Consider the following 57,671-nt stretch of genomic DNA (forward strand, 5'->3'; position numbering starts at 1 on the left):
GGTACTCCAAGGGCCGCTAAAGTGGCATTATCACTGCGGTAAAACAGGTTTTCGTTAATATATGGATCGGGATGAAAGGTAAAACCTGTTCCCTCCAGGTTTCTTTGAAGTATCTGCCCAAAATCTGATTTCTCGTATCCTGTTATAAAAGCAGCATTTTTGCCAAACTTTGATTCCTTCCCAATCATCTCAATATTAAACATTGCTACAACATCTTCCGGTTTAAGCCTTTTAGAAAAATATTTGGAGCCGAAGCCGCCAAGCTCTTCGGCGGTGAAAGCAACAAAAATGAGGGTCCGTTCATTATTATTAATCTTTTTATAATAATTAGCCAGAGAAATTACCGCCGTAACTCCCGAAGCGTCGTCATCGGCACCGTTAGCGATTGAATCACCATCAACCGGAGAAATTATTCCGAGATGATCATAATGGGCCGAGAAAATTACATATTCTTTCGACTTTGATTTCCCGGAAATCATTCCCGCAACATTAAAAAGAGGAAGTTGCTCGATTTGATTGGTGAAACTCACCCGGAATGAGTTTACTTCTTTTACGCCTGTTACAAATACCACAGCAGCTTGTTTATTAGGTTTGTCAACCACCCTGCCATTATTAATATAATCACGCAGTTTTTTAAAGGAGTCTTTTAACTGTTCATCAGCATACACCAGAACTTCCTTATTCATTGCTGTTATTTCGCGATATTTTGAAAAAAGATTTTCCCCTTTTTTAATATGAATAATTTCAATGCCGGGATCGCTGTTCCAGTTTATCCCTGCTTTGTCTGTTATAACTAATACATTTTCCTCTTTTACAGGATTTCCGTCTATTATAACTTCTGTTGCAGAAGGCTTAATGCGACTCATCAAAAACTGTTGCCTGTATCCTTTTTCAGAGCTCAAAGGCAATAAACCTATTTTACTAAATTCATTTTCAATAAAAGCTGCTGCCTTTTCTGCACCTGGTGTAAACGTAGCCCGCCCCTGCATCGCATCTGAAGATAAGGTGCGAATCAATCGTTCTACTTCTTGTTCTTTTACAATTGATTCGGGCTTTTTGCTAACGCAGGCTGCTAAGAGAAAAAGAATAAGCGATGCAGAAACTAACTTCATAAATAAGAGTAATAGATTGTATAAATATACAAATAAGAGGGAAAGCTGTTAAATCTTCTTATTTATTACAAGTTTTTTGTTGAGTGATTTAGAGACATTTTCCATAAACTCCTGCATTTCTGCATATTTTTCTGCAGGAATTACATGGTTTGTAATTTGAAATTCAGAGTAACATGTTAACTGATTATTTTCTTTCTTGTATGTGTAAGTTGTTTTGAAGTTCCCGTAGCTAAATTTAATATCAGTATTAGCAGGAAGAGATTCTATTTCGAAACCTTTAGGAAGCTCAATAACGGTAGTATTCTTTTTCAGCATAGGATGATCAAAATAATAATCGTACTTACGGGTACTTTTAGCAGGAAGAGTACTTGTCCAGATATCCAATAGCCTGGGCCGAAGGAACAGTTTATTCCCTGCTGCCATATCGTTAAACCGAGCATAATCAAAGTTAAAGGAACTTTCTTTTTTTCCGTCTTTATCGTTTCCTTGCGACATTTCAAATACATCCGGTTGTTTTAGCCTGAGATAGTTAATTAGAAACTTTTTCTGATCATCCAGCTTTCTATAAGCATTCCCTAAGAGCATATCACGGTAACCCCCCGTTGTTTTAAGACTAAGTGTAGCTTTTGCAGAACCATCTTCATTTAAAGTAATTACAGATTCACTCTCAAAAACATTATCCTGCATTTTACTTACCGGTGTATTTGCCAGCCTTCCTCCTTCTTCTGTAATTAATAATGCATTTCTGTTTTCCGTAAAGGTGCCTAATTTTCCAAAAGGGTTAGTATTGCTTGTACAATCTATCCAGGTAGTATCTCCTTTAAGTGGAATACATAATATTGCGTGATTAAAACTACTGGCTACAAATTCAGGATCTGCCGGCTCTTCATTATCCCCTGCCCGAATTATAGCATAATAAGAAGGTATATTAACCGCTTTTAAAAGGGCATGCATATAATTGGCAAGAGCTTTGCAATCACCGTATTTTTTCTGGTCTACAAAAGTAGCGGAGAAAGGTTTGAAACCTCCAATTCCTAACTGAATACTAACATAGCGCATTTCTTTCTGTAGGTATTCATAAAGAAATTTTGCTTTATCCTTGTCCTCCTTAATATGGGCAACCAATTGTTTTATTTGTTCAGATCTTTCTGCTGACAATGTATTTACATCAGCATTCAGCTCATTAATCCATAGTCCAAAGTTTTTCCAGGTATCCATTCTTCCCTCATGTCCATCGTATTTAAATATACTTACCGAAAAAGAAATGCGGGGAAGAACAAGCCAGGAAGGTGTTCCTTCCTCAGATTTTACAGCCTTTAACCCTCCCACTTTCCATGTAAAGGTATCTTTGTTATTTTCTGAGTACTTTGAAGGCTGCAAAGAAATATTCCGGGCCTTGTAAAACAGAGGATTTTCAGCACTTCCTGTTATGGTAAATACTGCCCGCTGAACAGCCTGCTCCTCGTCCTGTATCACCCAGCTATCCAAATCTAAAAAACCGCTTTCTGTTTCCTCCGTTATTGTTTCAACAGTTACAGGATATGAAGCAATAGTATGTTTAAGACCTTTAAACCGGTCATCTGATACTATAGTAGAACCCCCGGTGAGTGATCCATCATACATATCGCCTTTCTTGTATTTTTTTATTAACTCCCCCTCTGAATTATATACTCTCATTTCAGCACTATTTATTGTGCTGAATTTATCATAAGGCAGTATCATCAAGGCCTCGTCACCGGCTTTCTCATTCAGAATAGTTACCAGTTTATGAGCCGTCTTTACCGCTTCTCCGGGAGACTTAACTACAATACTCGTTAAAGAATAACGAATTACAGAATTTGAGTTTTGCTTCAATGAATCAGGAATAGTAGACGATTTAAACAGATCTATAGGGATTTCAGCATTTTTTTGAGCAAAAAGTGTTGTTGAAGTGGCTGTTATTGATAAAAATAATAGAAGACTTAAACTATTTTTCATATTAGATTTTCTTCAATACAACCTGTTCATTCAATAAATTAAACAACTGCTTATAAAATTCATACAGATCTCCATAATCTTCTTTGAAGAATATTGTTTTTTTAAAGTCTAAAGACATACGAATGACAATGGCACCATCCTGTTCGCCAGTTATGCGATTAAAACTTATACTCTTATCAGGCATTATCATGTTAATACTTTTTGGCAATGATTCAATTTTATAGCCTGCAGGAATTTTAAATATTCCGGAAATGTTGTAATTATTCTTGTATCCGAAATCGATATCTGTTACTCTTTTTTCATTAAGAAAAGGATTAGATTTTAAGTATGTAAATATGTTCGGATTTAAATACAAATAGTCTCCTTCAGCTCCTGTCATTTCCTTATTAAAGGAAATTTGTTGAGTTAAGGGTAAGGTATCTACCTCTGCATTTTCCAATTTCAGCGATGTTATTTTTAAAGAATTATCTTCTCCTGTCAGATATTCTTTGTACTTATCCTCTCCGTCTGTTTTATAACGTCGTACTATATCTGATTTTTTGTAATCAAGGTTACTCATTGTAACTGTACCTTCAATTTTTCCTTCGGGTTTTATCTCGGCAGATACGTAGGTAGCTTGTCTTACCGGCTTATTTTTTACAATTTCTATTAGATCATATTTTTTATTTTCTTTATCAATATACAAACCAAAGGAATTAAGAAGGTCTGATGGAATCTGGAAGTAGGGCTGGTATTTATCAGTTGCATCTAGGATAAAAGATTTAGTGCTATCTATAGGAACATAAGTAACTGCTTTATTAAAATGCGACAGGGAAGGATAAGCAACATACACTTTTCCGTGGTCTTTTGTGCTAACTACCATTGGGTAAGCTTTAATACCTGCCTTGGTTAGTAAGTGATAAACAATTAAGTTTACTTCGGAAGAATTACCCGATTTCTTATCCCACGCTTTTGAAGTTCCATCATTAGTGTACCAACGGTTAACTCCATTCCACTTCATTGTATTTTTAACTTCATTAAATACATAGGCTATCTTTTCTTCATTAGTTTTTAATGTTTTAGCCTTTAAAATTATAGCCTCTTCACCTTCAAGTTTTCTTCTTAGCTGTCCGCCAAAATCTTCATCATCTGCTAAAACTCCCCCTACTTTAGGCCAGGTGTCGGCGAAAGACTTCACCAGTCCAAACCTGGGTTTAATCATGGTTAATTGGAAGAGAACACTTTCCAGATTATCATTAGTAGATGTCATAAAAGGTTCCTCAGGCAAAGACGGAATGTTTGCAAGTGCTCTTATTTGTTTTTCAACCAAAAAAGATTCGCTAACAGATCCTCCTATAGCACTCATCGACTTAGAATTCGATTCGGTGCTATTTTTTACATACTCCTGTTTTATTTTGGTTTGTGTTTTATAATAAAAAAATTCTGGTATTTCTGTTTCTATTTCGCTGTACTTTACGGGTATTTCGCTCTGGAAATACCAGTCGGGGAAGTTTGCTAAACTTTGTGTTTTCCATTCGTATTTAAATTCTATAATAGAGCCGTCTTTTACTTGCGGAAAAGTGAATATCACCGCTTTTTTATACTTATCAATATTTTCAGTATATATTGATTTCTTATCTAGTTTAATTATCTCAGGTTTACCATTGCTTAGGTTGATGGTTTGAGCTTGTATGCTGTAGATGTCCTCCAACTTGTTTCCACCCAGAAATTCAAGCCGGATATTGGCAACATCTTTAGCTTTGTCATTAAATATCTTGATTCGTTTATGTCTTTTCATAACGATATCAAAATTTTGATCAAAATAAACATCTGCCTTATCAAAAATTACCATTGCATTGGCATCCTTTTCAAAAGGGCATTCAGTTAATTCGAGTTCTGCTATTTCAATTTTTCCAAATGGAGAAGTTTGAGACAACCCAATGGTTGAATAAAGGCATAAAAAAATACCGGCTAGTAAAATATTTTTCATTTTTGAGCGTTTTAAACGCTCAATTTAAAAAAGTGCGCCCAATAAGACAAATAAACTTTTAACTTTTAAGAAAAAGGGGCTCTTCTTTTTTCTCAAAACAGCTCTTTCTGAACTTTGTAACTATAGTATAAACGTAAAAATTCACCAAAAACGGCTATGCCAAGCAAAACTTTTATTATAGCCTCAGAAGCAAAAAAATCATTTAAATAGGTAATAAATCCAAAAGTGAGGATAAGTGTTAAAAATCTGAACAGGAACTGGAAATAATAGGTTATAATTCCAAATCGTTTTAGCAGCAGACTGCCGGTTGCTGAAACAAACAAAGAAAGAAAGACTATAATTCGTAAAACCGAAACTATTGTAAGAAAAGTACTGGGGGGTAACGCTGCAAAGTTGTTTACCAGCAGCCAGGCTTGAGGAGCAAAAAGGATAATACTGATAAGGTCAAGTATCCCGAAAATCTGAAGTAATGTTTTCATGTAATTAAAAGAGCATTATTTATTAAAGTAGTAAATATAACTTTAATAAATAAAGTGCAGGCCATAACTTTCTTCTTCCAGAATGTCCCGCCACACTTTTATCAGCTTTTTATACTCTTCTCCTACCGGACGGATTTTCCGGTCCAGATCATACAATCCGAGGGGATTTACGTTACCTGCATTCTTTGTCAACGCGGAATCCCAGTCAACCTGGTCTGTTAAACTATACCAGGTAAAACCCACAATTGGAAAGCCATCCTGCTTAAAACGATACAAATTAGCCCACTCTTTTTTCAGCCATCTTACCGAGTCAGGTTCAGAAATATTAGTTTCGGTATGCATTACAGGTAACCGGTAGCGGTTGTAATACTGATGAGTAATTATGTAGTAGCCAAAAATTTCACCAGAAGCAGAAGTAGTTCCGTCTGCATGAACGGTATGCTCATTGGTTACATAATAGTCATTCCCCATAATACACTTTGCTTTGATATAATTCTGCTCGAACCACTGATACTCTTTATCTGTCATTCCATTATCCATTAAATATTTATATAATGGAACAGTTACCGGATGACCGTATGAGAGATCGAGTGACAAGAAGCGCTTTTCATTTAAAAAGTCGGCTGTATCACGGCAGGAAGGATCTTCTGCATGAAAATATTCTGAAGATTCACTTTGTATAAAAGTAGCTTCATGCTGAACTTCAAGTATAGCCTGCATTGCAAGGACGTTTGCTTTGCAGAGGTTTTTTAATGCATTTACAAAAGTTTTGTCAGTAGTAAGGCATTCGTTCCACCAACCATATTGGGCTGAAAAGGTAGCGGCAATAAATATTTCGTTAACCGGAGTATAAAACTGGATATAAGGAAAGCGTTTAGCAAACGCTTTGGCGTACTCCGCAAAATAATAAGGCCACTCATTATTTTGAAAGCTATCAACCCAATCCGGAACGCCAAAATGGCAAAGATCTACGATGGGAGTTATATTGAGCCGGTGTAGTTCCCTAAAGGTTTCATCTGAAAAATCCCAATTGTATTTGCCCGGGCCAATATGGGTAGAATAATACGGCGGACCGTATCGCAAAAATTCTATCCCCATTTCTTTAACAAGCTGAAAATCTTCTTTCCAGAATTTGTAGTGCCCTGTCTTTTCAAGCTCATCAATTCTTATTTTTTTGCCTTCAGAATAAATAACCGGATAACTGTTTTCAATACCGGTAGAAAACATGAATTTGTTTTTCATAGATGACCAGGGTAAGTTTAAAGAATATCTAATCTTCCGCCATCGACCACCAGGGTGGTTCCATTTATGTAAGAAGCTTCTTCTGAGGCAAGAAAGCAAATGGCAGCGGCAAGTTCTTCGGGCTTTCCAATGGCACCTTCTATTTTTTCTGTTCCGTTCTTAACGTTTGGATTAGACCATAGCATTGGCGTATCTACAGCTCCCGGCGCCACGGCATTAAATCTTGCCTGCTCAGGCTTATATTCAATACTTAATCCGCGAGTAAACGCTTCAATGCCTCCTTTAGAAGCTGCATAAGGCAACACATTGGGTGTTGTTTGGTGGCCATGAACTGAGCTTATATTAACTACAGCCCCGTTTTTCATGTGGGGAAGACAAAGTTTACAGAAAACAAAAATTGACCGCAGATTTACTGCCATCACCTTATCCCATTCTTCCAGTTCCAGATCAACAATCCGCTTAAAAGTCATCATTGCTGCATTGTTTACCAAAACGTCTATACGGCCGTATTTTTGCAACACTGTTTCAACACAGTGTTTTATCTGGTCTGGTTCGGCAATGTCTGTTTTTACAAAAATAGCCTCCCCATTGGTTTTTTTTATTTGCTCAACAGCCTCATTTCCTTCCTGCTCATTTCTTGCTATTATAACAATCTTACCGCCTTCGGCGGCAAAACGTAAACTTGTTGCAAGGCCGATGCCTGAACTGCCGCCTGTTACAAGACATACTTTATTTTGAAATCTCATATCATAACACTTTCTTTTTACAACGAGATTTACAGGAATGAGTTTTTTTGAAATTGGAGATTAAAAGCAGTAGTAAGATTAACAGCAAAAGCCGTCTTACTGGCAGTATTTTTCCAGGAGCTGATCTGCTCTGTCACTGCCCAGTTTTCTTATAAAATTAAAATCTTCACAAGCTCCCTGCCGGTCGCCCTGTTTGAGCTTTTGCTGAGCTTGTCTGAGTTTACGTGTTATAAATTTTTCGTTGTATCCCAGTTGCTGTTTCAGGTTCTCTATTTCAACCTCCTGCCCCGGATCTACTTTCCCCTGGGATTTTTTGTCGTAGTAATTTAAAACGGCATTGGTAAGGTCTTGCCGTGCTTTGTAAGCAGCTATAGCAGCAGAGATATTGTCTTTCGACTGATTTTCGCAATTGTATTCTTTTAATGTGAAATTAACAGGAAGAACAATTGCTACGGTTGTATCATGATCTGCAGGAACGATCCATTTTCCGGAAGTTAAACGAACAATTCTTAACGCTTCGATATCCAGATCAGTTCCAAAGCCACGCTTTACTCTTGAAAAATAAATCCGGCCTGAATGGTTCAGTTTAAATTCTACATCTATTGTGCCCTGTAAGCAATTTGATTTCGAATATTCAGGATATATCTGGTTATTTACTATAAACGAGTTCAGGTAAACCGGGCCACCTTTAAATGTGGGCTGAGCAAGGGCAGAAGAAAGCAAAGAAGAAAAAATCAAAAGAGATAGAAGCCTGTAAATCATATACTAATTTACAAAATATCCTGCTATCCAAATGTATGCTGCAGTATTAAGTTTGGATCAGGACAATTTTGTAGATACTTGTTTTTTTCTGAAAGACGGCAAACCCCGGGATAGTCGCCTTCAGTATCGTTCAGGTCAAAAATTAACTGGTAATGCAGGTGAGGCGGCCAGTTTCCGTTTTCGTTAGCGTTACCTAATTCGGCAAAAGCAGTTCCGGTGCTTATTATCTTTCCTTTTATTAACCCTGCCAGACTTTTCAGGCTTAAATGTCCGAATAAGGAAAATAAAGTAATATCTTTTAAATTATGTTCCAGAATGATAGTTGCCCCATAATTTCCAGTACCTTCATTATTTTTAAAACTGTGTACCTTTCCTTCCAGTGGGGAATAAATGCAGGTGTGCGCCGGCGCCCAGATATCTACTCCCAAATGCAGCTGTCGCGGCTCTTCACCTTCATTGAATAATGCCCGCTGATTGTAAAGCGTTCTAAGTTCATTATATCCTCCCAGCCCGAATTTTGCATTCTGCTGACGCAGTTTATCTTCGATCCATTTACTAAATGTGCCGGTATCGGCAATTGTATCAGCAGTAAGAGTTTTATTGTTTGAAGTAAAATCAAAAGCAAGAAACTTATCTTTCTCAGGATTAAAATCAACAATTTTACCAATCAGGTGCTTATTCGCCCTTAGATATTCTTTCAAGCCTGAAAGACGACGCTCTGCATTCATCCTTTTTATTATTCTTCCGGATCTTCCTGCCTTGGTTCCTTGCTTATCTTATCGAATATTTTATCCATCCGCTCTACATACTCATTGGTGTCATCCACAAAAAATTCCAGATGCGGAATTATTCTTACCTGATCTTTAATCCTGTTACCCAGTTTATATCTTATTTCGCTTGCATGGGCTTTAATAGTATTCAGTGCAAGGCCGGTATTCTGATTGTTAAAAAAGCTTAAAAACACACGTGCAATTGCCAGGTCAGGCGTAACACGTACTTTTGTTATTGTTACCAGCGTATTGGGCAGGAAATTCATTCCTTCCCTTTGAAATATTTCTGCCAGATCTTTTTGTATTACTCCTGCAAATTTTTGTTGCCGTTTGCTTTCCATAATGGAGGATTTAGTGATAGTTAATTTTTTTAGGTAAAACCTAATACATTTATTTAATATAACAACTTATCGTAAGGATAGCGCTTTGTATGAATATCCTTCACTTTATCATATAATAAGGCCCTGAACTCATCAATGTTTTCCTTATTTAATGCAGATATAAAAATAGCAGGACTATTATGTTTACTCATCCAGCTGCGTTTAAAGTCTTCGAGTGTTAATGACACATGTTCTTCTTCCTGCTGGTGTTCGGGCACATACGCATCAATTTTATTAAACACAGTAATTACTTGTTTATCTACCGCTCCCAGATCTTTTAAAGTTTCATTTACCGTACGAATCTGATCTTCAAAATTTGGATGCGAAATATCAACAACATGAATAAGAATATCGGCTTCCCGAACTTCATCCAGTGTTGATTTGAAGCATTCTACCAGGTGATGGGGAAGTTTACGGATAAAACCAACCGTATCTGAAAGCAAAAAAGGAAGATTTTCAATAACAACTTTCCGTACAGTGGTATCCAGCGTAGCAAAAAGTTTATTTTCTGCAAATACTTCAGATTTTGAAATCATGTTCATGATAGTAGATTTACCAACATTTGTGTATCCTACCAAAGCAACCCTAACTAATTGAACCCGATTTTTTCGCTGCGTTTCATTCTGGCGGTCTATCTGCTTGAGTTTCTCCTTCAGAAGGGATATTTTATTGAGGATCAGCCTTCTGTCACTTTCAATCTGCGTTTCACCCGGTCCACGCATTCCGATACCTCCCTTTTGACGTTCAAGGTGAGTCCATAATCGCGTTAAACGTGGCAAAAGGTACTGAAGCTGAGCCAGCTCAACCTGCGTTTTAGCCTGAGCTGTTTGGGCCCTGCGGGCAAAAATATCAAGTATCAGGTTACTTCTGTCTAATATCTTTACCTGCAGCTCCCGCTCTATATTTCTTAACTGTGACGGTGTAAGCTCATCATCAAAAACAACAATATCTATTTCTTCTGCTTTTACAAAAGCATTTATTTCTTCCAGCTTACCGGTACCTACAAAGGTAGCCCGCTCCGGTCGAAGCATCTTCTGAGTAAATGACTTAACAGTTTCGCCGCCTGCCGTTTCTACTAAAAATTGCAGTTCTTCCAGGTATTCACGTTCCTGTTCTTCTGTTTCGTTAGGTGTAATAATTCCTACAAGAACCGCTTTTTCAGGTTTTACTGCCGTATCGTAATATTTCTCTCTGGCCATTTATTTTTAACAAAAAGTTTATATTCCTGATTCAGGAATATTCATTTGATTTAAGTAGCGTCTTCTATTATCAGCTTTTTAATTTTCGAACAAAAGCACTTATGGCCTCTCCCGGATCTTCTTCCTTCATGAAATTTTCTCCAATCAAAAATCCCTGAAAACCTGCCGTTTTTAATTCTTTTATTGTTTGTGGATCACTTATTCCACTTTCGGATACTTTTATAAATTCGTCAGGAATAAGAGGAGCAAGATCATACGAATGCTGCACTGAAACTGTAAAATCAGTTAAATTACGGTTATTTACTCCCACAGCATCTACATATTCGCATATACTGCGGCTTAGCTCTTCTTTATTATGCACTTCAAGTAAAACGCTCATTCCAAGGCTCTTTGCCAGTCGTCCCAATTGTAAAATTTCTTTCGGTTCCAGAATAGCTGCAATAAGTAGTATAACATCTGCTCCCCATGCTTTCGCTTCAATTACCTGGTATTCGTCAAGCATGAAATCTTTACGGAGAACGGGAATTGAATTTGCTTTTCGTGCTGCCGTCAAATCCTGTTTGTGTCCCCCAAAAAAGCTATTATCTGTTAAAACTGACAGGGCAGAAGCTTCTGCAGCTGCATATCCTCTGGTTACTTCCTGAACCGAAACCTTATCGTTAATTATCCCTTTTGATGGAGACGCCCTTTTGAATTCTGCAATTATGCCCGTTTTAGACGGGTCTAAGATAAAGTCACGTAATGAATAGCAGGGCCTGTGAAAAAGCTCACTCTCTTCTAATTCAATAATGGAAATCTCCTTTCGGGATTCTTTTATTTCCTCCCTTTTTTTTAGTACAATCTTATCCAGAATATTCATATATCAATTAATTCTCCAGCCAGTTTTTTATCAGTTGTTTTCCATGTTCTGTAAGCACCGACTCGGGATGAAACTGAACTCCGCTTACATCCAGGTTTTTATGGCGAAGGGCCATAATTACTCCATCTGTATCTTGTGCAGTTACTTTTAAATCGTCAGGAAAACCCTTTGTACTTACAGCCCAGGAATGATATCTCCCGATATTAAATTGTTCGGGCAGATTTTTAAACAAAGGATCCTCATCATCCAGCACTTTCATTTCTGTAGCCCTTCCATGCACAGGCCTTGTCAGGTTGTATAAGTTTCCACCAAATACTTCACCAATTGCCTGCATTCCTAAACAAACTCCTAAGATGCTTTTTTTCGGTGAATATGTTTTAATTACATCCAGGAGCAAACCCGCTTCGGAAGGAATACCCGGACCGGGAGAAAGCAGTATTTTATCAAACTCTTCAACCTGATCAATAGAGAACTTATCATTTCTCCATACTGTTGCTTCATATCCGCATTCATTTAACAAATGAACCAGATTAAAAGTAAAGGAATCATAATTATCTATCACTAATATTTTCATTGTCTGCTATTTATTTGCCAAAACTACATTTAAGCTTTCTGCCATTTCTATGGCTTTCCTCAGTGCCATTATTTTGTTATTTACTTCATTAAGCTCACTCTGAGGATCAGAATCGGCAACAATTCCGGCTCCGGCCCTGTAATTTAAAACGTTGTTATGGCTAAGGAATGAACGTATCATAATGGCATGATTGAAATCTCCGTTAAAACCCATAAATCCGATGGCCCCGCTGTAAAAGCTGCGGGGAGATTTTTCATAGCGGTCGATGAGTTGCATAGCCATGTGTTTCGGGGCTCCGCTCAAAGTTCCTGCCGGGAATGTATCGCCTACTACGTAAAAAGGATCGGCATTTTCCTGCAGTTTTCCGCTTACTTTCGATACCAGGTGTATCAGGTGCGAATAGTATTGAACCTCCTTAAACGCCTTTACCTGCACTTCGCTGCAATGCCGGCTTAAATCGTTCCTGGCCAGATCAACCAGCATTACATGTTCTGCACTTTCTTTCGGATCTTTTTCAAGCTGCTCGGCAAGCTGTGCATCCACTACATCGTTTCCCGTACGCTTAAACGTTCCTGCAATCGGATAAATACTTGCTTCGCGGTTTTTTATTGTAAGCTGCGCTTCTGGAGACGATCCAAAAAGCTTAAAATTTCCGTAATCGAAATAGAATAAATAAGGAGACGGATTTATTGATCGTAACGCACGATAAACATTAAACTCGTCGCCCTGGAAAGGCTTGGAAAAAGCCCTTGATGGTACAATTTGAAAAACATCCCCCCGGTAAATATGCTTTTTCATATTTATCACCACTTCAATAAATTCATCATCTGTGAGATTAGAGCTTTCTTCTCCGGATGAATAAAACTGGTATTCGGGGAAGTTTTTATTTTGAATGATGTATTCGATTTTCTCTAAGCCTCGGTTTTCAGGTTCGTCAGCATGATGCTCAAAAATATACAGCTCGTTCTTAAAATGATCAATTGCAATTACATAGCGATAAACATGGTATTGTAATAACGGAATTTTGAATTTTTCTTCTTTTTCTGCCAGCTTGATATCTTCGAAATACTCAATGGTATTATAATTAAAATATCCGAAAAGCCCGTTTGATATAAATTTAAATGAAGCATTTTCATCAGATTGAAACCGGTTTCGGAAGGCTGCAACTTCCCCAAGTAAATTTAAACCATCAGCCGGTACTTCTTCCGATTCTCCAGAAGGGAAATAAGTTTTAAGCTTACTGTTTGAAAGGACAATTCCAGCTATCGGATCACAGCAAACATAGCTCATGCTGTTTTCGCGGCTATGGTAATCGGAACTCTCCAGCAATATGCTGTTGGGAAACACATCCCTGATCCTTAAATAGATACTTACCGGCGTTGTCGTATCGGCCAGCAGTTTTTTGTAAGACGTATATAACTTAAAATTTTTCATGTTATTTTCTTAAAGATAATCCTCAAATTGTTCGGGTATATCAACAAAAAAACCCGACGTATAATGCATCGGGTTTTCATTTATTGTTTTAGGTTTGGTGAATCTATTTCTTCAACATACTTTACCCGGTGCAAATTTTAGTGAGCTCCACCACCAGTTTTGTGTATGTTTTGTAATATTCATTTCAGCAAAAATAGAAATAAAAATAAAAAAACGAATTTTTTTAAAAATTATCTGCTCATTCCCAGCAATGGGCGTCCGCTTAATACAATAGCTATAACAATTATTAAAACTGCAAGCGTATAAAAAATAGCAACAGTTTTATGTTTAGCCGTGTCTGAAAGTAGTTTTTTAGATTTCGAATATCCCATTGTAATCAATACAATAGCAATAATCATCAGGACGCCATGTTCTACTGTCCAGTACCTAAACGTGTCATCTTTCATTGCAGTTCCCATTTCTCCGGGTTTAGCAAACGGACTGACAAAATACAGGAATAAGCCGATAAGAAGCTGGATATGAGTAAATATCAGTGTAAACAGGTAGAGCTTTTTATTTCCTCCGGAATAATTTTTATTACCAAACCAGCCTACAAAAGCAGTTACAATTGATAGTACCAATAACAGCAGAACAACGAAACGAAGTCCTGAATGCGCTTCAAGAAGAATTTTATACATGACTATATTTTTAATCTTTCAAAGTAAAGTATTTTATCGCCAAAAAGGGAATTAATTAAAATTTTGAAAGATTATCCAGGCTCAGGGAACAAAGCACCCGATGGGCAGGTGCTCAAACTAACCAATTATAAACCTAAATAAACGAAAGGAGCTGTAGGGGAAGGAGTCGAACCTTCAAGGAGTGGTTACCCCGCTTCGAATACGAACCGGATTTCCCATGCTCTCCGCCACCGAGACAAGGAGGTGTGTCTGCCAATTTCACCACCCTACAAAGATCGAAGCATTTTTTCATTTGCTTGATACAAATTTAAATCAATCTCCATATTTATTGCAAATTTTTTAATAGAATATTTTAATTTTTGTAAATTTTTTATTTACTTAGATTTTAAATTGATAACTTTTAAAATCTAAATGGAAAAAAGGGGCTTAAATTTAGAAATTGATAATCTGGATATGCAGATTCTGGGATTGCTGATGGAAGATGCAACTATTCCATATACTGAAATTGCCAAACGACTGATAGTATCCGGGGGTACCATTCATGTCAGGATGAAAAAAATGCAGGATCTGGGAATTATAAAAGGCTCAAACCTGATTATTGACGCCCAAAAAATAGGATATGATATTTGTGCATTTCTGGGCATCTATCTTGAAAAAGGATCCATTTATAAAGATGCTGTTGAAAAACTTAAAAAAGTTAACGAAATAGTAGAGCTGCATTATTGCACGGGTGCCTATAGTATGTTTGCAAAAATAGTTTGCAGAGACACCAATCATTTACGACATGTTTTAAATGAATCGATTCAAGCTGTAGAAGGAATTCAGCGGACGGAAACTTTTATATCCTTGGAGGAAAGCATAAAACGACAAATCAGCCTGGAAGGATTAGCCTGATTTTCAAAACTGTAAAGATGCTTGGGAAAAGAGAGTTAAATTTTTAACTTTGCAGAAAATTTAAAACGCCTCTCTTTCAATGATTTCGCTTTTAAAGACTAAAAAAAATCTGTTACTTTTTGTTTTTACATCTGCTTTTTTATTCCGATGTGAAAAATCTAACGAAACTACTATTGTTTCCGATCAAGGGCTTCCCATCCCTGTAGGCTGCCCTATTACTTCCTTAAAACAATTATACGATAAATCTTCAGCTGATTTTACGTATTCTTATGACACAACAGGAAGGATAAGTTCTATAAAAGCAGCTTTTTCACAGGACGAAAATCTAAATCAGGAAATTTCCTACCAGTACTTTAACAATAAAATTATTATTCGTAACCTCAACTGGAACACCTACGAGTTAACAACAAACGAGTCAGGCAGAATAATTAAAATACAAAAAAAGGAATCGCCCGAATACAGCCTGCTTTCTTATACCGACAGTGGGTACCTTAAAAATATTCAGTTCATTAATTCAGCCAATATCCCTCAAAAAATCTTTGATTTTGAATATGAGGATGGGAATCTCTCCTTAATAAAAATTGTAGAAAACGGAATCAACTCCTCTAATATACGTATCCATTATAATGCTAACCTGGCAGCAATTGATCAGTATAATATTCCTGTTAATCATTTAATAAACGAACTTATCAACGCCCACTCTGAGCATAGTTTTTATCCAAATGTCTTTCCGGCTTATTTCTTTGGAAAAGCTTCTAAAAACCTGCCGGTAATGCTGACACTGGAAAATTTACAGGAAGTGCTGCCTTCAAGACAAAAAAAGGATATTTTTCAACTGGAATACGAAAAAAACCAGGACGAAAATGTGATAAATGCCCTTGTATCCTTTTCTCCTGAAAATAGCTTTGTATTAAGGATCACTAAAAATAATTGTAATTGATCCGTTAATGTTAATGCGTAAAAAAAGGGAAGGCCGGTTTAACAACCGGCCTTCCCTTTTTAGAATAATTTCGTTATTTCGTTATATAAAGTACATCTTTTACTGCTTTTACAACACGCTCTGCATTGGGCAATGCCTCTTTTATTAAAGTCGGGGCGTAAGGAAGAGGTACATCTGCTGATACTACGCGTAATACAGGAGCATCCAAATAATCAAAAGCATCTTTCTGAACTTTAAAAGAAACATCAGTAGAGATAGAGGCAAGAGGCCATGCTTCTTCAACTATTACCAGGCGGTTTGTTTTCTTAACAGAAGCTATAATTGTATCGTAATCAATCGGGCGAACTGTCCGCAGGTCAATTACTTCGGCATTAATACCTTCTTTTGCAAGTTCATCAACAGCAGGCAAAACCACTCTTGAAAGCATTTTACCAAAAGTAACAATCGTTACATCGGTACCTTCCTTAACTACATGAGCTTTGCCCAGTTCTAAATAATATTCTTCTTCCGGAACAGGCCCTTTGTCACCGTACATTATTTCTGATTCCATAAAAATTACCGGATCAGGATCAATAATAGATTGCTTTAACAATCCTTTTGCATCATACGGAGTAGCAGCAACTACTACTTTCAATCCCGGGCAGTTTGCATACCAGTTTTCAAAATTTTGCGAGTGCTGTGCTCCAAGCTGGCCTGCATTCCCAGTTGGGCCACGAAAAACGATTGGAACAGAAAACTGGCCGCCGCTCATTGATAAAATTTTAGCAGCACCGTTAATAACCTGATCTATCGCAACTAAAGAAAAATTAAAAGTCATGAATTCTACAATAGGGCGCAAACCGTTCATGGCAGCACCAGTAGCAATTCCGGCAAACCCAAGCTCTGCAATTGGCGTATCTATTATTCTTTTAGGACCAAATTCATCCAGCATTCCCTGGCTCACTTTGTAAGCTCCGTTATACTCTGCAACTTCTTCACCCATCAAAAATATTTTATCGTCTTTACGCATTTCTTCGTTCATTGCTTCACGAAGCGCTTCCCTGAACTGAATTTCTCTCATTTCTATTAAATCAAGTTTGGACGCAAATATAAGCAGTAATGTTTGAAATACAACTTGCAATAACTGCGCCTTTTAACAGCTTTTGTTATCATTTTTAATACACAGAAACCCTGTTACCCTTTTGTATGAAACCCGATTGACTTCTATTCGTATTCAGGTTATTTAAAAGGGGATGAAACCTGTACTATTTAAACTTGCCGGAATTTCTATGATTGCATTTTCATTGCTTTCATGCAAAAAAATTCCTGATTTAAAAGCCAGGCTGAACTTCGAGGTTAACAACATTGATACGAATTCTGTTTCTGCTAAACGGGAATTACGATTTGAAACATTTACACTTAACCTTAATACCATTGAATTTAGTGCCCGAAAAGATGAAAAGGACTTTGCAGCAGTTGCTGAGAACTCGTCCTACCTTGATTTGGCGCAATCCTCGTCTTTTTTCAGTAGCATTTCTTTAGCTGAAGGATTTTACCGCGGGGTGCATGTAAAACTTGAAATCAAAAGAAGTGAATCAGCTCCATCTGTATTTTTAAAAGGGACATATTCGGATGAAAAAGGGAACAGCACTCCGCTGGAGATTTATGTGAATGAACCTATCGATATAGATTTACCGGCAGAAGACCTGCTTGTATTTGGAAACAGGAATTATAAGGGCGAAATTAATGTGGACCTGGATAAGCTTCTTTCTTCTATAGCTATTTACGATATTGCTATTGCGCAAAAAACAAACGGCGTTGTAATGATAAACAGCTCTTCAAATATTAACTTATACAACAAAGTTAAATCAGCAATGAAAAATTCTTTTGTAGTTAAATTTGCTGATTAAAAAACAAGCCTACCTTCGGCTATAATTGTGATAAGTTTTCCAAATCATCTAAATCTTTAGGTCTGCCAGATGAAATTTTAGCTTCTATAAGATTACTTAAATGAAGCGTTCTTATTTTTAATCCATCTTCTTCGAAATACGTAGCGTGATTATAACACTCCTCAAAACTTAAGCCCTTTAATTTCACCATAATATCAATAGCAGAAGGTGGAATTCCAAAAGTAAAAACATCCCAATCCGGATGATTACTTTATTTATTTAAGGAATCAATAAAATCACGAAAATCCTCATTAAATATATTGTCCATTATTTTTGTCTTGATCTTACAGAAAACTTTGTCCTGTCTACTTTTGGGGGATTATTTTCAGGATAATTATATGCAATGCTGTTAAGATAATTAGCAATACGAAGCCGTTCCTGCCAAGATAATCTTTTATAGTAATCTACGTGATTTGCAGCTTCTTCAACTGTTTGAGCTTTGAAAGCTGTTCTATCTAAACGAAAAGAGCCCATAAACAAATTTATTAAATTTCGTTTGTTTCTTCATCCACCGGCACTTCTGCTAATTGTTTAAAATTGCTTTTTACAAAGTTGCACCAATGGCACTCAGCCTTTCCACATCCTGAAAATTCATAATTTTTAATTTTCTGGTAAGTTTCCGTTATCTGCTGTTTAACGATCTGCAAATGCTCGGGCATTATTACGACCTTCTGCTTCACATATTCGCCCTGATCAGGTTCAATGAAATCAAATTCTGTGCTGCTAACTTCCCAGTCCTTACGACGGTCATTTTCAACCAGCAATTTATAAAAAACCGCCTGTCGCCAGTAATCTCCGCCCAAAGGATTTTTCTCGTTAGGCGGGAAAAACTTTTCTTTTGCGTTTTTAAAGCTTCCGGTTTTATAATCTACCCCATTTACCTGTTTCCCTTTAAATTCAAGCTTATCCAATACCCCTTTTACCGGAATCCCGTCCACTTCCACATTTTTTATCGCGTATTCTGTTGTACAGATCTTTTCCCAGCTATCTACATATTTATTGTAATATTCAGGCAGGATTTTGGATCCGTACTCCATCCTTCTTTTAAACTGCTCAGAAGTAAATGCTTCTCTGTTTCGGTTCATATACCAGTTAAAATCTTCCAGGAATTTTTCCAGGCTATGGAATTCATTGTCATTATCCGGCAACGCCCGGAAAAGTTTATTTAAGGCCCAATGTACTGCAGAACCAAAAGTCATGGTTTCATTTTTGCCGCTTGGTACCATTATCAGGTTCTGGAAATAAAACTTCAAAGGGCAATCCAGGTAATTGTTTAAATGAGTTACACTCAAAGCGTAGTTCTGTAAAAGCTGACCGACAAAATCACGATCAATTAAACCCAGTTCCGGATGTTCGTTTTCTGTAAACTGGAGAATAAAGAAATCTGTAAGAACTTCTTCAGAAACTTCTTGCCGTTGCACTTCCAGATCGGTAGCTGCCTGGATTTCGCCAATAAAAACAGTTGACTCTAAAGGCTTTCCTTTTGCATCCTGCTCTGGAAATGAAATGAATAAACATTTTTTTGCCCGCGTAAGTGCCACGTAAAACAATCTGCGCAGCTCTTCTTCATCACTGGTTGAAGGTAGTGACGAGAATATGGTATCGGGGAATTTAAATCCCTGGTTATTCTTTCTTTTCTTTTCCCAGACCTTAGAAGTTGAGCCGATAAGATAAACATATTCAAACTCAAGACCTTTTGATCCGTGGCAGGTAAGAAAATTAACTCCTTTTTCATTGAATAAATTCTGATGCAGTTCGAGCTTCAGATCATTCTGCTCCATCAGTCCCAGCATTTCCACAAAATCTTTCAGCCCCATATCCGGACGTTTACGGCTTTCTTCCTTTAAAAAGTTAAAAAGCGAAGAAAGTACCTGCATTCTCCATGTTTTCTCTGAAGATTTCAGAATGTATGCTAAAATTCCGCCCCTTACCATAATCTTTTCAAAAAGATTTTGAAGGGTGATGTTATGCGACTCCTTTATCCAGAACTCAATATCATCGCTCAAACGTTTTATTTGCAGTGCGCTTTCGGTATCAAAAAGTGTTTGCCCTGTTTTAGAAGCGAGATCTTTTATTTTAGACCGAAGTGAGGTCTTATCTTTATGATGTTTATTATATTCGCTTACTTCCACACTGATCCGGGCGATATCGATAGGCTCAATCTGGTAGAAATCATAATGCATTATTTCAAAAAGCAGTTCATCCCCGCTAAACGGATACTCAGCTTCAAGAGAAAGGTATTTCAACAGATTAATCAGCTTATTACCAAAAGGCTCGTCCAGGATATTTACTTTTCGTTTTGTATTTACCGGGATTCCTTTCAGATGAAAATATCGGGCAAGTTCTTCTCCCGAACGATGTTCTTTATAGATAACGGCAATTTCATCAGGATCCACACCTCCAGCAATCAGCTTTTCAATTTCATTGGTAACAGACGCGAATTCATGAAACTGCGTTTGATATGCCCTTATTTCCGGTTTAGTTACTAAATCAAGGTATGCTGTATTGCGTGCAATTAAATGCTTGCTAAGACCGGGTAATTTAATGCGCTCCGTATTATTTTCAATCAATACTCTTGCTGTATCTAAAATATGCTGCGACGACCTGTAATTATCCGTTAGCATAATATGATACAATTCTTTGGCATACCTGGAGCTGTAAGCTTCAATATTTTGCACATTGGCTCCCTGGAAGCGGAAGATAGACTGATCATCATCTCCAACTACAAAAACATTCGGACTCTCCCAATAAGATATAAGCAGCTGGATCAGTTCATTTTGCGAACCGCTGGTATCCTGGTATTCGTCAACCAGCACGTATTGGTAACGCTCCTGATAATTAAGTAAAAATTGCTCGTCTTTTTTAAAAGCATCCAGCACCCAAAGGATCATATCATCATAATCATACCAGCCCTTTGAATACATCATTTGCTGATACCTTGGGAACTCATTAACAGCCGCCTTTAACTTAGCAAGATTCTCGCATACGGTTTCGTAATCGGGCTTGAAACTGCCAGCCTCTTTCATTCCGGTTTTACGCACATATTTGTATTTCTTGTAATAAGGTGAATCTGGCTCGCAACAGTTTATGAGTTCAAGAAATTCATCAATTTTTTCTGAAATATATTCCGGGCTCCAGTCTTCCCGCTTCATTACTGAAAACAATTCCTGTAGGCGCTTTACCTCGTAGTAAACATCCCCTCGGAAACGTTTTAGCGGATGATCTTTATCAAAACCATCCACCAGTTTTCGGAAAAGATCGATCCGTTCCAGATCTGAGATAGGATCCAGCTCCAGTTTACCAAAATAGTCCAGGTTTTCCTGAATTATATCATTACAAAAAGCATGAAAAGTATAAATATTTACACGGTAAGCTTCCGGACCAATAAAATCAAAAAGGCGTTTACGCATAGCCACAGCACCTGCATCGGTATAAGTAAGGCAAAGAATATTATGTGGCTGCGTATCTGTATCCAAAAGAATCTTGCCGATACGGGCTGCAAGTATCTGCGTTTTACCTGTTCCAGGGCCGGCAATTACAAGTACCGGACCATCAATCCTGGAAACCGCTTTTAATTGATTTTCATTAAGCCTATCTAAAGCTTTTAAAAAGTTTTCGTTGTACTTTGATAAAATTTGCATGCGAATTTGAAGATACGCAATTGCCCTCAAATTATTGTTCCCCGCACGTCATACTTTTATTCTATCTGGCCCGAGACAGTAGCCGGAACAGGAAAAAACGAAATTCCGTCTCCATATTTAAAAAAGGAATTAACGTTAACAGGAAGCCTTCCGCTGGTGCCCATTTTCCCGGTTAAAACTTTTGCAGAAGCTTTATGCATCTCATCTGTGTTCTGGTAATTTACCAGTATTGTTTTGCTTTGCTCAATTCCCGGTAACCCGGCGATGGTATACGGATTGGCAAAAACAACCGTAATTGTATTCATTTTTGCAGCTTCGGCTATAAAAAGTTTTAACTCGTTATTGTAATCCAGCGTGCTTCCAGGGCGTTTGCGATAATCATGTATTCCCAGTATTACCTGATCGTAAGTTTTAAGTTCTTCAAGCATGCGCTTAATATCTGTTAAACTCACTATTTTAGAAGCAATGAAATTTGTTGAATTTGTAAAATAGTTTTTCAGTTCACCCTGAAATCCTGTTATTTCTGTTACACCTAAACTTACCAGCGCTGTGCGTTTATTTTTATCAAGAGCTTTCAGCAGGCTGTCGTTCTTTAAAACAGTTACGGAAGCATCAGCCAGGCGTTGCTTCAGGGCAAGAGCTTCGGGGCGGTTTAAATAGGTAACAATTTCTGTTGTATCTACAGGCTTATAGTTATTTAATCCTACCCAGTACTTCGCTGCTAATACTTTTTTCACACTGTTATTTACCTGATTCCAGCTGAGTCTGCCCTTATGAATAGCCTTTCGAATCATTTTTACTGCTCGTTTACTATTTTCTGACAGCTCAAGAACATCGTTTCCTGCTATCAAAGCTCTTACATCCGCTTCGCCATTTGGAAAATATTTTACAACGCCTTTCATTTCCATTGCATCGGTAAATACTAATCCCTTAAATCCCAACTCGTTTTTCAAAAGGCCGGTTATAATGGGTCTCGAAAGGGTAGAAGGAAGATTTTTAGTGTTATCTAATACCGGGATATTCATGTGGGCAACCATTACTCCGGTTGCTCCTTTATTTATAAGCTCTTTAAAAGGATATAACTCAAGCGAATCTAGCCGCTGGCGGTCAAATTTCAGTTGTGGTAAATCTTTGTGCGAATCAACATCCGTATCGCCATGTCCGGGGAAATGCTTTAAGGTAGTAAGGATACCTTCATCTTGCATCCCTTTCATATAAGCCCCCGCCTTAACAGCAACATTGTATTTATTATCGCCAAAAGAGCGGTAGTTGATAACCGGATTTTTAGGATTGTTATTGATATCCACATCGGGAGCAAAATTGATATGCATACCCAAACGTTTAAAGTCTTTAGCCACTTCTGTACCCATTTCATAGATAAGTGCTGTATCCTGAATTGCACCTAAAGCCATTTGGTAAGGATACGAGATTGTACTATCTAGCCGCATGCCCAAACCCCATTCTCCATCCATAGCAATAAGTAGCGGAACATAGGAAATAGATTGATATCGGTTGGTAAGATTGGCCTGCCTGCCGGGCCCGCCCTGGAAGAAAACAAGGCCGCCAATGTGTTCTTCTCTGATTACTTCAGCAATAGAATCTTCGTATGTTTTTCCTTTATCTGTATGCGCCCTTACCATTAAAAGCTGTGCAACACGTTCCTTTCTGTTTAATTTTTTAAAAACAGAATCGACCCATGCATTATCTGTACTTAACGATTGTATATAGGGCTGCTTTTGCTGAGCTAACGCTGTAAACGATAGTAAAAGAGCTGAGAGCATTAAACAGAGTTTATTCATAAAATTTAATTCTATATCCTCTAAGGTAATACATAAAAGATAGCGAATTTATTCAATTATTTTAAATACCGGCAAAATGAGGATCCGGAAGAAAATTGCAGGATTTTAAAAGAAATAAAAAAGCCCTCGCATCAAGATGCGAGGGCTTTTTTATCCTATAAGATTTTATTGTCCAGTTCCTGTACCTGAAGTTCCGGTGGTATCAGTTGTACCGGTTCCCATAGTACCGTTTCCTGTACCTGAGGTACCTGTTCCGGTGGTATCAGTTGTAGTTCCTGTTCCCATTCCAGTTCCTGTGCCTGTAGTATCAGTTGTAGTACCTGTACCTGTACCCATTGTGTCGGTTCCCATGGTTCCGGTACTTGTAGTATCAGAACCTCCCTGACCAGTTCTGCTCGTTGAGCATCCTGCCATGCCTATTCCGGCAGCTAACAGGGATAAAAAAATTAGTTTTTTCATAGCTATTTGTAATTACTTTGTTGTTGATGTCATTCTATAACAACAAAAAGAAGGAAAAGGATTGAGGAAACTAAAAAAATTTTTTGCAGTAAGAAAATGCTTCTTTTATGGCGAAAAATGCCTTTCAATTAAGGGCAACTTTCAACTTACGCATTTAAATATATACTTAGACTACCTTATTTATTATTACATCCACATTCCCAACGGTAAGAATCTGAAAAATTAACGGTAATCTGTGAAACAGTAGTTCCCGGCTGGTATACAGAAAGCTTTAGAGCTTGCCCTTTAAAATAGCCTGACAGCCAGGTAATCGTACCAGTAGCGGCATCGTAGTTGTATTTTCCGGTTTCGCCGTTATCCAGCCAGCGGTAAGTGCCATCCTTTTTAAGTGCAAAATAACCTTTATATTCATACCTGTAGGCGGGGCTTGCATTCGGCCCGTTCCAAATACTAAGGTGACATGTGTAATTACCATATACTAAGGCGCCTCCATAAGCAGCTTTTTTTACCGGAATTGTTTTTACAGTTCTTGACTCCTGCAATTTTTTCCATCTGGCGTTTGCTAAGGGAGCTTCTTTAGCAAATCGTTGCTGCAATGTTTTATCTCCCGAAGTTGCCTTTGCCAAAAAAGTTTTTGCTTCATTATTTTTTCCCTGTGCCGCCAATGCTATCGCATTCATGTAATTAACGTATGGATTGGAATTATCTTTTGCAAGAGAACGGCTGAAAGAAGTGGCGGCAGTGCCATAATCACCATTTTCATAATATTCTATCCCATAAAATGCATCCAGGCCCGGACTGTTCATATAGGTTTCAGCACCGCCGGTACTGCGTGAATATTTAATTTTATCAATATACTCATCAAGGCTATGGCCTTGTTTTTGTTGAACTGCTAAACTATTTCCGGCAGTTGCGGTAGTATTAACAGCGGGAGGATTTTTTTGGGCCGGTTCGACATTAGCAGGAATATCCTTTGAATACCGTTTTCTCAAAGAGGGAATTAACCGAAAAGCGTTTTCGAGGTAAGGTTCTGCCTGGCGGGCTTTATAGGTGTCATGTTGCTTTAACAGCGAAATAGCCAACTGGTAATTCGCATAGGGATGATCCTTTTCTTTTCGAAGAATACCCTCAAAATAACCCGCGGCCGAACTATAATTACCCGCTTCAAAATATTCCTGGCCGTATAAAAAGTCTGATCCTATACTTAAAAATGCCGTCTCGCTTCCTCCCTTTACTTTTGAAAGCTTTAGCCTTTTTACATAATTATCAAGACTGTCGGTCTGCGCATTTAAAGTAGCGGTGGTAAATAACAATAAAAAGAAAGAACCGGTAATGAGAAACAGTTTCATAAACTTGAATTGAGAGATGGTTGTTCTTCCGAAAATATAAAAAATATTCGATTTTAATGCCGCCTTAAATATTCACATTGCTATTTAAATGTTACACTTAAAAGTTATCGACAATGGCTCAACAAAAAGCCCCGGCTTATACCGAGGCTTTACTTATAACTTATAACCTACAACTTAAAACTCAATTACGAGCATCCTCCCTGCGTACCGCAGTTCAAACACTTATAACAAGTCCCTGAGCGCACCATAATATGTCCGCAATTGCTACATGCAGGTGCATCAGATTGTCCTCCGCCTGAAATATCAAGAACAGGTTTTAATTTTTTGTCGGCCAATACTTTCATTTCAGCTTTCGGCTGCTGATAAACATTGCTGCTATCGTGATTGACATCTTCATCTGCCATTTGCGGATTACCGATAATGGCTTTCTGCTCAGTTATAACATGAACAAGATCTGTACGATTTAAGTATTCGTAACCCAGCATCCTAAAGATAAAATCAATGATAGAAGTTGCACTCTTAATGTTATCATGCCCGGTTACCATTCCCGAAGGTTCAAAACGGGTGAAAGTAAATTTGTCAACAAATTCTTCTAAAGGAACACCATACTGCAAGCCGACTGAAACAGCTATGGCAAAACAGTTCATTAAGGAGCGGAAAGTTGCACCTTCTTTGTGCATATCCACAAAGATTTCACCTAAAGTTCCGTCTTCGTATTCTCCCGTTCTAACAAACAATGTCTGACCGCCTACCGCTGCTTTCTGAGTAAAACCACCCCGTTTTCCAGGCAGGTTTTTACGTTCCACAACCGAAGATAACTGGCGTTTGAAGGTAGTATCTGTTGATTTTTCAAGAATTGCTCTTGCTGCTTCCAGAACCTGCTCCGGTGTTAAATCGCTCAGTTTGACGTTAGCTGCTTCACCAAGAACTTCTTCTACCGAATCCAGTTTTTCTTCCTCTTCCTTCTTATCAGACTTAGTCGAAAGTGGCTGAGATAATTTACAACCATCACGATAAAGCGCATTTGCTTTTAATGCAAGTTTCCATGATAGTTCGTAACAATCTTTAATTTCTTCAACTGTTGCTTCGTTTGGAAGATTGATTGTTTTTGAAATCGCTCCTGATAAGAACGGTTGTGCAGCAGCCATCATTTTAATATGGCCGTGAGCATGAATGTAGCGCTGGCCTTTATTTCCGCATTTGTTTGCACAATCAAAAACCGGATAATGCTCAGCTTTCAGGTACGGAGCGCCCTCAATGGTCATTGTTCCGCAGATGTATTCATTGGCTTCTGCAATCTGCTGACGGCTGAATCCGAGTGAACGTAATAAATTAAAATCCTGCGAATTATACTGTTCAGCTTTAAAGCCTAAACGCTGCAAACACTCTTCTCCGAGAGTCCATTGGTTAAATACAAACCCTATTTCAAAAGCAGCAAGCAGTGATTTATCAATTTTTTCAAGCTCATTCTGAGTAAATCCTTTTGCCGCTAACGAATCAAAGTTGATATGTGGTGCACCTTTTAAGGTGGCGGCACCTTTTGCGTAATTTACAATCGATTCAATTTCATGGTCTTTATATCCCAGATTCTTTAAAGCAGCAGGAACTCCCTGATTAATGATCTTGAAGTAACCGCCTCCTGAAAGTTTTTTAAATTTCACCAAAGCAAAATCAGGTTCAATACCGGTTGTATCGCAATCCATTACAAGTCCGATAGTTCCTGTAGGAGCAATAACGGTAGTTTGAGCATTGCGGTAACCGTAGCTTTCACCTAATTCAACTGCTTTGTCCCAGGCATTGCAGGCTGCGGCCAGCAAATAATCAGGGCAGTATTTCTGATCAATTCCCGGAGGCGCAATTTCAAGGCCTTCGTAAGCATCGGTTGCATTATAAGCGGCATAGCGATGGTTACGCATTACCCGCATCATGTGTTTTTTATTTTCTTCAAAACGACGGAAAGCTCCTAATTCTTTAGCCATTTCTGCCGAAGTTGCATACGCTGTTCCTGTCATCACCGCAGTTATTGCTCCGCCAATGGCACGTGCTTTATCGCTATCGTAAGGAATTCCGGCTACCATCAGCATAGAACCAAGGTTTGCATATCCTAATCCTAACGTACGGTAGTCATAAGAAAGCTGAGCCACTTCTTTAGAAGGGAACTGAGCCATTAAAACAGAGATTTCCAATACAACTGTCCAGATGCGGCAGGCATGCTCAAACCCTTTAACATCAAAAGTTAGGGTTTCAGGATTAAAGAAATGCGCCAGGTTGATGGAAGCAAGATTACATGCAGTATTATCCAGGAACATGTATTCTGAGCAAGGATTGGATGCATTGATGCGACCGCCTTCAGGGCAGGTATGCCATTCGTTTATCGTGGTATCGTATTGTACTCCGGGATCAGCACAGGCCCAGGCAGCAAACGCGATATCCTGCCACAGTTTTTCTGCGGAAATAGATTTAACAACTTTTCCATTAGTACGGCCAATCAGATCCCAGGATTTTCCCTGTTCCAGAGCATGGAAAAAGCTGTTTGGAATACGTACAGAGTTATTTGAGTTTTGGCCCGCTACGGTACGGTAAGCTTCACCTTCATAATCTGAAGAGTAGCCTGCAGCAATTAATGCGGCAACTTTTTTCTCCTCTTCCACTTTCCAGTTTACGAACCCTTCAATTTCCGGATGGTCCAGATCGAGGCAAACCATTTTTGCAGCACGACGGGTTGTTCCGCCCGATTTGATCGCTCCTGCAGCACGGTCGCCGATTTTAAGGAAAGACATTAAGCCGGAAGAGTAGCCTCCGCCTGAAAGTTTTTCGTTTTCTCCGCGAATAGCAGAAAAGTTTGTTCCAACTCCCGATCCGTATTTAAAGATCCGTGCCTCACGAACCCATAGGTCCATAATTCCGCCATCGTTAACCAGATCATCGCTAACAGAAAGGATGAAACAGGCATGAGGCTGAGGCCGCTCATAAGCTGAGGTAGACTTTGAAAGTTCTTCCGTTTCAGGATCTACGTAATAATGCCCCTGAGGCTTGCCGGTAATGCCGTACGAAGAATGCAACCCTGTGTTAAACCATTGTGGTGAATTCGGGGCGGCTAATTGTCCTACTATTGTATAAACAAGCTCTTCGTAAAAAATATCAGCATCTTCTTTGGAAGCAAAATATCCGTAACGCTGTCCCCATGATCTCCAGCAATCAGCCATACGGTGAGCTACCTGTTTAATGCTCTTTTCAGAACCGGTAGTTCCATCGGGCTGCGGAACGCCTGCCTTACGGAAATATTTCTGTGCAAGAATGTCGGTAGCTACCTGGCTCCATGAAGCCGGTACTTCTACATCATTCATTTCGAATACAGCATCACCTGCTGGATTTCTTATCACAGAAGAGCGTTTTTCATACGCAAATAAATCATAAACATTGATGCCTTCTTTGCTGAAATATCTCTGGAACTTTAATCCCTTACCAGTTCCTTTAGATTTTGTTGAAGATGCTTTAGCCATATTTTTTTAATTAATAGTAATCAAGCGATTATGTCCCTTAAAAAAGTAAAGGGGTTTTTCATCAAATTTATTTTATATCTGATTACCGTCCATTTGGTTTTTTCCACATGTTACTGGTGTATCTTTCCCTGTTCGCATAGAAACTATGTTAATTTGCTTAAAAACAGTTATTTATCTATGTGGAAAACTTAAAATACAGGGCATTTTTACAAAAAACTGATGCACCTAAACAAAAAAAAGCCGGCATTTTTTGTGCCAGCTTTTTATGCAGGATAAACCTCTGTTAATCTACAACAGTAACCCTGATTATATTCGTTTTACCTTTCTTTTCAATAGGCATAGAAGCAGTGTTAATTACAACTTCGCCGGATAAAATCAATTTCTCGTCTTTAAGAATTTTATTTACATCGCGGATAGACTGATCGGTGCTTTCAAATTTATCGTAATAAAAACCTCTTACTCCCCATAATAAACTTAATGTATTAAGAAGTGTACGATTGCTTGTAAAAATATAGGTTCCGGCTTTAGGGCGATGACTTGAAATTTCAAATGCGGTGTAACCAGATGAAGTCATGGAAACGATACCAACGGCATTCGATTTATCGGAAAGATAAACTGCCGAACCACAAACAGCATCCGACATATAGGTTGGCGATTCCGGATTTAATTTTTTAGGAGTATGATACGGGTATGCAGTTTCTTCAATGTTTTTAATGATCTTATGCATTGTTTCAATAACGATAACCGGAAACTCTCCAACCGAAGTTTCTCCGCTTAGCATTACTGCATCCGCTCCGTCTAACACCGAATTTGCAACGTCATTTACCTCTGCACGAGTTGGACGCGGTGTGGTAATCATGCTTTCAAGCATTTGTGTAGCAACAATTACAGGTTTTGACGCTTCGCGGCATTTTCTGGCAATCATTTTCTGAAGGACAGGAACCTGCTCCATTGGCATTTCAACGCCAAGGTCGCCACGTGCCACCATTACACCGTCTGTAACAGCAATAATTTCGTCTATATTTTCAATAGCCTCTGGTTTTTCAATTTTAGCAATTACCCGTGTTGTTTTTCCGCTTTCGGCAATAATTCGTTTTAAATCAACTATATCCTGTGCATTACGAACAAAGGATAAGCCAATCCACTCAATATCGAACTGTAAAACAAACTTCAGGTTATCAATATCTTCCTCAGTTAAACTTGGAATAGATACTTTGGTATTTGGAAGGTTAACCCCTTTTCTTGAGGTTAATATTCCTCCATGTACAATTTCGCATTTAACAGTATCTTTATTATTGGTGTCGAGCACCATCATCTGGATCTTTCCGTCATCTAAAAGAATAATCTCACCCTGCCGTACGTCTTTCGGAAAACTTTCATACGTAATGTAGATGCGGTTTTCGTCGCCTATAAGTTCCTGTGTAGTTATTTCTATCTGGCTTCCGTTTATAAGGTGTGCTCCACCTTCTTTCATCTTTCCAATCCGTATTTTCGGCCCCTGAAGATCGGCCAGAATACCTACATTGGTTTTATAAGTATCATTTATTTCTCTGATTGTTTCAATAACCTTTTGATGATCTTCCTGGCTTCCGTGAGAAAAATTTAAACGGCAAACATCTAATCCTGCCTTAATCATGCTCAACAATACTTCCTTTTTTGTTGATGCAGGACCCATGGTTGCTACAATTTTTGTTCTTTTATGAACTTGTCTCATTTTATTATCTTATTAATTACTGCTATGCCTGTTTCAATTTGTGTAACTTTTACACTGAAAAAAATCGAGCGCTAAAATATCAGATTTTCTTTAGATTTCAATTTCTTTGGATCAACTTCTGCTGCAACCTGTACTTCGGGTATTTTATTCAGCGCTGAAATAATGTTCTCAAGGTCTTCATCATCAATATAATTTCTTATCAGGATAAAAAAATCTACCGTACGCATTTCGGGTATTAAAAAGCCTTCAGTTCCTTTATTTGCTAATAAATAAAACTGCGTTTCTGTTTCTGCAGATTGATAATAGTACCGTGAGAAATACTGTACTTCCTGCTGGGCAGAAAATTGAAAAGATAATTCGTCTATACGATGAAACTGAATATTCAATTGCTTGTTGATCTTGTAGCATAACCGGTAATCTTTTAACGGTACCGTTAATGCGATCAAAACAAAGTCGAGATCTAATTCGTATTTTAGAGTGAATTTATTCAAAACAAGCAGCGGTTAAATTTACAAACTATACTAATTTGAGATACTATTTTTTCAATATTTTACCTAAAAACAAAAAGGTTTGATATTTGTCAGAATTTATTTTTCTTTGCACAGAATTATTTAACCATAAAATCATAAAACTATGTCTGATATCGCTTCAAGAGTAAAAGCAATTATCGTGGAAAAATTAGGTGTGGATGAGAGCGAAGTTACGCCAGAGGCATCTTTCACTAATGATCTTGGTGCTGACTCTTTGGACACCGTAGAACTTATCATGGAGTTTGAAAAAGAGTTTAACGTTGCTATTCCTGATGACCAGGCTGAAACCATCGGTACAGTTGGCCAAGCTATTGCTTATTTAGAGAAAAACGTAAAGTAATCCCTGATACTATAAATGGAGCTTAAAAGAGTTGTTGTTACGGGACTTGGTGCGCTTACTCCAATAGGTAATACCGTTGAAGAATATTGGAACGGCCTTATCAATGGAGTGAGCGGCGCTGCTCCGATTACTAAATTTGACTCTTCAAACTTTAAAACAAAGTTTGCCTGCGAAGTCAAAAACTTTACCCCTGAAGATTTTTTAGACAAAAAAGAAGCCCGTAAACTTGATCCGTTTGTGCATTATGCGCTTGTATCAACTGACGAAGCCGTTAAAAATTCGGGTTTGGATTTTGAACAAGCAGATACCAATAGGATCGGAGTTATCTGGGGGTCGGGTATAGGCGGGTTAAAAACCTTTTTAGACGAAGTTACCAACTTTGCCAAAGGCGACGGAACTCCCCGTTTTAATCCTTTCTTTATTCCAAAAATGATCCTGGACATTGCTCCGGGACATATTTCCATTAAATACGGGCTAAGAGGCCCTAACTTTTCTACTGTTTCGGCCTGTGCTTCTTCAACCAATGCGCTCATTGATGCCTTTAATTATATCCGTGCCGGAGTGGCAGATGTGATTATTTCCGGAGGATCTGAAGCTATCATAAACGAAGCGGGTATAGGCGGTTTTAATGCTATGCATGCCTTATCAACCCGCAATGAAGATCCCGCTACAGCTTCCAGGCCTTTTGACAAAGATCGCGACGGATTTGTAGCAGGCGAAGGTGCAGGAACAATCATCCTGGAAAGCCTGGAACATGCAAAAGCCCGTGGTGCAACCATTTATGCAGAAATTGTTGGTGGCGGAATGAGCGCCGATGCAAATCACATTACTGCTCCGCATCCTGAAGGTTTAGGCGCCAGACTGGTAATGACCAACGCATTGAAAGATGCCGGCTTAAATACCAGCGATATTGATTATATCAATGTTCATGGTACTTCTACTCCCTTGGGAGACATCAGTGAATCCAAAGCTATTTTAGATCTGTTCGGAGATCATGCCTATAAACTGAATATCAGCTCTACTAAATCAATGACAGGCCACTTATTAGGTGCAGCCGGAGCCATTGAAGCGATTGCAAGTATTCTGGCAGTAAAAAATGATATTATTCCTCCAACAATCAATCATTTTACTGATGATCCGGAAATAGATCCTAATCTTAATTTTACATTCAACAAAGCACAAAAACGGCCTGTAAGAGCAGCTCAAAGTAATACATTCGGCTTTGGCGGCCACAATGCTTCCGTAATTTTTAAGAAGTACGAAGAATAAGTTCCTCCTGGCTAAATAATTTTTTATATTGCTTTTAATTAGGTAATTATATTATCTATGGAAGTTTAATACAAAAAATTCTATTTTATGGTAAGATTGTATTCAAAGGTATTATACCTGCTGTTGCTTTTTCCCTTTTTAACAAGTTTTACAAATCCTGTTAATCCAGATCATAAAACTTTAGAAATAGGGGCAAAGGCTCCTGACTTTAACCTTGAAGGAACCGATAGAAAGCGATACACTCTAAAAAACTTTGCGGATTCTAAACTTCTGGCAATAATCTTCACGTGTAATCATTGTCCGACGGCACAAGCTTATGAAGACAGGATAAAGGAGCTGGTAACCGATTATAAAAATAAAGGAGTTGCAATTGTTGCTATTTCTCCAAATGATGCCAGTTCTGTAAGGCTCGATGAAATGGGCTATACAGACATGGGAGACTCAAAGGAAGAAATGAAAATAAGGGCAAAAGATAAAGGCTTTAATTTTCCATACTTGTATGATGGCGAAAACAGTGAGGTTTCTTTAAAATACGGCCCTGTAGCAACGCCCCATGTTTTTATTTTCGATGCAGAAAGAAAATTGCGGTACACCGGACGAATTGATAATTCTGAAAAACCCGGAACTGCTAAAATTCACGATACCCGCAATGCGCTGGATGCTCTTTTAGCTGGAAAAGCTGTTCCGGTTGAAACTACAAAAACGTTTGGCTGTTCTGTAAAATGGCCTGACAAAGAAGAAGGCGTAAAAAAAGCTTTTGAACAATGGGCTAAAGAACCGGTTGCTTTAAATGCCATTAATGTAAACGAAGTAAAAAACCTGCTGAAAAATAACTCTGATACCTTAAGATTGATTAATATTTGGGCAACCTGGTGTGGCCCGTGTGTTACAGAATTTCCTAATTTTGTCACTATAAACAGGATGTACAGAGGCCGCGATTTTGAGCTTATATCTATAAGCGCCGATAAGCCTGATAAAAAAAGCAAAGCACTGGCTTTTTTAAAAAGTAAGCAGGCTTCAAATAAAAATTACATTTATAACGCTGAAAATATTTACGATCTGATTGAAGCAGTAGATAAAAACTGGCAGGGCGCTTTACCTTATACCATATTGGTTGCTCCCGGAGGGAAAATTGTATATAGCAAGCAGGGAACAATTGATCCTTTACTAATGAAAAAAACAATTGTACAGCAATTGGGCCGTTACTATTAAACCATGTGATTTTTTACCGATATCATTAAAACAAAACAACGTACTATATTTATTAAATAAATTATATCGTAGAGAATACGAAGCAAAATAAACTTAATGCCTTTTTTTAAACTTTATAAATTACATTTTTCTCCCAATCGAAATTATGTTAAAACCTTAAAGAACCTTCTGGGCTTCGTCCCGGGAAACCTGGCTGTTTATCGTATGGCTTTTCGTCATCGCTCGGTTGCAGTTACATTAAAAAACGGTGCGAAAAACAGCAATGAACGTTTAGAATTTTTAGGCGATGCAGTACTGGGTTGTGTGGTAGCCGAACTTCTTTTTAAAATGTACCCTTATAAAGAGGAAGGTTTCTTAACAGAAATGCGGTCAAAAATAGTAAGCAGGGCCAATTTAAACCAGCTTGCAAAAAAACTGGGCTTTGATGAACTTATCCAGTACGACAGTAAAATGGTAAATTATCCCACCAAGCAAAGTTCACTTTTGGGCGATGCGTTTGAAGCACTTGTTGGAGCCGTATATTTAGATAAAGGCTATAATTTTACCCGTGACTTTTTAATCAACCGGATTTTTAAACCACATGTTGATATTCACCTGCTCGAACAAACAGAAACAAATTTTAAAAGTAAACTGATCGAATGGTGCCAGCGCCATGGTAAAGATATTACGTTTGAACAGGTTGCCAATGCAGAAGGCGAAAGCACAAAATTATTTACCATAAAAGTTTTAATTGACGGGGAAAACTTTGGTACCGGATGCGATTATAACAAGAAGAATGCTGAAAAACTGGCTGCCGAAAAAGCATGTGAAGCTTTAAGCATTTAATTACCTTTCTTTGCCCGTTTAAACTCTTCGTATGACCTTTTTATATAATTCATCAGGTCATAATCGTTCCAACGATTAATTTGTTCTGCAGTTGGCCAGAAATCTGTTTTAAAATCCTCAAGTTCTTCGTCCCTGATAGATATTGCATTTTTTATGGTGTAATTATTAAATCTCCGGGCAACTTCATGATATTCAATTTCCCTTTTAGCGTAGCTGTTAAATCTTCGTGCATTTTTTGCAGTCTTGCCAAAGAGTTCATGTACAAAGGTTAGCGGCTTAAATATTAAGAGATAAACAGGTGGCTTTCCTTTATAATAAACTCCCTTACTGCGGTAAGCTTCTTCTACTTCTCTCAGGTCTTCTCGAATGGATTTTTCACGTACAACTACTTCCTCTAATTCATTAGTAGGTTCAATATAGATAATTGCATCCTTGTAATCGTTTACAATAAACTTTTCGGTGCTGTATCCCAAACAGGATACTTCAAGAGTATCACCAATAGAAGCTAATATCCTGAAAGAGCCAAAACCATCTGAACTTACCCGGAACTTACTTCTTTTGTTAAAAATATCGGCCTTGCCAATTCGTATGCCCGTGCCCTTATTATAAACTACTCCCTGCTGGGCTTTAATGCTTTGACCACAAGCAACCCCGGTATAAATAAGTTGTATTAAAACCAAAAATAGTAGCTTGTGCATACTATACTAAGCTATGCATATTATTAGTAATGCATACACTCATTAACGTTATTTAACATCTTTGAACGATTTTAAACTAAATTGTGTACAGGACAAAGCAGATTGAATTCATCAATTAGTTTTATCTTTGAACATGATCAAATCAATGACGGGTTTTGGATTAGCCTCGGGTAATTTCGATAATGCAAAATATACGGTAGAAATTAAATCTTTAAACAGCAAATTCCTTGAACTCTCACTTAAACTGCCTAAATCTTTCTCAGAGAAAGAACTTTTTCTAAGAAATGAATGCAGCAAGCAGATAGAACGCGGAAAGGTTGTAATAACAATAACGGTTGAGTACCCTGAAAATTTATCAAAGGCGGCTTCTATAAATAAGAATCTGCTTAAATCTTACTACCAGCAACTGCGTGAAGTTTCGGAAGAATTAAAAGATCCGGGAAAAAGCCTGCTGCAGCTGGCCTTAAGTTTTCCGGAAGTGATTCAATACGACGAGGAAACCATATCGGAAGAAGAGTGGAAACATCTTTTAAAAACTTTTGATGAAGCAATGATCGGCTTCCAGTCTTTCCGGAAAGATGAAGGAACCATCCTGCAGCAGGATTTATTGCTTCGGATAGAAAATATTCTGAATTTTTTAAACCAGGTAAAAGAACAGGAACCTAAACGTATCCCGATGATTCGTGAACGCCTTAACCAGTTAATTGAAGAATTTATCGGAAAAGAAAACGTAGATCAAAACCGCTTTGAACAGGAATTGATTTTTTATATTGATAAACTGGATATTACGGAAGAAAAGATCCGTTTAAAAAGCCACTGCGATTATTTCCTCGAAACGCTTAAATCACCGGATGCTAACGGAAAAAAATTAGGCTTTATTTCGCAGGAAATAGGGCGGGAAATAAATACCATGGGATCAAAAGCTAACGACGCACAGATTCAGCAACTGGTAGTTGGAATGAAAGAGGAGCTGGAAAAAATAAAAGAGCAATTATTAAATGTACTTTAAAATTAGTTACAGGTTTTGAATTGCAAGTTATAAACCTTTTAACTTCAACTTTCAACTTCAATATATGACGGGTAAACTTATCATATTCTCAGCTCCATCCGGAGCAGGAAAAACAACTATAGTACATCATCTTCTTAAAAAATTCCCACAACTTTCCTTTTCCATTTCTGCAACTACGCGGGAGTGCAGGGGTAAGGAAATTAATGGCAAAGATTACTATTTTATTAGCAAAGAAGAGTTTTTGCACAAGGTTGCCAAACATGAATTTGTAGAATTTGAAGAAGTTTATTCGGGTACATTCTACGGAACACTCTTCTCAGAAATACAACGCATCTGGGATGAAGGTAAGCAGGTAGTTTTTGATATTGATGTGGAAGGCGGCCTTCGGCTTAAAAAAAAATACGACAACAATGCGCTGTCTATTTTTGTACAGCCGCCGTCATTAGAGGTTTTAATAGAACGATTAACCGGACGCGGAACTGACACGGCTGAAAAGCTTTCGGAACGCTTTAAAAAAGCTGAAAAGGAACTTACCTATGCAGACAAATTTGATGTTGTCTTAAAAAATTATGATCTTAAAACTGCATGTGAAGAAGCAGAAAAGTTAGTTGCCGATTTTTTAAACTTAACTTAAAATAACCAATTGAATGAAAATCGGTTTGTTCTTTGGTTCTTTCAATCCCATTCACACAGGGCACTTAATTATCGCCAGCTTTATGGCGAACTACACGGATCTTGAGCAGGTGTGGCTGGTGGTTTCACCACACAATCCTCTGAAAGATAAAAGTGCATTGATAAATATGTACGACCGGCTGGAAATGGCAAAAATTGCTACTGAAAATGCTGAAAATATCCGTGTTAGCGACATTGAATTTAAACTACCTCAGCCCTCTTATACCATTGATACATTAACTTATTTGCAAGAACGCTATCCAGAGCACCAATTTTCACTCATAATGGGTTCTGATAATTTAAAATCACTTAAAAAGTGGAAAAATTATGAACTGATATTAAGAGATTATTCTATTTTAATTTATCCCAGGCCTGGTTACGAAAATTCAGAATTAGAGAACCACCCGTCTGTTACTGTTACTCAAACGCCACAAATGGAGATATCTTCCACTTTTATCCGAAAAGCAATACAGGAAGGTAAAAATGTTCAGTTTTTTATACCGGATGAAGTGCTGAAATTTATAGAATCGAAGAATCTGTATCACTAACAATTCTTCTGTATTTTTGCCTTGTGAGCAACGAAAAAACAATTCTTAAATTAAAACTTCCTACAGACCCCAAATGGGTAAAAAATGTAGTGGAAAGCAATATTGAAGAAATTCTTACTGATCATGCCTTTTGCGAGCAAAAAGCAGCAAGCAATGCAATTACGCTAATTGTTCAAAACCCCAACTTATCTGATTTAGTGCAGGAAATGGCCGCCTTAGTACAGGAAGAAATGGACCATTTTAAAAGAGTTCATGATATTATCCTGGAACGTGGATACCTTTTAGGAAGAGAGCGAAAAGACGATTATGTAAACGAATTACTTAAATTCCTTAAAAAAGGCGGAAGCAGGACAGAACAATTAATAGATCGTTTACTTTTTGCCGCTATGATTGAGGCACGCAGTTGCGAACGTTTCAAAGTTCTTTCAGAACATATTAATGACGAAAAACTAGCTGCATTTTATCATGAACTGATGATTAGTGAGGCTACTCATTATACAACCTTTATTAAACTTGCCAGAAAATATGCTGAAAATATTGATGTGGATAAACGCTGGCAGGAATTTTTGGATTACGAAGCCAGTGTAATTCAAAACTACGGAAAGAAGGAAACCATACACGGTTAAATAAAAATAGTCCTGATGTTTATTTACATCAGGACTATCTTCAAATCTTTTATTAACTATTTTTAATCTCTTCTGCCAGCTAACATACTTGCGTAATATAAAAGCATAGCCAGGGAACTTAAAGCAGCAACTACATAAGTCATAGCGGCCCACCACAAAGCATCTTTAGCCTGTCCGTGTTCCATATCCGTTTGCATAATACCTCGGTTGGTTTGCAGCCAGGCCAAGGCTCTTCTGGAAGCATCAAATTCAACCGGTAAAGTTACAAAACTGAAAAATGTTACTATCGCCAAAGCTACAACTCCTACTGTCAGCACTATATAATTTCCGCTGAAAGCAAGAAGCATTACGCCTATCATTAAAGTCCACTGAACCAACTTAGAGGCAGTGCTTACAATTGGTACCATCGCAGACCTGAACTGCAGCCAGGAGTAAGCTTTTGCATGCTGTACTGCGTGTCCGCATTCATGAGCTGCCACTGCTGCTGCTGCAACACTTCGGCCCAGAGCAACCTCCGGACTAAGGTTTACTGTTCTGTCTGAAGGATTATAGTGATCTGTTAACTGACCATCAACAGAAATAATTTTAACATCGTAAATACCATTATCGTGAAGCATTCTTTCAGCAACTTCGCGACCTGTCATTCCGGATAACAACGGAACTTCCGAGTATTGCTTGAACTTGCTTTTAAACCTCCATTGAACAATGAAGCTGATAGCCGTTATTCCTATAAATAAAATCCAAATCATTTTCTTAATCTTTTTTCATGAATTTATTCAAAAAGCATTCCTAACTAAAATACTAACAAAAAATTTACCTTAAAACTATTTCAAGTAAAAGGATAGTTCTAATAACTGACAGTTAGGCATAATCTAAAAAGAATTTGACAGTAATAATTACACTTTTTTTACTAATATTCTTATCTTAGTGATAAAAATATTAGCATGGAAAATATTTCACTTATCCTACTCATTATATCAATAACACTTCTTTTTACCAGTTTTATATTCAATAGAAACAAAAAGAAAATTATAAGAGAAAATGAGACTTTAAATATTGAAAATCAAACATTAAAAATTTACACAGCAAAAATAGAAGAGCGAATAAATAATATAATTGAAGAAAAAAATAATATAAGTTCTTATTTGAAAAATGAGCAGGAGAGGTTATTAACAGATTTGGAAAAAGAAAGAGCTAAGTTTTTAGAAGCACATCAATCTTTAGAAAGCCTTAAAAGTTATTACTCAGCTCAAAAAGAAAAAATCAGTGAGCAAAAGCAATATATAGAAGAACTTCAGGATAAATTTAAAATAGAGTTTGAAAATCTCGCCTCTCAGATCCTGAAGCAAAAATCACATGAGTTTACTGAAGTCAATAAGGTAAATCTGGATAATTTATTGAATCCATTGAAAGAACAGATAAAGACCTTTGAAAAAAAGGTAGAAGATGCCTATGATAAAGAACTAAGAGATAAGATCAGTTTACGAGAAGAACTTAAAAAACTAAATGATTCAAGCTTCCAGTTAAGTCAGCATGCAACAAACCTTACCAATGCTTTAAAAGGAGAAACAAAAACGCAGGGAAACTGGGGGGAATTTATTTTAGAAAGTATACTGGAAAAGTCGGGTTTATTAAAAAACCGAGAATATTTTATCCAGCAAAATTATAAGACAGAAGAAGGTAAAAGTTTCCAGCCCGATGTTATAATTCATTTACCAGATGAAAAACGAATTATAATTGACTCGAAAGTTTCTTTGGTTGACTTTGAAAAGTACCATTCGTGCGATAACGAACAGGAAAAATTACTTTGTTTAAAAAACCATATTTCTTCGATAAGAAGACACATTAAAGGTCTGGGAGATAAGAATTATCAAAATTTATACGAAATCAAATCACTTGACTTTGTTTTACTTTTTATGCCTGTGGAACCTGCCTTTTCACTCGCTACCCAGCACGATAATCAACTGTTTACCGAAGCCTTTGATCGCAATATCGTTATTGTTAGCCCTTCTACTTTGCTGGCTACTTTAAGAACCATTGCAAGCATCTGGAAACATGAATATCAGAATAAAAACGCTTTAAGAATAGCAAAAGAAGGAGAAGCTTTATACGACAAATTTTATGATCTGATTAAAGATCTTGAGAAAGTTCAAACCGGGTTTGAAAGCGTACATAAAAACTTTAACAGTGCATTTACTCGGCTTGAAGGTAAAGGAGGAATTATCCGCAGGATTGAAAATCTCAGAGAACTTGGCATCAAAGGTTCTAAAAAAATCAGTACCAAATACTTCGATTCGATAGAAGAAGATGAGGAAGTTTCAGTGGATTAAACAGAATCTTTAAATTTGTTTTTCAAATACAATTCTGCAGATTCTACACGTATTTGAGCTTCTTTAAAATCTTTTAAATTTCTTGTTACTAATATTTTTAAATTATTCTCTATTGCCGTATAATACTGTATAGCATCTTCAAAATCATTAAAAACAGAATTTAGAGAAAGTTCTATTATTTTATCATCTACGGATAGAATATTAACAAGTACTTTAAAACTACTTAAAATTCTAAGGGCTTCTTTAATAGAATATTGTTGGACAGTAGATAATTGAGATTAGAAAAAGATAAAGATGATACGAATAAGTTTATCTCTTTTTTATCTGATAAAGTGAATAATCTAGCGGCAAAAGTATAATGAGGTTCTCTTTTTGATAGCATATCCAGGCATATCTGTGTCAACAAATATATTATCCATTCAGATATTTTTTAGATAGGTATTCACTATACTCCTTTTTATAATTTTTATCTTGAGGTAGTTTGATTACACCTGAAAGATCTTTTACCAAAGGAGAAATTTCTTCTTCAGGAAATTGATTTGAAGTTACTTTATCAAGGTAAGATTCAACTAATTTAGATAAACTTATATTCCTGTCTGAAGCAAAAACCTTCGCCTTTTCTATTATATTTTTATCTAAAACTAATGTTAATTTATTTCCCATGATTTTAAAATAAATATTTATTTGTCTTTAAATGCATTCCATCCCTGTGCTTTCAAAGGATGAACATTTCCGGATTTGCTGATAAGGTTCATTCCTGCCGCCTCTTCTGTAATATAACCAATTACGGTGATATCAGGATTATATTTTAACTTGTCGTAATCATCCTGTTTAATAGTGAAAAGTAATTCATAATCTTCGCCGCCATTTAAAGCACAAACAGAAGGATCAAGATTAAATTCACGTGCTGTATTATACGTCATAGGGTCAATAGGAATTTTTTCTTCATATAAACTACATCCTTTTTTAGATTGCCTACAGATATGCATAATTTCTGAAGCAAGCCCATCAGAAATATCAATCATCGAAGTAGGCTTAATTCCTAGTTCTTTCAGTGCTGAAATTATATCCTTACGAGATTCCGGTTTTAATTGCCTTTCAATGATGTAATCTTTTCCCTCTAAATCAGGTTGAATATTCGGATTTTCAAGATAAATAAGCTTTTCACGCTCCAGCAACTGAAGTCCGACATAAGCTGCGCCCAAATCTCCGGAAACACAAATTAAATCTTTCTCGTTAGCACCAGAACGATAGCATATATCCTCTTCTTTAGCGTATCCGATACTTGTAACGCTTATTACAAGGCCTTGCTTTGATGAAGAAGTATCGCCGCCTACAAGATCAACTTTATACTGGTTACATGCTAAAAGCATCCCTTCGTAAAGTTCTTCGACGGCTTCGAGCGGAAACTTACTTGATAAACCTATTGAAACGGTAACCTGACTTGCAACACCGTTCATGGCGTATATATCACTTAAATTAACCTGGATAGCTTTATATCCAAGATGTTTTAAGGGAGTATAGGATAAGTCAAAATGAATACCTTCCAATAGCAGATCTGTTGAAATAAGTGTTTTATTTGCTGAAAAATCAAGAACTGTGGCATCATCTCCGATTCCCTTTACTGTACTATCCTGATTATAAATTTTAACATGTTGTGTTAAGTGATCTATTAAACCAAATTCTCCAAGGTTTTGTATATCCGTCCGTTCGCTGTTTTCAAACATGTTAAAAAAAATAAAAATTAAACTTTAAACACTTTATCCCCACTACAATCCTAACCGTGCTGATATTTCCAGCATGCGTTCAATTGGTTTCCTTGCTTGTTCTATAATATTCATAGAAACAGTTACTTCAGGCAACTCGTTTTTTAAACACAAGTACAATTTTTCCAATGTATTACGCTTCATATGCGGACAATCATTACATGCACAGGCATTGTTTGGAGGAGCGGGTATAAATACCTTATCGGGGTTCGCTTTCTCCATCTGATGGATAATTCCACTTTCGGTAGCAACAATAAATTCTTTTGCAGGGCTTTTTATGGTATAGTTAAGCAGTCCGGTTGTAGAACCTACATAATCAGCCATATTTAAAAGTATATCTTCACACTCTGGGTGTGCTATAAACTTCGCTTCCGGGTGCCTTTCTTTAAGTTTTAATATCCGCTGCTGCGAAAATATTTCGTGAACCATGCAAGCACCATTCCACAATACCAGGTCTCTTCCTGTCTTTTTAGCTACATACGTTCCCAAATTTCTATCAGGGCCGAATATTATTTTTTGATCTTTTGGTAAACTTTCAACAATTTGAACTGCGTTAGCTGAAGTACAAACTATATCGCTTAAGGCTTTCAATTCTGCAGTACAATTCACATACGTTATTACCAGGTGATCGGGATACGCTTCTTTAAATCTTGCAAATAAGTGCGGCGGGCAACTATCTGATAAGGAGCATCCTGCCTTTACGTCTGGTAATAAAACTTTCTTATCGGGCGATAATATCTTTGCTGTTTCTGCCATAAAGTGTACACCGGCAAAAACGATAATGTCCGCATCGGTTTTGGCTGCCTGCTGCGATAAGCCCAAACTATCTCCGATATAATCAGCAATATCCTGTATATCAGGTTCCTGATAATAGTGTGCAAGAATAATCGCATTTTTTTCTTTTTTTAATTTTTCAATCTCATCAAACAGATCCAGTGTCGGATCGATAGGTTCGTCTACAAAACCTTTAACATTTATTTCTTCAAAAATATCCATTTCTCGACAATACAATAAAATACAAATTATTTATTAAAAAGATTCTTACTGTTTATTAGGGTGTTGGTAATGTTTAAAAGTGGCCTAACTATTTTTTGCTTCTTTTGTTTTGGTTAAATTTTAAACAAGTTATAAACATTTATAACTATTTAAGATTTTCATTTTCAATGACTTGCTTATTGCTATAATTTTTAGAACGAGTTATTCAGTTGATTTTTACTTATACCATCAGAAGTGTAAAACGTCATTTTATATGCTTATAACTTTCTGGAAAGTTCTCTATTTTACTCCTGAAAAGTTTATATAGCAGTAAATTCAAGAATCTTTCATTTCTTTTTAATACAAAATTAACATCTTTACTGTGCTTTATCCACACTAAGAATTAAGTTTACATTTTAATAATCTTTTTTTCAATGCGGTCTGTTAATTTCCTTGTTATTGGTTCCGGAATTGCCGGTTTAAGTTTTGCCCTTAAGGCTGCAAAACATGGTAAGGTTCTGATAGTTACAAAGGCGAATGAAGATGAATCGAACACTAAGTATGCACAGGGTGGAGTCGCGGTAGTTGTGGATAAAGGTGATTCTTTCGACAAACATATTCAGGATACTCTTATTGCCGGTGACGGTTTATGTGATAAAAAGGTAGTAGAAATAGTTGTGAAGGAAGGTCCTGATCGCATACAAGAGATAATTGATTACGGAACTAACTTTGATAAAACGAATTATGGGATGTACGACCTTGCAAAAGAGGGCGGGCATTCAGAGCATAGGGTACTTCATTATAAGGATATTACCGGGTTTGAAATTGAAAGAGCACTTTTAGAGCAGGTTCATAACAATCCGAATATTGAAATTCTTACACATTATTTTGCCATTGAACTTATTACACAGCATCATTTGGGTGAATTTGTTGATAAGAAATCTGATAATATCCGTTGCTATGGTATTTATGCATTAAATACACGCACAAATGTCGTTGAAAAGATTCTTGCAAATGTAACTGTTATGGCTTCAGGCGGTGCCGGACATATTTACTCAAATACTACGAATCCTGTTATAGCTACAGGTGATGGTATTGCAATGGTTTATCGCGCTAAAGGGAAGGTGAGGAATATGGAATTTATACAGTTTCATCCTACGGCTTTATACAATCCGGGAGAATATCCATCCTTCTTAATATCAGAGGCTGTCAGAGGATTTGGAGGTGTTTTGAGGAACAGCAAGGGAGAAGAATTCATGCATTTATATGATGAACGTAAGTCGTTAGCTCCAAGAGATATTGTGGCAAGGGCGATAGATTCGGAAATGAAAAAATCGGGAGATGATTTTGTATATCTCGATATCCGGCATCGTAGCAAAGATGAAATATTGATTCATTTTCCTAATATTTACGCTAAATGTTTAAGTATCGGAATTGATATGACAAAGGATATGATTCCTGTTACACCGGCTTGCCATTATATGTGTGGTGGAATTATGGTTGATGAAAATGGACGGTCGTCAATTCAACGTTTATATGCCTGCGGTGAATGTTCTTCTACCGGCTTGCATGGGGCCAATCGGCTTGCGTCAAATTCATTACTCGAAGCTACTGTTTTTGCGCATCGTATTTATGTAGATGCGGTTGAAAATTATCAAAAGAACACCATTCCTGATACAATTCCTGAATGGGATGAAACAAATACTCGTTTATCTGATGAAGATATTCTTGTCACTCATAATCTTCGCGAAACCCAAAAAATTATGAGTGATTACGTTGGTATTGTCCGTTCAGATTTCAGATTAGAAAGGGCCTTACGACGTTTGGGATTGTTGTACGATGAAACTGAAAGCTTTTATAAACGCACAAAATTGTCCATTAAACTATGTGAATTGAGGAATGTTATTCAAACGGCTTATATAGTAATAAAAGCTGCTATGTTAAGAAAAGAAAGCAGAGGCTTACATTATACTACTGACTATCCTGAACATCAGCCTAATCCTATTGATACAATTTTTTAAAATCTAAATTATGGCTCTTATCTTACCTGTTAAAGATAAATCTCCTGTATGGGGACAGGATTGTTTTATTGCGGAGAATTCAACAATTGTAGGGGATGTTAAAATGGGGAGTAATTGCTCGGTATGGTTTAATGCTGTAATACGAGGTGATGTAAACAGTATTTCTATTGGAAATAATGTTAATATACAGGACGGTGCTGTTATTCATTGCACTTATTTAAAAGCAGCTACCACTATAGGAAATAATGTTTCTGTAGGGCATAAAGCCCTGGTACATGGTTGTACATTAAAAGACAATGTTTTAGTAGGTATGGGTGCGATTGTAATGGATCATGCCGTTGTAGAATCCTTTACAATTATTGCTGCAGGTGCAATTGTATTGGAAAATACTGTTTGTGAGTCCGGTTTTATTTATGCCGGTATACCGGCAAAAAAAATAAAACCCATTTCCAATGAACAACGCGAAATGTTAAGTCAGCTTCCCTTAAATTATATTATGTATTCTAATTGGTTTCAGCAGGGTTAGGAATCGTTATTTTTTCTTCGAGATCCCAGTTTGCTCTCAGGGTTATTTCTTTATCGTAATTCCACACTTTTTCTGGCTGGATTCGCTGTTTAACATTTCCAGTATCCCATTTTCCATTCTTATTTTCATCATATAATATCCGTATTCTGAACGTTCCAACCTGGAAGCCCAGGTAATTTATTTTTCCATCCGAATCCAAGCTATCAGTTCTTATAACTTCATTGTTTTCATTTAATAGCTGAACTATGTAATTCTTATCTTTTTCAGGAACTTTTATATCTAGAGTCAGATTTCCATAATTTTCTTCACTGTTCAGTGTAAATGTTTTGCTGTAGATTTTATTTTTAGCGCCTGTAGATTTGTTAAAGAAGGCATTTTCAGCAAGATCTATTTTATAGGATTTATTCTGTTTCCAGGGATAACGTATATAATATTTACGGGTAGAAGTGCTGTCTTTTATTACCTGTGCCCTTTTTGGTATGGAGTCTTCTGATAATTTTATCTTTGATCCGTCGAAACCGCTAACAGGGCCGGAAAATGTTAGATGTAGGTCTGTCTTGGGCTTCAATCCTCCTGAACTGATGTTATCTGTGATCGTATAGGTACGGTTATAAGTATCTTTTTTTCCTCGTCGCAATACAATAGTATCTAAGCTTTTTGTAGCGCTTTGTATAGAAACTTTCAGTGAATCAAAATTCATTTCAGGCAGCCAAAGCATTGCTGAATCATTTTTTGAACTGAATTCAACATTTTTTGAAGTATTTAAATTTGCAGGCTCAATAATGGAAAGGGAAGGGTCAGGAATACTTTTATTAAATGTTATCAGTATCCTTCCGTCATTTTCTATTTTTCTGTCTAGGATGCGCAAGGCAGCAGGTTCTTCCTTAAATACTTCCATATCTATTTCAGAAAGATCTTTGCTTAAAAGAATTGTATCTTTTCTGAAGCCTATAAATTCATTTGTAGAATTATAAATACGATCTCCACCTTCTTCCTTTAGTGCATATATGAAGTATTTATCAGACCGAAGGTTTTTTAGTTTATAATTTCCTGAAGAATCTGTTGTAGTATAAATGGGCGCTTTCTTTTTACCAAAGATTGTATCCTGCTCTACAGGAATAATGAACACCGTTGCGTCAAGCTCAGGTTCTTTTGTTAAGGCGTTAGTTATAGTCCCTGATATGCTTAACGAATCAATAATATTTCCGGTTGAAAAAACGTAGCTATAATTTTTAAGAATATTTCCTTCATTATAATCAACTATCCCGTTTCCAAAATTAATAGTGTATGTAGTATTTTTTAATAATGTATCCTGGAATTTTATTGTAAGCACACTCTTTTTAGCTTTATAAATTGGTAGTCGTTCCGTTTCAGGAGAAATGCTTATTTCTTTGAATTCGTTGGATAGTTTAATAAATTCATTAAACTGGATTTGGATCTGTTTTGCTGAAAAATTCCTGCTAAGATTTTTTGGTGTTTCTTTAACAACTTTTGGCGGTTCTTTATCTTTTGGTCCACCCGTAGGCTGCTGAATGCTTGCACAGGCGCTGATGAATAGAATTACTATTAAAAAAAGAGTCTTAAAATTCACTTTTGAAAAATTGGCCATTTATAAGCTATTAGAGAGATTGTTTTTTATTTTGATATTATGAATCAAAAAATATAAGATGTCCTTTTATATCGCTTTATTTCTATTGTTCATAATATTCTGTAAATCAGTTTATTATCGATTATTTGTTAACATGGACCATAATTACTGAAATATCGGAGGGAGAAACGCCGGAAATTCTTGATGCCTGTCCCAATGTTCTCGGTTTTATTTTCATCAATTTTTCTCTGGCTTCTTTTGATAGCGAAACTAAAGTCTGGTAATTAAAGTCTGGATTTATTTCGTGATCCTCCATTCTTTTCATTTTAGTTACAATTTCCAACTCCTTTTCAAAATAGCTTTCATACTTTACTTTTATTTCAGCTTCTTCGATAGCTTCTTTGTTATAGTTTGTAAGAAAGCTATCTAACTTTTTATTTACCTTTCTTAGATTTTCAAAATTGATCTGAGGCCTTGAGAGTAATTGTTGAAGTTTTATATTTTGGCTAAGAGGAGAAGTTCCCTGTTCTTCAAGCCATGAATTTATTTTAGATGCTTGTATTGATTCTGATTTTAGGAATTTTACAATTTCATCTGAATCTGTAATTTTCCTGTTTACTTTTTCTAATCGCTCTTCAGATATAAGACCAAGTTTGTAACCAATAGGAGATAAGCGAATATCTGCATTATCCTGTCTCAGAAGTAAACGATGTTCAGCTCTTGATGTGAACATTCGATATGGTTCTTCTGTTCCTTTGGTTACCAGATCGTCAATCAATACACCTATGTATGATTCTGATCTCTTCATGATCAATTCATGTTTTTGTGTTATTTTCTGATGAGCATTTATCCCTGCGATGAATCCCTGACTTGCTGCTTCTTCATAGCCTGTTGTTCCGTTTATCTGCCCGGCAAAAAATAAATTTGAAACTAGTTTTGTTTCAAGTGTAAGATTTAATTGTGTAGGAGGGAAGTAGTCGTATTCAATGGCGTAACCAGGACGGAACATTTTTGCATTTTCAAATCCCGGGATTTGAGTTAATGCTTTGTACTGCACATCTTCGGGAAGAGAGGTAGAAAAACCGTTAACATAAATTTCAATAGTATTTAAACCCTCCGGTTCAACAAATATCTGGTGACGCTCACGTTCGGCAAAGCGATTAATTTTATCTTCAATGGAAGGGCAATATCTCGGGCCAAGTCCTTTTATCCTCCCAGTGAACATAGGAGATTTTTCGAATCCTTCCTTCAATGTTTCATGTACATTGTGGTTTGTGTAAGTTATCCAGCAGCAACGTTGTTCTTTGGGTAAATCTACATTAGTAAAGGAAAATCTGCCTCGCTCTTCATCTCCCCATTGTTCTTCCATTTTACTATAATCCAGGCTTCTTCCATCTATTCTTGGTGGTGTTCCTGTTTTCATTCTCCCGGATTCAAAGCCCAGTTCTACCAATTGTTCTGTTAATCCTGTTGCTGCTTTTTCTCCTGTTCTTCCCCCTCCAAATCTTTTTTCTCCGATATGTATTATGCCATTCAAAAAAGTTCCATTAGTTAATACGACTGCTTTGGATTTAATTTCTATTCCTAACGACGTTCTAACACCTGCGGCAGTATTTCCTTTTACAAGTACAGCCTGAACCGTATCCTGCCAGAAGTCAACATTTGGAGTTCTTTCAAGCATTAAACGCCATTCCTCTGCAAATCGCATTCTGTCATTTTGAGTACGGGGACTCCACATTGCAGGGCCTTTTGACTTATTCAACATTCTGAATTGTATCGTGCTTTTATCCGAAACAATTCCTGAATATCCGCCCATTGCATCAATTTCCCTAACAATCTGACCTTTTGCCACACCTCCCATAGCCGGATTACAGCTCATCTGAGCAATAGTTGCCATATTCATAGTTATTAAAAGCACGGAAGATCCTAAATTCGCTGCGGCTGCGGCTGCTTCACATCCGGCATGTCCGGCACCTACTACAATTACGTCGTATTCTTTAAACATTTTCTTTTTTGTTCCACGTGGAACGTTAGTATTTTCTAATAAAAATTGTTCCACGTGGAACAATTGGTGTTGTTTACCCTTCTTTTAATTCTACAAGTTCAATCCAGCGCAGTGTTTTATCATCCAGCTCAGTCTTTAGTTTTTCTAAATCCTGTGCTATGTTTAACAATTTATCTACATCTGTGATTCCTGAATTTAACTCTTCTGAAAGTTCTGTTATCTTATTTTCCAGTTCTGGTATGGATGTGTCTAATAATTCAAATTCCTTTTGCTCTTTATAGCTTAGCTTCACCTTGTTTGAGGTGTTAGTTTGTGTTGCTTTTTTTACTGTTGAAAGCTCCTTTTCTTTCAAAGCAACAAGGGCGTCCTGCTTTTCAATGCGATATTCAGTATAATTCCCTGAATAAATTCGAACCTTTTCGTTTCCTTCTAATATAAATAACTGTTCTGTTAATTTATCTATCAGATAACGATCGTGAGAGACAAGTAATAATACTCCCTTATAGTTCTCAAGAAAGTCTTCCAGTACGTTTAATGTGTCAATATCCAGGTCATTGGTAGGCTCATCTAAAATCAAAAAATTTGGATTTGCCATCAATACACGCATTAACTGCAATCTTTTCCTTTCGCCTCCACTCAGTTTGTTTACGGGGGAATACTGCCTTGAAGGCGGGAACAAGAATTGAGTTAATAATTGCGATGCTGATATACTCTTTCCAGTAGCCATAGGAATATATTCAGCAACGTTCTTTACAACATCTATTACTCTTTCATCTGGTTTTATCTCTAATCCTGATTGCTGATAGTATCCAAAAACAGTGGTTTCGCCTATGATAATTTCACCGCTATCCGGAGTGCTTTTTCCAGTAATTAAATTTAATAAGGTGGTTTTTCCAGTTCCATTTCTTCCGGCTATTCCTATTTTGTCGCCTTTTTTAAATGCATAGCTGAAATCTTTAATCAAAGTTTTATTATTAAAGCTTTTAGAAACCTGCCTAAGTTCTAAAATTTTATTTCCTTGTCTGGCTGTAGTAATGCTTAGTTCAAGTTTTTCGCTATGCCCTTTTCCTTTTGTTTTCTCTTCCAATTCATAGAAAGCATTAATTCTCGACCTTGATTTTGTGGTTCTGGCTTGGGGCTGCCGACGCATCCATTCTAATTCTTTTCTTAACAAGTTGGTATTCTTTTGTAGCTCGCTTGCCTGCTGCTCTTCCCTCTCTGCTTTTTTCTCCAGATAATAGCTGTAATTTCCTTTATGGAAGTATAATTTTTTGTCTTGCAATTCCAAAATCTGGTTACAAACTGCATCCAGGAAATACCTGTCGTGTGTAACCATTAAAACCGTCTTATTGCCATTCGTTAAAAAGCTTTCTAACCATTCTATCATTTCAATATCCAAATGATTAGTAGGCTCATCCAGTATATAAATATCAGGGGTATCTATTAATAATTTCGCGAGAGCCAAGCGTTTCTTTTGTCCGCCCGAAAGAGTATTGATTTTAAGTTCGGGATTATTAATAGATAACCTTCCCAGAATTGTTTTTATTTCATATTCATATTCCCAGGCGTTCAATTCGCTAATTTCATTCGTCAATTTTTCAAGCAGATCCTGATCGGGGTTTTCGTTGGATAATAATTCTTCGTATTGCCTTATTAGAAGCTGTTGTTTATTGTCCATACTATATATAAAATCGGCAATCGTTTCCTGATCTTTAAAATCAGGATCCTGGTCCAGATATCCTATTTTTAAATCACGTTCAGTTACAACTTTCCCTTCCTGTGGAATTATCTTTCCTGCAAGTATTTTCAAAAAAGTAGATTTACCTGCACCATTATGTCCAACTAAAGCTAATTTCTGGCCTTTGACTATTCCAAAAGTAAGGTTTTTAAAAAGCCAGCTGTCATTAAAGGAATGGGCTACCTGCTCTGTAGAAAGAATACTGCTCATGCTAATTGTCGAATTTGATCTGAATTATATATATGAATTCCCTTGAGTTTTTTAACCGATTGATTTACCATTGCAGAAGCAACTTTAGCGGCACTGATACTTCTGTATTTTTTTAAAGGACCAGCTAAAAAAGGATTCAGGATTTTCATAAATCCTATTGTAAATTTTTCAAACTGTCTTTTTTCTTTTCTTTTACCTGTTAATTGCGAGGGGCGATAAATATGAACGCTCTGCAAACCAGTTTGTTGTATAGCTATTTCCACTTCACCCTTCATCTTTAAATATGAGCTTACCGAATCCGGATTAGCTCCAAGCGAACTTACCAAATGATACTGATCAAATCTCTGCGTTTTGGCAATTTCTGCTAAAGATAAAGGGTAATAATAATCTACTTTCCTATAATCTTTAAGATTAGGGGTTTTACGGGCAGTAGAACCCAGACAACAAAAAAGAATATCGCCACTAATTTGGGAAGTATATGTTTCAAGTGAATCAAATGAAACTATAATCTGTTTAAGTTTAGGATGTGAATAGGACAGCGGCGTTCTTACCAAAGCAAGAATTTCAGAAAATTCCTCTCTGTGTAAAAGGCAGTTTATTAACTCACTGCCAATTAGTCCGCTTCCTCCTGCTATAACGGCTTTTAATGCCATATTTTTCACTATAATGTGCAAAAATAGTAATAAGATTTCTTGGAATACCTTTTGTGTGTTTAAACATATAATTTTATGATATGAAAAAGATATTATATCCTGCCCTTCAAAGAGGATTTCAGAACCATGGCTGGTTAAAGGCAGCACATAGTTTCAGTTTTGCAAATTATTACGATCCGAAAAAAATGCATTTTGGGTTATTAAGGGTTTTAAATGATGATATCGTGGCTCCTGGACGAGGTTTCGGTGCGCATGGACATGACAATATGGAAATTGTTACTATTCCTTTAAAAGGCTCCTTAGCGCATAAAGACAGTTTGGGTTCGGAAGGGGTTATAAGACCGGGAGAAATACAAATTATGTCTGCAGGCTCTGGAATACAACATTCTGAATTTAATGCATCTGCAACGGAAGAGGTAAATTTATTACAGATCTGGGTTTTCCCTAAAGAGAGAAATATAAAACCGAGGTACGACCAGAAGAAATTTGATGAAAAAAGCTTCCAAAATACCTTCTTTACAGTTGTTTCGCCTGTTAAGGATACTGAAGCTATGTGGATAAACCAGGATGCGTATTTTTCCTTAGGTAATTTTGCAGAAGATAGCTTGCAGAATTATACACTAAAAAATCCGGGTAATGGCGCCTTTGTTTTTATTATTGAAGGTAATGCACTTATTGATGGAGAACGTTTGAGCAAAAGGGATGCAGCCGGAATTTATGATACAGAATCATTTGAAATAAATGCAGAACGGGGTGCTAAAATATTAATTATTGAAATTCCAATGGATTAGAAAGAGAGAGTTTAGAAATTACGCTTACTGAGGTAGTAATTTTCCTTTTCTGTCATCAGGGATTTATCTTCTTTGCTTTTATCCTTATAACCCAGAAGGTGTAAGGTTCCGTGTATCATTACACGATGCAGTTCATCGCGTTCGGGGACAGTAAATTTTTTGCTGTTCTCCTTTACGCGGTCAATGCTGATAAAGATATCACCGGTAGTTTCATCTGGCGACTCACTATTATCAAAAGTGATGATATCAGTGAACGTGTTATGTTTAAGGTATTGCTGATTTATTAATAAAAGGTAATTGTCACTGCAAAAGACAAAGTTCAGCTCTTTTAACTTTTTGCCTTCTTCTTCAAACGCAGTAGTAATCCATTTTCGCAGTAGAGCTTTTTGTTTCAGGGAGTATGATATTTCTTCTGAAAAAAAATGAATACGTGCCGAACTCATTAGATTTTGAAGTGCAGTTCCACTTCATTCCCTTTCAGGTTGAAAATGAATTGGTCTGCAAGTTGTTTAATTATAAAGACACCACGGCCTGTTAGATTTTCAAGATTCTCCGGGGCGGTAGGGTCAGGCAGGTTATTATAATCAAATCCTTCGCCTTCATCAGCAATAGTGAAAATTAACCGCTTACCGTCCTGAACTTCCAAATTCAGGTACACAATTTTGCTTTCATCTTCTTTATTACCGTGAACAATAGCGTTTATAGTTGCTTCGCTCAGGCAGGTAAGCATGTTGGCATAAGTGTCTTCCCCGATGTTGTATTGCTCTTTTAACGAATCAGCGAAATTTTCAACCGTGGTAAGACTATCTAACCGGGAAGGCAGCTGTAATGTATATAGAGCTGAATTTTCTGAAATATCTACACGGTTTACTGTCATAATTTTAATTATTCGAATTTAATAATTTAAAATAATCTCCAACCTTTAATTTGTAAAATGAATTTAAAGCAGGAGGAACTGTTTTTAGCAATTCTAATTCTTTTTGTTTCGCCTTTTTATATTCTTCCAGTACTACTTTATAATTGGGAGATTGTTCTTTTGCCTGTTTACTTTCCCGCTGTGAATCCAAATCCCTTTCCCGCTCAGCTTTCTCAGCATCCAGTAATTTACTTAAAATTTCCTGCTGCCGAAGCAAAGTTTCCTGCCGAATCCGCTTGTTTACGAGATCGGTTTCAGATTGTTCCATTTCCTGCGCTAATTTATCAAGATTTCCGAGTTTTCCCTTACCATCTTTATTCAATTCTTTATTTATATTTTGTAGCGCCTCTCGTATAAGCTGTTGTTCCTTAGCCATTCTGGCAAACTGCTGGCTCATCTGGCTGCCTGGTTGCTGTTGTCCTTTCTGGGCATTTTGTTGCATCTGCTGTCGGGCTTTGTCCATATTTCTGTTCAGTTGCTCCTGCATTTTGCTAAGTTGGGACAGGCTTTGTTTTTTTCCCTTGCCCCCCTGACTTGAGTTTTGCATGGCTTTCTGCAACTGATCCAGCACCTCGCTAAGCATTAAAGCCAGATTATTTACCGAAGTCATGGCGTATTGCTGGCTCCTGCTGGCCTCGGCCGTTTTTCTTTCGCTTAAACTCTCTAAAGTCCTGCCAATATTTGTATTTATCTGTTCTATTTCTCTGTTTACCACAGATTGTATTTGCGGAACTTTTGCACTAAGTGAAAACAAGCTGTCCTGAACTAATTTCAGGTTATCCTTAATATCCTTTTGCTTAACGGTCAAATTTCCGTAGTCGGGCGAATTGATATTGGTTTTCTTTAAGGTTTCCATTAGCTTTTCCTGTTCAAACGAAGCAGTAAGTAAGTTATCAAGTATCTCTTTTAAACTCTGAATATTTACCTGGTTCTCTTCCTGCTCACTTTCATCCTGCATCGACTGCAATTTTTGTGCTAATTGCTGCATTTGCGCTGCAGCTTTCTGCTGATTTGCACCGGCTTTTTTCAGATTCTTTTTATCCAGCTCTTTCAGAGCCTCTTCCTGCAGATTCTCAATTTCCTCCTGGTCTTTCTGAGGATTTTGAAAATCATTCTGTTGTTCCAGTTCCTGGTTTTTGTTTTGCAGTTCTTTTAACGACTGCTGAATGTTTTCAAATGTATCTTTCAGATCTTCCTGCTTCTGCTTCGCCTGATCCGCTTTGCCCTTATTTTCAGCAAGCGATTCTTCACTTAAACGTTTTTGTTGATTTGCGGTTTTATTTAATTGATTTATAGTATTTAAAAGTTTTTGTTCAAACTCAAGCTGTTTATATAATTCCAAAATCCTGTCAAGCTCCTTCTGCAAACTTTTATTATCCATTTGCATCTTGTTTAGCTCCTGCTGGGTCAGGTTTTTATTGTTCTGTTCCAACAGTTTTTCAATGTTTTTTAGCAGTTCTTTTGTTTTCTCATCCAACACATTATCAAAAAGTTTTTGAATTTGTTCCTGCTTTTCACGCATTTCCTGCGATTGGACATTCAAATCTTCCTGATCGCTTATCTTTTTCCTGTTTTCCTGCTTTATCGTTTCAACCAGTTGTTCCAGCTGCTTTTGCTTTTCAACCAACTGCTCCACCTGCTTTTTTTCGCTGTATTCCAGATCGTTTTTACTGTACAGCTCCTGTTTCATCTTTTTTGCATCACGTTCTATCTGCGCCGCTTTTTTTATTGCTTCAGTCATTTTTTGTTTAACTGCAGCCGAAGAATTTTCTATTCTTTTTTCGAGTTCTTTTTCTGCAGGAAGCCGGAATGTTTTTAAAGCAGAACGTGTAGCTTTTGGTCCGTTTACACCATCATTATCATAAACTTCAAAATAGTATTCCAGTTCACTCCCAGGACTTAAGCGTGCATCATTTACGTTTAGTGTATATAAAAAGGTGTTTGCCGTGCTTTCTTTATTAATTGGGATAGCATGGGTTGTTGATTTTTTTTGTTCTCCGTTTACAATTGTCCGGGTGTGGAATACCAATTTAGAAAAACCATAATCATCACGGACATTTCCAATAAAGTAAAACAGCTTACTATTGGTAGAATCAGGAATTTCTTTCACCTCAATCTGTGGATTAAGATCAGGAACTACATTTATCTGGTTAGCGATCTCGTCTCCGTTTTTTACTTCTTCATTTAAAGGGAGAACAGTAAAACGGATGTTTTCAAGAGCAGTATGTGTGTATGAAAAGGTTTTTTCAGCAGAGGGGTTAATTAAAGTTTTTTTGTTATTGAAGGTGAGTTGTAACCTGGAGGTATTATCGGCTAAGAACTGCCATTCCATTTTTGTGCCTTCAGGAACAGTTAAATCTCCCGGATGGGTTATCCATTCGTTTTTTTTCTTTGTGTAAGAGGGATAGCGTAGATAGATTTTGGAATTTAGAAGCGAGGGCTTTCTTTTAACTTTTATGGTATAGGGGTCTGAAGAATATTCTCCGGCTAACAGCCGTATTTGTTTGTCTTCCTGTAAATTCCGAAAAGTATAATGAAACTGAACAATATTATCTTTAGTTAATTTAAAGGTATTAGCTCCGCTCTCTACATATAATTCGGCAGGAATTTCATTTCCCGACAGCTTTACCTGTAAATCAAAATCCTGCCCTTGTATTGCTGTTAACTCTTTATTTAGAATAAGAAAGTTAAAAGGGGCCTTTTTAACGAACTTTACGTTGTGTTTTATCAGACGTTCGGTACTTTCACTAAAAATTCGGGGTGCGGTAAACGCTATTAATAAGATAATAATAAAAGGAACTGCCGTGTACTTTATATACTTTCTGTTATCCTTTATACGGATAGCGGAAGAAAAAGGAACCGGCTTAAGGTCAGTGATTTTTTGATTGATGCCAGCCAGAATTAACTGGAAATGTTCGGGGTGTTCGTCAGAAAGTTTTTTAAGCTGCAGAATATTCAGCAGCTTGTCTTTTACATTTGAAAAATGCTGGCCTATAATAGTTGATGCCTGTTCATAGTTAATCGTTTTCCCGAGTTTAAAATAAGAAAACAAGGGTTGAACTATCCATATAAGAAATATAGCGGCATTAAGTAGAATAAACAAGTAAAAAAGTACGGAGCGAACAGGAATGCTGAAATTGCCAAAATATTCTGCCAGGGTTACCACGATAAAACTGGCGAAAAGAGCTGCTGAAAGATAAATACTTCCCCTGATTACCTTATTAAGGTAGTACTTTCGAATAAACTCATCTATTTTTAAGATGAGCTGACTATAATTATCAGGAGTTTTATCCATGAAATCAGCCTCTTAATAATCTTCCAAAAGAAACGTATTTTTTAAAGAAAATCATATAATGAGGCCGAAATAAAATAGCCTCAATTATTGTAACATACAACCGGCAACAGTTGTGAAAGCTGTTTCATCAATAAGAATAGCCCCGCCATTAACACGCAGATCGTTGTAATTATCATAAACAACCGGAGAGGCTGTTTTAAGAAGAACATGCACTACGTCATTAAGAGCTGCCTGAGTAATTCCTGTTTGTTTTTCGAGTGTATTTACGTCTAATTTATACTGAATTTCTTTTACAATGCAGCGTACTGTACGACTATGAAGCTGAAGCAGGTATTTATTCCCTTCTGCCAGCGGTTTATTATCCATCCAGCATAAAGTTGCTTCAATTTCCTGGCTTGTAGTTGCTCCTTTTTCTTTAGAAACAATAAAGTCGCCACGATTGATATCGATATCATCTTTTAAGCGGATTACTGCACTTTGAGGAGCAAATGCTTCCTCTACTTCTTGTCCGTCAATTTCCACCGCTTCAATTGTAGAAGGAATTCCATCTGGAAGGATAAGAACCTCGTCTCCCTTTTTATAGGTGCCGCTTATTACTTTACCTGCATACCCGCGATAATCATGCAGGTCATCTGATTGTGGCCGGATAACATATTGTACCGGAAAGCGAGGATGTGTTAAATTGATATCTTTTACAATATTTATATTCTCCAGATAATGG

General features: G+C 37.0%; 52 protein-coding genes and 1 tRNA gene (2 of these 53 cut by a window edge). 15 read left to right on the plus strand and 38 right to left on the minus strand.

What is annotated here, in order from left to right:
- The 15 genes from ACLCDL_RS13000 to ACLCDL_RS13070 all read right to left on the minus strand — a co-directional run.
- A protein-coding gene (locus ACLCDL_RS13000) for a M20/M25/M40 family metallo-hydrolase (protein ID WP_423148754.1) crosses the window boundary here: on the minus strand, positions 1–1,112 show its 5' portion. It extends 187 nt beyond the left edge of the window; the window shows 1,112 of its 1,299 coding nt (coding positions 1–1,112); the start codon lies at positions 1,110–1,112; its stop codon lies off the left edge, out of view.
- A 48-nt stretch (positions 1,113–1,160) separates the two neighbouring features.
- Positions 1,161–3,089: a DUF3857 domain-containing protein gene (locus tag ACLCDL_RS13005; RefSeq protein ID WP_423148755.1), complete on the minus strand. Its 1,929-nt coding sequence runs from the start codon at positions 3,087–3,089 to the stop codon at positions 1,161–1,163.
- A 1-nt stretch (position 3,090) separates the two neighbouring features.
- Positions 3,091–5,058, minus strand: coding sequence for a DUF3857 domain-containing protein (locus tag ACLCDL_RS13010; RefSeq protein WP_423148756.1), 1,968 nt, complete (start codon positions 5,056–5,058; stop codon positions 3,091–3,093).
- 92 nt (positions 5,059–5,150) lie between these two features.
- Positions 5,151–5,537: a hypothetical protein gene (locus tag ACLCDL_RS13015; protein ID WP_423148757.1), complete on the minus strand. Its 387-nt coding sequence runs from the start codon at positions 5,535–5,537 to the stop codon at positions 5,151–5,153.
- Between the two features lie 42 nt (positions 5,538–5,579).
- On the minus strand, positions 5,580–6,779 hold the full coding sequence (locus ACLCDL_RS13020; protein ID WP_423148758.1) for a family 1 glycosylhydrolase: 1,200 nt from the start codon (positions 6,777–6,779) through the stop codon (positions 5,580–5,582).
- A gap of 17 nt (positions 6,780–6,796) precedes the next feature.
- Positions 6,797–7,525: an SDR family NAD(P)-dependent oxidoreductase gene (locus ACLCDL_RS13025; protein ID WP_423148759.1), complete on the minus strand. Its 729-nt coding sequence runs from the start codon at positions 7,523–7,525 to the stop codon at positions 6,797–6,799.
- 96 nt (positions 7,526–7,621) lie between these two features.
- Positions 7,622–8,287 carry a TonB family protein gene (locus ACLCDL_RS13030; protein WP_423148760.1) on the minus strand — a complete coding sequence of 222 codons (666 nt, stop codon included), beginning with the start codon at positions 8,285–8,287 and terminating at the stop codon, positions 7,622–7,624.
- Positions 8,288–8,310: 23 nt separating this feature from the next.
- A complete protein-coding gene (locus ACLCDL_RS13035) occupies positions 8,311–9,015 on the minus strand; it encodes a peptidoglycan DD-metalloendopeptidase family protein (protein ID WP_423148761.1) in 705 nt (234 codons plus the stop codon).
- Between the two features lie 8 nt (positions 9,016–9,023).
- Positions 9,024–9,398: a 30S ribosome-binding factor RbfA gene (gene rbfA, locus ACLCDL_RS13040; RefSeq protein ID WP_423148762.1), complete on the minus strand. Its 375-nt coding sequence runs from the start codon at positions 9,396–9,398 to the stop codon at positions 9,024–9,026.
- Positions 9,399–9,451: 53 nt separating this feature from the next.
- Entirely contained in the window at positions 9,452–10,636 is a 1,185-nt protein-coding gene (gene hflX / locus ACLCDL_RS13045) for a GTPase HflX (protein ID WP_423148763.1), read from the minus strand.
- Between the two features lie 70 nt (positions 10,637–10,706).
- Positions 10,707–11,495 (minus strand): indole-3-glycerol phosphate synthase TrpC, encoded by a 789-nt coding sequence (trpC, locus tag ACLCDL_RS13050; protein ID WP_423148764.1) that lies wholly within the window; start codon positions 11,493–11,495, stop codon positions 10,707–10,709.
- A gap of 7 nt (positions 11,496–11,502) precedes the next feature.
- Entirely contained in the window at positions 11,503–12,069 is a 567-nt protein-coding gene (locus tag ACLCDL_RS13055) for an anthranilate synthase component II (protein ID WP_423148765.1), read from the minus strand.
- Between the two features lie 6 nt (positions 12,070–12,075).
- A complete protein-coding gene (locus tag ACLCDL_RS13060) occupies positions 12,076–13,503 on the minus strand; it encodes an anthranilate synthase component I family protein (protein WP_423148766.1) in 1,428 nt (475 codons plus the stop codon).
- A 230-nt stretch (positions 13,504–13,733) separates the two neighbouring features.
- On the minus strand, positions 13,734–14,180 hold the full coding sequence (locus ACLCDL_RS13065) for a cytochrome B (protein ID WP_423148767.1): 447 nt from the start codon (positions 14,178–14,180) through the stop codon (positions 13,734–13,736).
- Positions 14,181–14,331: 151 nt separating this feature from the next.
- Positions 14,332–14,451: transfer RNA gene (locus ACLCDL_RS13070), tRNA-Asp, on the minus strand.
- A 140-nt stretch (positions 14,452–14,591) separates the two neighbouring features.
- On the opposite strand from ACLCDL_RS13070, the gene ACLCDL_RS13075 reads away from it, so the two are divergent.
- Positions 14,592–15,074, plus strand: a complete 483-nt coding sequence (locus tag ACLCDL_RS13075) for an Lrp/AsnC ligand binding domain-containing protein (RefSeq protein ID WP_423148769.1) — start codon at positions 14,592–14,594, stop codon at positions 15,072–15,074.
- A gap of 79 nt (positions 15,075–15,153) precedes the next feature.
- Positions 15,154–16,014 carry a hypothetical protein gene (locus ACLCDL_RS13080; RefSeq protein WP_423148770.1) on the plus strand — a complete coding sequence of 287 codons (861 nt, stop codon included), beginning with the start codon at positions 15,154–15,156 and terminating at the stop codon, positions 16,012–16,014.
- A gap of 73 nt (positions 16,015–16,087) precedes the next feature.
- On the opposite strand, the gene ACLCDL_RS13085 is transcribed toward ACLCDL_RS13080, so the two are convergent.
- A complete protein-coding gene (locus ACLCDL_RS13085) occupies positions 16,088–17,074 on the minus strand; it encodes a pyruvate dehydrogenase complex E1 component subunit beta (RefSeq protein ID WP_423148771.1) in 987 nt (328 codons plus the stop codon).
- Between the two features lie 172 nt (positions 17,075–17,246).
- Here ACLCDL_RS13085 and ACLCDL_RS13090 point away from each other — a divergent pair, with 172 nt between their 5' ends.
- On the plus strand, positions 17,247–17,903 hold the full coding sequence (locus tag ACLCDL_RS13090; RefSeq protein ID WP_423148772.1) for a hypothetical protein: 657 nt from the start codon (positions 17,247–17,249) through the stop codon (positions 17,901–17,903).
- 306 nt (positions 17,904–18,209) lie between these two features.
- Here the strand turns inward: ACLCDL_RS13090 and ACLCDL_RS13095 are convergent, their stop codons facing one another.
- The 8 genes from ACLCDL_RS13095 to ACLCDL_RS13130 form a co-directional block, all read right to left on the minus strand.
- Entirely contained in the window at positions 18,210–18,416 is a 207-nt protein-coding gene (locus tag ACLCDL_RS13095; protein ID WP_423148773.1) for a hypothetical protein, read from the minus strand.
- Positions 18,417–18,427: 11 nt separating this feature from the next.
- Positions 18,428–21,583 carry an ATP-dependent DNA helicase gene (locus ACLCDL_RS13100; protein ID WP_423148774.1) on the minus strand — a complete coding sequence of 1,052 codons (3,156 nt, stop codon included), beginning with the start codon at positions 21,581–21,583 and terminating at the stop codon, positions 18,428–18,430.
- Positions 21,584–21,639: 56 nt separating this feature from the next.
- On the minus strand, positions 21,640–23,382 hold the full coding sequence (locus tag ACLCDL_RS13105; RefSeq protein ID WP_423148775.1) for a glycoside hydrolase family 3 protein: 1,743 nt from the start codon (positions 23,380–23,382) through the stop codon (positions 21,640–21,642).
- Between the two features lie 165 nt (positions 23,383–23,547).
- Positions 23,548–23,841, minus strand: coding sequence for a hypothetical protein (locus tag ACLCDL_RS13110; protein WP_423148776.1), 294 nt, complete (start codon positions 23,839–23,841; stop codon positions 23,548–23,550).
- A 176-nt stretch (positions 23,842–24,017) separates the two neighbouring features.
- Positions 24,018–25,190, minus strand: coding sequence for a tetratricopeptide repeat protein (locus ACLCDL_RS13115; RefSeq protein WP_423148777.1), 1,173 nt, complete (start codon positions 25,188–25,190; stop codon positions 24,018–24,020).
- A gap of 185 nt (positions 25,191–25,375) precedes the next feature.
- The gene (locus ACLCDL_RS13120; protein WP_423148778.1) at positions 25,376–28,693 is read right to left on the minus strand and encodes a vitamin B12-dependent ribonucleotide reductase; all 3,318 of its coding nucleotides are present in this window, start codon (positions 28,691–28,693) and stop codon (positions 25,376–25,378) included.
- 283 nt (positions 28,694–28,976) lie between these two features.
- A complete protein-coding gene (gene pyk / locus ACLCDL_RS13125) occupies positions 28,977–30,407 on the minus strand; it encodes a pyruvate kinase (protein WP_423148779.1) in 1,431 nt (476 codons plus the stop codon).
- A gap of 71 nt (positions 30,408–30,478) precedes the next feature.
- Positions 30,479–30,898 (minus strand): IPExxxVDY family protein, encoded by a 420-nt coding sequence (locus ACLCDL_RS13130; protein WP_423148780.1) that lies wholly within the window; start codon positions 30,896–30,898, stop codon positions 30,479–30,481.
- Positions 30,899–31,040: 142 nt separating this feature from the next.
- On the opposite strand from ACLCDL_RS13130, the gene ACLCDL_RS13135 reads away from it, so the two are divergent.
- From ACLCDL_RS13135 to rnc, 4 genes are all read left to right on the plus strand, one after another.
- Positions 31,041–31,277 carry an acyl carrier protein gene (locus tag ACLCDL_RS13135; RefSeq protein ID WP_008508386.1) on the plus strand — a complete coding sequence of 79 codons (237 nt, stop codon included), beginning with the start codon at positions 31,041–31,043 and terminating at the stop codon, positions 31,275–31,277.
- 15 nt (positions 31,278–31,292) lie between these two features.
- Entirely contained in the window at positions 31,293–32,546 is a 1,254-nt protein-coding gene (gene fabF / locus ACLCDL_RS13140; RefSeq protein WP_423148781.1) for a beta-ketoacyl-ACP synthase II, read from the plus strand.
- Between the two features lie 87 nt (positions 32,547–32,633).
- Positions 32,634–33,758: a redoxin family protein gene (locus ACLCDL_RS13145; protein WP_423148782.1), complete on the plus strand. Its 1,125-nt coding sequence runs from the start codon at positions 32,634–32,636 to the stop codon at positions 33,756–33,758.
- Positions 33,759–33,854: 96 nt separating this feature from the next.
- Positions 33,855–34,583, plus strand: a complete 729-nt coding sequence (gene rnc, locus ACLCDL_RS13150) for a ribonuclease III (protein WP_423148783.1) — start codon at positions 33,855–33,857, stop codon at positions 34,581–34,583.
- Here rnc and ACLCDL_RS13155 read toward each other — a convergent pair.
- Positions 34,580–35,281 (minus strand): carboxypeptidase-like regulatory domain-containing protein, encoded by a 702-nt coding sequence (locus ACLCDL_RS13155; RefSeq protein WP_423148784.1) that lies wholly within the window; start codon positions 35,279–35,281, stop codon positions 34,580–34,582. The genes rnc and ACLCDL_RS13155 overlap by 4 nt on opposite strands.
- Before the next feature lie 133 nt (positions 35,282–35,414).
- Here ACLCDL_RS13155 and ACLCDL_RS13160 point away from each other — a divergent pair, with 133 nt between their 5' ends.
- From ACLCDL_RS13160 to ACLCDL_RS13175, 4 genes are all read left to right on the plus strand, one after another.
- Positions 35,415–36,290, plus strand: a complete 876-nt coding sequence (locus ACLCDL_RS13160) for a YicC/YloC family endoribonuclease (RefSeq protein WP_423148785.1) — start codon at positions 35,415–35,417, stop codon at positions 36,288–36,290.
- Positions 36,291–36,354: 64 nt separating this feature from the next.
- On the plus strand, positions 36,355–36,924 hold the full coding sequence (gmk, locus tag ACLCDL_RS13165; protein ID WP_423148786.1) for a guanylate kinase: 570 nt from the start codon (positions 36,355–36,357) through the stop codon (positions 36,922–36,924).
- A 13-nt stretch (positions 36,925–36,937) separates the two neighbouring features.
- The gene (gene nadD, locus ACLCDL_RS13170; protein WP_423148787.1) at positions 36,938–37,510 is read left to right on the plus strand and encodes a nicotinate (nicotinamide) nucleotide adenylyltransferase; all 573 of its coding nucleotides are present in this window, start codon (positions 36,938–36,940) and stop codon (positions 37,508–37,510) included.
- A 23-nt stretch (positions 37,511–37,533) separates the two neighbouring features.
- A complete protein-coding gene (locus ACLCDL_RS13175; protein ID WP_423148788.1) occupies positions 37,534–38,136 on the plus strand; it encodes a MiaE family protein in 603 nt (200 codons plus the stop codon).
- Between the two features lie 62 nt (positions 38,137–38,198).
- Here ACLCDL_RS13175 and ACLCDL_RS13180 read toward each other — a convergent pair whose 3' ends face one another.
- Positions 38,199–38,885 carry a zinc metallopeptidase gene (locus tag ACLCDL_RS13180; RefSeq protein WP_423148790.1) on the minus strand — a complete coding sequence of 229 codons (687 nt, stop codon included), beginning with the start codon at positions 38,883–38,885 and terminating at the stop codon, positions 38,199–38,201.
- 195 nt (positions 38,886–39,080) lie between these two features.
- Between ACLCDL_RS13180 and ACLCDL_RS13185 the strand changes: the two genes are divergently transcribed.
- Positions 39,081–40,466, plus strand: coding sequence for a DNA recombination protein RmuC (locus ACLCDL_RS13185; protein WP_423148791.1), 1,386 nt, complete (start codon positions 39,081–39,083; stop codon positions 40,464–40,466).
- Here ACLCDL_RS13185 and ACLCDL_RS13190 read toward each other — a convergent pair.
- The 4 genes from ACLCDL_RS13190 to nadA form a co-directional block, all read right to left on the minus strand.
- Complete coding sequence (locus ACLCDL_RS13190) at positions 40,463–40,714, minus strand: hypothetical protein (RefSeq protein ID WP_423148818.1); 252 nt, start codon at positions 40,712–40,714, stop codon at positions 40,463–40,465. The genes ACLCDL_RS13185 and ACLCDL_RS13190 overlap by 4 nt on opposite strands.
- A 163-nt stretch (positions 40,715–40,877) precedes the next feature.
- The gene (locus tag ACLCDL_RS13195; protein ID WP_423148792.1) at positions 40,878–41,129 is read right to left on the minus strand and encodes a DUF6364 family protein; all 252 of its coding nucleotides are present in this window, start codon (positions 41,127–41,129) and stop codon (positions 40,878–40,880) included.
- A 17-nt stretch (positions 41,130–41,146) separates the two neighbouring features.
- Positions 41,147–42,193 carry a thiamine-phosphate kinase gene (gene thiL / locus ACLCDL_RS13200; RefSeq protein ID WP_423148793.1) on the minus strand — a complete coding sequence of 349 codons (1,047 nt, stop codon included), beginning with the start codon at positions 42,191–42,193 and terminating at the stop codon, positions 41,147–41,149.
- 42 nt (positions 42,194–42,235) lie between these two features.
- Positions 42,236–43,228 (minus strand): quinolinate synthase NadA, encoded by a 993-nt coding sequence (gene nadA / locus ACLCDL_RS13205; protein ID WP_423148794.1) that lies wholly within the window; start codon positions 43,226–43,228, stop codon positions 42,236–42,238.
- A 413-nt stretch (positions 43,229–43,641) separates the two neighbouring features.
- On the opposite strand from nadA, the gene nadB reads away from it, so the two are divergent.
- Both nadB and ACLCDL_RS13215 read left to right on the plus strand, forming a co-directional pair.
- Positions 43,642–45,228 (plus strand): L-aspartate oxidase, encoded by a 1,587-nt coding sequence (gene nadB, locus ACLCDL_RS13210; RefSeq protein ID WP_423148796.1) that lies wholly within the window; start codon positions 43,642–43,644, stop codon positions 45,226–45,228.
- Between the two features lie 10 nt (positions 45,229–45,238).
- Positions 45,239–45,754 carry a gamma carbonic anhydrase family protein gene (locus ACLCDL_RS13215; RefSeq protein WP_423148797.1) on the plus strand — a complete coding sequence of 172 codons (516 nt, stop codon included), beginning with the start codon at positions 45,239–45,241 and terminating at the stop codon, positions 45,752–45,754.
- On the opposite strand, the gene ACLCDL_RS13220 is transcribed toward ACLCDL_RS13215, so the two are convergent.
- From ACLCDL_RS13220 to ACLCDL_RS13235, 4 genes are all read right to left on the minus strand, one after another.
- The gene (locus tag ACLCDL_RS13220) at positions 45,732–47,363 is read right to left on the minus strand and encodes an Ig-like domain-containing domain (RefSeq protein WP_423148799.1); all 1,632 of its coding nucleotides are present in this window, start codon (positions 47,361–47,363) and stop codon (positions 45,732–45,734) included. The genes ACLCDL_RS13215 and ACLCDL_RS13220 overlap by 23 nt on opposite strands.
- A gap of 121 nt (positions 47,364–47,484) precedes the next feature.
- Entirely contained in the window at positions 47,485–49,347 is a 1,863-nt protein-coding gene (gene mnmG / locus ACLCDL_RS13225; protein ID WP_423148819.1) for a tRNA uridine-5-carboxymethylaminomethyl(34) synthesis enzyme MnmG, read from the minus strand.
- 73 nt (positions 49,348–49,420) lie between these two features.
- Complete coding sequence (locus tag ACLCDL_RS13230) at positions 49,421–51,295, minus strand: ABC-F family ATP-binding cassette domain-containing protein (protein ID WP_423148800.1); 1,875 nt, start codon at positions 51,293–51,295, stop codon at positions 49,421–49,423.
- Positions 51,292–52,095 (minus strand): NAD(P)H-binding protein, encoded by an 804-nt coding sequence (locus ACLCDL_RS13235; RefSeq protein ID WP_423148801.1) that lies wholly within the window; start codon positions 52,093–52,095, stop codon positions 51,292–51,294. Before ACLCDL_RS13235 ends, ACLCDL_RS13230 begins: the two co-directional genes overlap by 4 nt.
- Here ACLCDL_RS13235 and ACLCDL_RS13240 point away from each other — a divergent pair.
- A complete protein-coding gene (locus ACLCDL_RS13240; protein ID WP_423148802.1) occupies positions 52,029–52,739 on the plus strand; it encodes a pirin family protein in 711 nt (236 codons plus the stop codon). The genes ACLCDL_RS13235 and ACLCDL_RS13240 overlap by 67 nt on opposite strands.
- 11 nt (positions 52,740–52,750) lie before the next feature.
- Here the strand turns inward: ACLCDL_RS13240 and ybeY are convergent, their stop codons facing one another.
- From ybeY to ACLCDL_RS13260, 4 genes are all read right to left on the minus strand, one after another.
- Positions 52,751–53,182: an rRNA maturation RNase YbeY gene (gene ybeY / locus ACLCDL_RS13245; protein ID WP_423148803.1), complete on the minus strand. Its 432-nt coding sequence runs from the start codon at positions 53,180–53,182 to the stop codon at positions 52,751–52,753.
- On the minus strand, positions 53,182–53,616 hold the full coding sequence (locus ACLCDL_RS13250) for an ATP-binding protein (protein WP_423148804.1): 435 nt from the start codon (positions 53,614–53,616) through the stop codon (positions 53,182–53,184). The genes ybeY and ACLCDL_RS13250 overlap by 1 nt, the downstream gene beginning before the upstream one ends.
- Before the next feature lie 4 nt (positions 53,617–53,620).
- Positions 53,621–56,950 (minus strand): coiled-coil domain-containing protein, encoded by a 3,330-nt coding sequence (locus ACLCDL_RS13255; protein ID WP_423148805.1) that lies wholly within the window; start codon positions 56,948–56,950, stop codon positions 53,621–53,623.
- 84 nt (positions 56,951–57,034) lie between these two features.
- A protein-coding gene (locus ACLCDL_RS13260) for a sulfate adenylyltransferase subunit 1 (RefSeq protein ID WP_423148806.1) crosses the window boundary here: on the minus strand, positions 57,035–57,671 show its 3' portion. 605 nt of this gene lie beyond the right edge of the window; the window shows 637 of its 1,242 coding nt (coding positions 606–1,242); its start codon lies beyond the right edge, outside the window — the gene reads right to left on this strand; the stop codon is at positions 57,035–57,037.

This window comes from Rubrilithobacter danxiaensis (assembly GCF_047272945.1).
Lineage (GTDB): Bacteria > Bacteroidota > Bacteroidia > Sphingobacteriales > Sphingobacteriaceae > Rubrolithibacter > Rubrolithibacter danxiaensis.

Coding starts and splice junctions, on each gene's coding strand:
- ACLCDL_RS13065 (WP_423148767.1), bottom strand. CDS start 14,180: ATGTATAAAATTCTTCTTGAAGCGCATTCAGGACTTCGTTTCGTTGTT.
- ACLCDL_RS13015 (WP_423148757.1), bottom strand. CDS start 5,537: ATGAAAACATTACTTCAGATTTTCGGGATACTTGACCTTATCAGTATT.
- ACLCDL_RS13110 (WP_423148776.1), bottom strand. CDS start 23,841: ATGAAAAAACTAATTTTTTTATCCCTGTTAGCTGCCGGAATAGGCATG.
- ACLCDL_RS13240 (WP_423148802.1), top strand. CDS start 52,029: ATGAAAAAGATATTATATCCTGCCCTTCAAAGAGGATTTCAGAACCAT.
- thiL (WP_423148793.1), bottom strand. CDS start 42,193: ATGTTTGAAAACAGCGAACGGACGGATATACAAAACCTTGGAGAATTT.
- fabF (WP_423148781.1), top strand. CDS start 31,293: ATGGAGCTTAAAAGAGTTGTTGTTACGGGACTTGGTGCGCTTACTCCA.
- ACLCDL_RS13095 (WP_423148773.1), bottom strand. CDS start 18,416: ATGGGCTCTTTTCGTTTAGATAGAACAGCTTTCAAAGCTCAAACAGTT.
- mnmG (WP_423148819.1), bottom strand. CDS start 49,347: ATGTTTAAAGAATACGACGTAATTGTAGTAGGTGCCGGACATGCCGGA.
- ACLCDL_RS13115 (WP_423148777.1), bottom strand. CDS start 25,190: ATGAAACTGTTTCTCATTACCGGTTCTTTCTTTTTATTGTTATTTACC.
- gmk (WP_423148786.1), top strand. CDS start 36,355: ATGACGGGTAAACTTATCATATTCTCAGCTCCATCCGGAGCAGGAAAA.
- ACLCDL_RS13005 (WP_423148755.1), bottom strand. CDS start 3,089: ATGAAAAATAGTTTAAGTCTTCTATTATTTTTATCAATAACAGCCACT.
- ACLCDL_RS13030 (WP_423148760.1), bottom strand. CDS start 8,287: ATGATTTACAGGCTTCTATCTCTTTTGATTTTTTCTTCTTTGCTTTCT.
- hflX (WP_423148763.1), bottom strand. CDS start 10,636: ATGGCCAGAGAGAAATATTACGATACGGCAGTAAAACCTGAAAAAGCG.
- trpC (WP_423148764.1), bottom strand. CDS start 11,495: ATGAATATTCTGGATAAGATTGTACTAAAAAAAAGGGAGGAAATAAAA.
- ACLCDL_RS13060 (WP_423148766.1), bottom strand. CDS start 13,503: ATGAAAAATTTTAAGTTATATACGTCTTACAAAAAACTGCTGGCCGAT.
- ACLCDL_RS13255 (WP_423148805.1), bottom strand. CDS start 56,950: ATGGATAAAACTCCTGATAATTATAGTCAGCTCATCTTAAAAATAGAT.
- ACLCDL_RS13090 (WP_423148772.1), top strand. CDS start 17,247: ATGAAACCTGTACTATTTAAACTTGCCGGAATTTCTATGATTGCATTT.
- ACLCDL_RS13025 (WP_423148759.1), bottom strand. CDS start 7,525: ATGAGATTTCAAAATAAAGTATGTCTTGTAACAGGCGGCAGTTCAGGC.
- ACLCDL_RS13215 (WP_423148797.1), top strand. CDS start 45,239: ATGGCTCTTATCTTACCTGTTAAAGATAAATCTCCTGTATGGGGACAG.
- ACLCDL_RS13075 (WP_423148769.1), top strand. CDS start 14,592: ATGGAAAAAAGGGGCTTAAATTTAGAAATTGATAATCTGGATATGCAG.
- rbfA (WP_423148762.1), bottom strand. CDS start 9,398: ATGGAAAGCAAACGGCAACAAAAATTTGCAGGAGTAATACAAAAAGAT.
- ACLCDL_RS13250 (WP_423148804.1), bottom strand. CDS start 53,616: ATGACAGTAAACCGTGTAGATATTTCAGAAAATTCAGCTCTATATACA.
- ybeY (WP_423148803.1), bottom strand. CDS start 53,182: ATGAGTTCGGCACGTATTCATTTTTTTTCAGAAGAAATATCATACTCC.
- nadA (WP_423148794.1), bottom strand. CDS start 43,228: ATGGATATTTTTGAAGAAATAAATGTTAAAGGTTTTGTAGACGAACCT.
- ACLCDL_RS13020 (WP_423148758.1), bottom strand. CDS start 6,779: ATGAAAAACAAATTCATGTTTTCTACCGGTATTGAAAACAGTTATCCG.
- ACLCDL_RS13085 (WP_423148771.1), bottom strand. CDS start 17,074: ATGAGAGAAATTCAGTTCAGGGAAGCGCTTCGTGAAGCAATGAACGAA.
- nadD (WP_423148787.1), top strand. CDS start 36,938: ATGAAAATCGGTTTGTTCTTTGGTTCTTTCAATCCCATTCACACAGGG.
- ACLCDL_RS13220 (WP_423148799.1), bottom strand. CDS start 47,363: ATGGCCAATTTTTCAAAAGTGAATTTTAAGACTCTTTTTTTAATAGTA.
- ACLCDL_RS13145 (WP_423148782.1), top strand. CDS start 32,634: ATGGTAAGATTGTATTCAAAGGTATTATACCTGCTGTTGCTTTTTCCC.
- pyk (WP_423148779.1), bottom strand. CDS start 30,407: ATGAGACAAGTTCATAAAAGAACAAAAATTGTAGCAACCATGGGTCCT.
- ACLCDL_RS13230 (WP_423148800.1), bottom strand. CDS start 51,295: ATGAGCAGTATTCTTTCTACAGAGCAGGTAGCCCATTCCTTTAATGAC.
- ACLCDL_RS13120 (WP_423148778.1), bottom strand. CDS start 28,693: ATGGCTAAAGCATCTTCAACAAAATCTAAAGGAACTGGTAAGGGATTA.
- ACLCDL_RS13195 (WP_423148792.1), bottom strand. CDS start 41,129: ATGGGAAATAAATTAACATTAGTTTTAGATAAAAATATAATAGAAAAG.
- nadB (WP_423148796.1), top strand. CDS start 43,642: ATGCGGTCTGTTAATTTCCTTGTTATTGGTTCCGGAATTGCCGGTTTA.
- ACLCDL_RS13055 (WP_423148765.1), bottom strand. CDS start 12,069: ATGAAAATATTAGTGATAGATAATTATGATTCCTTTACTTTTAATCTG.
- ACLCDL_RS13105 (WP_423148775.1), bottom strand. CDS start 23,382: ATGAATAAACTCTGTTTAATGCTCTCAGCTCTTTTACTATCGTTTACA.
- ACLCDL_RS13080 (WP_423148770.1), top strand. CDS start 15,154: ATGATTTCGCTTTTAAAGACTAAAAAAAATCTGTTACTTTTTGTTTTT.
- ACLCDL_RS13180 (WP_423148790.1), bottom strand. CDS start 38,885: ATGATTTGGATTTTATTTATAGGAATAACGGCTATCAGCTTCATTGTT.
- rnc (WP_423148783.1), top strand. CDS start 33,855: ATGCCTTTTTTTAAACTTTATAAATTACATTTTTCTCCCAATCGAAAT.
- ACLCDL_RS13035 (WP_423148761.1), bottom strand. CDS start 9,015: ATGAATGCAGAGCGTCGTCTTTCAGGCTTGAAAGAATATCTAAGGGCG.
- ACLCDL_RS13010 (WP_423148756.1), bottom strand. CDS start 5,058: ATGAAAAATATTTTACTAGCCGGTATTTTTTTATGCCTTTATTCAACC.
- ACLCDL_RS13155 (WP_423148784.1), bottom strand. CDS start 35,281: ATGCACAAGCTACTATTTTTGGTTTTAATACAACTTATTTATACCGGG.
- ACLCDL_RS13160 (WP_423148785.1), top strand. CDS start 35,415: ATGATCAAATCAATGACGGGTTTTGGATTAGCCTCGGGTAATTTCGAT.
- ACLCDL_RS13185 (WP_423148791.1), top strand. CDS start 39,081: ATGGAAAATATTTCACTTATCCTACTCATTATATCAATAACACTTCTT.
- ACLCDL_RS13100 (WP_423148774.1), bottom strand. CDS start 21,583: ATGCAAATTTTATCAAAGTACAACGAAAACTTTTTAAAAGCTTTAGAT.
- ACLCDL_RS13135 (WP_008508386.1), top strand. CDS start 31,041: ATGTCTGATATCGCTTCAAGAGTAAAAGCAATTATCGTGGAAAAATTA.